Source organism: Pseudoalteromonas sp. ND6B (genome assembly GCF_000764215.1).
Taxonomy (GTDB): domain Bacteria; phylum Pseudomonadota; class Gammaproteobacteria; order Enterobacterales; family Alteromonadaceae; genus Pseudoalteromonas; species Pseudoalteromonas tetraodonis.
The window spans coordinates 1-57,671 of record NZ_JQFL01000002.1; the positions used below are offsets into that span (position 1 = coordinate 1).

Here is a 57,671-nt window from a genome sequence, read left to right on the forward strand (position 1 = left end):
TGAATCGCCCCGAGTTCATCGGAGACCAGTTTGTTTAAGTCAGGCCACTTTACCTGACTCGTTTAAATTATCATAGTAGTCTGTTTCATATTGAGCTGGTGAAATATACCCAATTGAAGATAATAAGCGTTGATTATTAAACCAATTGACCCACTCTAACGTTGCGTATTCAACAGCATCAACATTCTTCCACGGGCCATTTCTGCGAATAATCTCTGTTTTAAATAATCCATTTATTGTTTCAGCCAATGCATTGTCATAAGAGTCACCCACACTGCCTACAGACGCTTGAATTCCAGCTTCAGCAAGTCGCTCAGTGTATCGTATAGACAAATATTGGCTGCCTCTGTCGCTGTGGTGAATTAACCCTTCGGGGTTGCCACGATGCCAAATAGCTTGCTCTAACGCATCAAGAATAAGCTCTGTGTGCATTGTCGTTGATACACGCCAACCTACAATGTATCGTGAAAAAACATCTATCACGAAAGCGACATAAACAAACCCACTCCATGTGGCAACATAGGTGATGTCAGCTACCCAAAGTTGATTTGGCTGCTCAGCAGTAAATTGACGATTAACTAAATCAAGTGGCTTATCTTGTTGCTCGTCAGGTATCGTTGTCTTATGTGCTTTACCCCGACGAACACCTTGAATTCCCATAACTCGCATCAATCGTTCGACTGTACAGCGGGCGACTTGATGGTCGTCAAGCTGTAGCTGCTTCCATATTTTTCTTGCACCATAAACTGACATATTATCCTCCCACACTTCGCGAATGAGTATTATCAGCTCAGCATCACGCTTTTTGCGGTTAGACAGTCGCTCAGGCTCTCTTTGTATCTGTTTATGAGAATAATACGTTGATGGTGCAATCGGCAATTCCTTGCAAATTGACTCGACACCGTAATGCTCTCTGCAAGCATCAATAAAATCCACTATTACTTCTGTTTGCGGTCGAGCTCCGCTTGGGCGAAAAAAGCGGCAGCTTGCCTCAGGATATCATTCGTTCGCTTGAGCTCTTTATTCTCGCGCTCTAAGACGGCAAGGCGTTCTTCAGTTGATTGCGTATTAGAAGAGGGTTTAGACGGTTGAGCTTGAGATTTCTTGACCCATGCTCTAAGTGTTTCTGGGGTACATCCCAGTTTATCTGAAATCGATACTAGCGCAGCCCAAAGAGAAGGGTATTCATGCTGTTGTGTGGTAACAAGCCTAATTGCACGTTCACGAAATTCTGATGTATAGCGATTTGATTTTTTCATAGTTCCAGTTTCTCAAGTTATTGAGTCTCTGGCAAACACGGGGCGATTCAGTTTTTGTTGCTCTGTTTATTGTGTTTGCAACATCTTTGTCATCTTGCATCAGATAATGACGTAAGAAAGTTGCATATGAGTGTTGGCTAGCTTTTTGATACCACTTGAATTCTTTGGCTACTTTTCTATAAATGTAGTTAAGGCCTGTTTTTCTAATCTTGTTTACACTAAATATAACTTCACAACCAAGCTCAGCTAAAATTTTATTTATAGTTAGCTTAAAACGACCTGCTGATAATACTAGGACCTCTTTGTTGCCTAGATTGTTTGTTTGTGGGTAAACAAAAATTCTTTTTGATAAATTGCTGGCAGAAGGTTGATAAGAAGCTGTTAGTTCAATAGCTGACTTTATATCAAAAAAAACTGATGCAACGATTTCATCGGCTAAGATACCTTCTTTTTCAATATTCTCAGCGTTTACCTCAAATTTATGCCATTGCGTTTGATAATCAGCTCTGCGTTTAAATAGGCGAATAGCAGGTGTTTTATTTGAATGTAATGGGGTATTTAAGAAAAGTAGGTCAGTGGTATTTAGCTCTAACGTAGGAGTGAGATTCCAACCAGTCTTTAACATGACTTTTGCAGCATAAAGAGCAATTTTTTCTTTAACTGTAAGAAATTTTTCAGAAGAAAGTCCTATTTCAATAAAGTACGCTAATTTAACTACATCCTGATACGAGTATAGCCTATTTTGATTTTGAGAAAGCTGAGCTTGGTGTTGCTCTCTTAACTCAGTGCTAACGGGAAAGCTAATTATTGTATCTAAACCATAGAAAGTTAGTAATTTATCAATTGCACTCTGGTATTGCTTTGCTGTAGCTATCGATAAATCATTTCGCTTTGACTTTAATTGAATGGCTTCTCTTATAGCTTTTAAAATTTCAAAGTTATTTTCTACAAATGCGTGAACTCCATTCTGTGCAATGAGTTCCATTTGTTTGTCTGTTAGTGATGATACATTATTTTTTAAAGCACTAGCCATATCAAAAATATAGCCTTTAAGCGTAATAATACCTATGCTCTCACCATCAATTCGCTTCGTAAAGACGTCATGATACTCGGCTAAGTTTTGATAATACTTATTGGTATTATTGTAGACCCATTCTAACCTTTGGTACTGTGTAGTATCACTTTCCTTTAGGTAGTAGACTAATGAGTAAGGTAGTAAACTATACAAGATGATTTTCTTGCCAGTAATGAAATGGTAAAGACTTAACGCGGCGTTTAGTATCAATAAATATTGGTTCTTACGTTTAATACTTGCGTCTTGATAAAGTTTATAAAGAAATTTAAATATTTTTTTGTCATTGGCAGCAAGACCAGATATACCGTATTTGCTGAGTAAAACAACTGTTGGGCGAGTAATATCACCACCGTTATGTAGCCACTTCAGAAATGATAAAGACGCACTTTTAACTTTAGCCTTCTTAGGGGCAGGGGCGTTTGCCAACTGATTTTTTAAAAAAGCATCTATTTCCTCGCCAAATATTGGCGATATACTTCGAGCGTAGCTAGAAATTTCTGCTTCAGTTTTAAGATAATTGATTTTTGCAGCACCCCATACATCTGGATGTAAGTATTTTAGAAAAGGGCCAAGGTGGCTATTGCTTATAAGTGGTGAAATAAATGCCTTATCTCGTAACGTTGTTACTAATGGCTGTTTGGCTTGTTTGGTCTTAATAAGACTATCGTGTTGGCAAAGACCTATAATAGCAGAGGATGTTCTAAGGATGTTGTCTCGAATAGACGAGTTTTTAATACCCGCTTCCAGTAATGAAAGGTGGTCTAAATATCTTTGAAGTAACTCTCGAATCTCTTTTAGTTGATGAAACCCAAGCTTGTGTAACTTTACTAAATCAATTGAAATTGATTCATTAGTCAATCTAAAAGGTGCGCTAATTTTGTTATTGTTAAGATGAAACTTAACGATGTTCTCTAAGGCTTCTTCGACCCTCGTAGCATAAGCTGGCAGTTTTACATTAATAAGCTCGTTGACACAAAAGTATTCTATTTCTTGCCAAATCTCAAAATCTAATAAAGCGTCGAAACCTTCAGATGTAATTGCAGAGGCTGTATTCGTATTTACTCTCTCTAGTGCTAAAGGTAATAAGTGTAGCAAAGTTATACAAGAGTTGCGCAAACGACTCATTGAAATAGCAGCATGATCACCTTTACTAATATTATTTTCCTTGTCGTATGCTCTATTAAATAAAACGTCTAACTGTTTGGCTATAGTTGAAGAGTAAGGTACAAAACGAGCGGGAATACGGTTTGACCTACGCTTTTTGTCTAATTTAAGCTCTGGCATTTGTACTCTCACTCATTAATAATTTATCAACATCCCCATATATATCTTGTACCCACTCTGACATTGCACCATATGCATCTACACCGACACTTTTGGCAAAATCGATGTATCTTTTTGTAGTTTTGAAACTCTCATGACTCATTAAGGTCATTAGTATTTGCCGAATTGAACTTTCTGACTCATTTTTTTCAATTAAATATTTTGCAATGTAAGTTGCGAAAGTAGCACGTAAATCATGAAATGTACGCGTTAGTACTTCTAATCCACGCTTCTTTTGTTCTTTTCTAATAATAGAAATGGTATTTCCGGGAGTTTCTTCACTAATTCGTTCTCCTGAGCTATTCATAAACAAAGGAAGTGGTTGTTCATCATTGTTCATACGATAACTCGTTTCATGTTTAGTACGCTGCCTCATATTTTCAGATGATAAAGTGTGAAGGTATAAAAGTTTCATTAAGGATCGTGCAATAGTAAGTCTTACTGGCTTATGGCCTTTGCGAACTATGGTTAGTTTAGGAATGTGATTTTTGTGTTCTTCTTTGTCTGGATCAAAAATATCCTTCTGATCAATTGCAGAAATTTCGAAAGAACGAAGTCCACCCAGTAGTGCACACTGTAAATATATCTTGTAAGAACGCTTTTGAGCAGTAGTAGTCTGTAATAGTTGTGTGAGTTCTTTTGAAGAATATGGTTGCAGTACTTTGTCAGGTGAGTCTTCTTTTTGTTTTATTGTGTTAGGTATACTTAAGTTACTGACCCATTTCCATAACCCTCCAGAACGTGTTGAGCTGGTAGGTAATTGAAACAGCGCGCTCTGGCCATTTTTGGCTTTAGACGTTATGCGGACTTGCTTGTATTCCAAGGAGAAGGGAAGGCTGTCTATAGAACCGCGCTTATGACTCCAAATGTAAAATGTTTTAACAGCCCTTATTCTCTCTTGTGCAGTATTGAAACTTAGGCGTTTAGCTTTGTCCTTAGTTGTTACTCTATCGCACAAATGTTTGTGATAGCGCCAAACAGGTAACCGTGAAATATCATCGTCTACTGACTGCCTAGAAAGTGGTGCGGCAATAACCTCAAAATAAGATGCACCATCTTTAATGAGCCAGTCCAGAAACGCTTTTAAATGCTTAGCTATACCACGAACAGTTTTTACGTCTAACCGCTTACCTGGTTGACTAGCGTAATAAGCGTCGCTAAAAGCTTCACTTCCCCTTTGATTTTTCTTAAGACTGAAGTGGCCTTCAAAACGGTGGCTCAAGAACAAGTTCATTTCTTGGCATTCGGTAATACGATCAGGATGATATAGCAGAGGGAAGCTTAGTTCTTTTTTGTTATGGCGATATGAATGAGCTCTGATGCCATCTACAATCTGAATAGGTTCTCCTGCTTTATCCAGATGAAAATACATTCCTTTTCCAAAATTGACAGGTTTATTAATAATTTTAGATTTTGTTGTAGTTGATGCAATCATGCTTATTCACCTCTGGGTAAATCTTATTTGTAAAAACTTTTTTATTCAAGGTTCTTTTAGGTATGATAGTATGGTATCAGTTCGGGGGTGATTTTATATGCTTGATTTTGCCCGCGTTGAAAGTAAAGAAGCAACGCTGCAATTAGCGCCATTGTGCTTAGTTGATTTGATTGATACCTGCGAAAGTTTAATTTTACCTTTATGCCAAGCAAAACAGATACAGCTAAAAATCGACATAGACTCGCAAATTTCTCCATTTTTAGTCGGTGATACAATTCGTTTGCAACAAGTATTAGGTAACTTACTTACCAATGCCGTTAAGTTTACCAATAAAGGCAGTGTGACATTAAAAATGACATTACAGCCGAGCCAGAGCCATATAGAGCAGCGTATTTGTTTTCAGGTTATTGATACGGGAGTGGGGATTGCTCAAGCGGATCAACGCCGTTTATTTGATGCCTTCACGCAAGGTGATGAATCATCTACTCGCTTGCATCAAGGGGTTGGCTTAGGGCTGGCAATTGTAAAGCATAGTGTGGCATTAATGGGAGGTGAAATTGCACTCAGTAGTGATAAAGGCCATGGCTGTCATTTTTACTTCACGCTTGATTTAGCGACAGATACCGAGAAATCAGCAAGCTTTACAGATAGACTATTACTGATCACCAGCGCGAAGAGTCAGTTGCTTAATCAGGTTATTACCGCGCATCCTTTTTTCAATAATCAAGCTCTTGAAATAGTCGTAACTGATCCAGATTGTTTGCAACAAGCGCATAGCATTGTAATCGATGCTGATGACGTACCTGCCTTTCTCACGTCAGCAATAAAAGCAGTATTACACACTCGTACTACTTCACTCATCGTTATAGAGCACTCGCAACCGAATCAGCTTTCAATAAATGACTCTTTTATTAGCCAGTATTTACCGCGCAGTGCACTGGCGCAGCGGTTACTTAGTTTAACCCCAGAAAAGTTAAATAAAGTAATTCAATATAAAGCGGATAAACCACGAGAGAAAATAGCGGGAACCTTAGTATTAGCCATAGATGATAACCCGCTCAATCTCGACATTATTAGCAGTATATTGTGTAAAGCCGAAGTGAATGTTGTGACTGCTAGTGATGCTAAACAGGGGGTTGAATGGGTGAATATATTGCGCCCCGATTTAGTTTTAATGGATATTCAAATGCCGGGTATTGATGGCTATCAAGCAACCCAAATAATACGCCAACAGTTTGACGCCCAGCAATTGCCTATTTTTGCATTAACTGCACATTGTGAGCCTGCCGATATTGCACGTTCATTGAATAGTGGTATGAATAAACATTTAACTAAGCCCGTGGTTGCGCCTATTTTATTTGCATCGATAGCTGATTTAGGCATATCTAAGCCTTGCTTTTTTGATAAAACCTTCGCTTTGACACAGTTCAATGATGATGAGAAGCTATTGCAAAGCATGCTTACTAAGTTAGCGGTGTTAAGTGAGTCATATTCAGCTGAGCTTCAAAAAGACATACCTACTATTGAAATGGTACGCTTAGTGCATAGTCTAAAAGGGATAGCAGGAAACTTAGGGTTTAACCGATTATTATTATGTGCTCAACATACTGAGCAATTATTAAAAGTGGGCGACAAGAACGCCAATGCTGCAATTAAAGAGCTGATAATACAGTTAAAACAAGTTCATATTTTTATAAAAATTTTAGATGTAAGCAATGATAAATAAAGCAAAAATATTAATTGTAGATGACGATGCGCTTAACCGAATCATTTTAGAAAAAACCTTAAGCGATGAGCATGATGTTTACTTAGTGACAAGCGGCGAAGACGCGCTGGCGTTTGTTAAACACACGCAAGTAGACTTAATCATTTTAGATATCATGATGCCTGGTATGAATGGTTATGAAGTACTCGTACAGCTAAAAGAGAACAGTATAAGCCAGGCTATTCCTATTATTTTTATCTCTGCAAACAACCGTCATGAAGATGAGGCAAAGGGGCTAGAGCTCGGCGCAATGGATTATATTGGTAAGCCATTTAGTGCCGCTATTGTGAAAGTTAGAGTGCGGAACCAGTTATTAATTAAGCAAAAAAATGATTTGCTAGAAATGCTTGCCTCTATTGATGGCTTAACAGAAATACCCAATAGACGTTATTTAGATGAGAACTTAGAAAGAGAGTGGCGTAGAAGTAAGCGTAACTATTCTCCTTTGTGCGTTTTACTCATAGATATTGATCATTTTAAACGTTATAACGACTACTATGGCCACCGAGCTGGAGACGAATGTTTAAAAACAGTGGCAAAAACGTTAGCCGCGCAATGTGAGCGTGGCAGTGATTTTGTTGCGCGTTACGGCGGTGAAGAATTTGTGGCCGTATTACCAGAAACCAATCAGCAAGGTGCAATCGCTTTTGCCAACAAGTTACGTAACGCCGTTAATGATTTGAATATTGAACATAATGCGTCTTTAAACGCTACACACGTCACCATTAGCATCGGTATTGCTTCTAGTGAGAGTAGCCAAGCTTACACTGAAAAAGCATTGTTAGAAGAAGCTGATTCCGGTTTGTATAATGCGAAAAAGTTAGGGCGCAATCAAATTAGCGCCCAATAAATGCTGTAGTTACTTAGTTTGTCAGCATTTGCAGTGCTGAGGCACCAATACCAACTAATTTATCATTTTTAAATACCAACGGTGTGCATTCATCTTTAGTCATTTTACCATCTGAATGGATGCTGTGCGTTGCATAAAATAAGACTTGGTAAACATCCTCTTCTTTTTTGAGTAATTCGGTGAAGTCAGGTGTTTTTAGGGTTTTTAATACCGACTGATAAGAGCTATCCATTGCCAAGCCTGAAATAATTTCACGATTATTCTTATGTGTTGCTTGCCAGCTAGAAGAACTATTACCAGCCCAATGACCTTCCGCTTCGCCATCGGATACAGCAATAACACAGCCAGTTAAAAAAGGAGCGGTGAGGGCGGCGATTAAAAGTGTTTTTTTCATTTTTTATTATCCTAGATGATTAATTACAGACTTTAGAGCAAAGACTAGGCCAGTTTTTTAATCTTTAAAAATCAATTGCTTATTTTTAAAGTGATTTTTGAGTTAGTGGCTTTTTTAAGAAATAAAATTAAAAAGCCACTTTTTAGTTATTTTGACTAACTTAATTTAACGGCATTAAACCAAGCGATTACGCGACTCTTGTTGACTAAATGCAGCGATATTTAAACTCACTTCTTTAACCAAGCGCACAATAGATTCGGTACTGGCCCACGCTATATGTGGGGTTAGTAGTAAGTTATCTCCCGTGTAATTGGCCAGTGGATTGTTGTGCTCAGCAGGCTCTTTAGTTAGTACGTCAACACCTGCACCAGCAATCACATTGGTTTTTAAGGCTTGTGCTAAGTCGGCTTCGTTAATGATCCCCCCGCGCGCGGTGTTAATAATAAGCGCAGTTGGTTTCATCATTTTTAATTCATTAAGCGTAATTAAGTCACGCGTTTCATCATTAAGTGGGCAATGTACGCTGATAATATCCGCTGTTTTTATTGCGGTTTCAAAAGGCGTGCGTCCTTGGCGACACTCAGCACCTTTGCGCTCTGCAACAATGACATGAGCACCAAAGGCTTCAGCCACTTTAGATACAGCATTGCCCAGAGTTCCCCCACCAATAATGGCTAATGTTTTACCCTGAATGTCATTAAAGCTGTAATCAAGGCGACAAAACATTTCACTTTTTTGCCATGCGCCTTGTTGGCAGTCCGCTTGGTAGCGATGAGTATTGCCTAATAAGTTAGTAATTAACGAAAAGGTATGCTGCACAACCGAGGGGGTTGAATAACCAGCAACATTGGTTACCGCAATGCCTAAATCTTTCGCGGCATTTAAATCAACATTATTGGTGCCGGTGGCACTAACACAAATAAGTTTGAGTGATGTTAATTGTGCCATGGTGTCACGATTAATCACTACTTTATTGGTGATTAACACCTCTGCATTTTGGCTATGTGCTAGCACTTGCTCTGGGCTAGTTAGCTGATGCACGGTAAGCTTTCCCAGTGCTGAGATACAATCAAGTGAGGTGTTTGCCAGTGTAGCGTTATCAAGAATTGTTATGTTCACGGTGTGTCCTAATAGTGTATGTGTTAAGGGAATAATAACCCCTGTACGCGAAGTGCTTGTGATAAAAAGAGTATCATCTATTTGAATGTTATTGGGTTTATCATATTGCGTTTACATTAGCAGTTGTAGAGCCATATTTAAATGTGGTCTGCCCACTGACGGTTAACTTGCATGTTATTATGATCAACTGCCTTGCTAAGTTAACTTGAACAAAGTGCTGTTAGTAAGGTCTACCCATTTAAATTAATAATTAATAGCCATAGTTTATACGTATGCGTTGTTAGCAAGACAGCTTGGCTCGGCGTTAAACTATAACGCTATGAAAACTCAGTAAATCGAACTTTAGTATTGCTAGTTTCGTATTTTTGATTGAGTTATAATCAAAATCAGACACAGCGGGGCGTTTTAACGCGCCGTTTTTAACTTTGTAGATGCAGTAAATGATTGAATTAGAAGATAAGTACGCAGATATAAGACCTTACAATGACGATGAAGTTGCCGCCTCATTAACGCGATTAATTAACGATAATGCGTTTATTGATGTAATTGCAAAATACAATTTGCCACGCTTTATATCCGCAGTTGGGTTTTTAGCACGCGCTATAATAAAGCATCAGTTGCGCAAAAAGTGGGGCAAAGTTAAAACGGTTGAAGATGTACAAAATGAAGTGGCACATTACTTAAATAAATTAATAAAACGTACCACCTCAAAAGTCACTTTTTCTGGCTTAGAAGACTTAGACCCTAATCAAGCCTATCTTTTTGTTTCAAACCACAGAGATATTGTACTTGACCCTGCACTGGTTAATTGGGGCTTATTCCAGCATAAAATGAAAACAGTGAGAATTGCGATTGGCGATAACTTGCTGCAAATTCCTTACATTACTGAGCTTATGCGCTTAAATAAAAGTTTTATTGTGAAACGCTCAGCAAAAGCCCCAAAAGAGATGTTAAAAGCGCTGACTCAGTTATCGGCTTATATTTATGATTCACTCAGTAGCGGGCACTCAATTTGGATTGCCCAAAAAGAAGGGCGCGCTAAAGATGGGGTTGATCAAACTGATCCTGCGCTTTTAAAAATGTTGCAACTTAATGGCCGTAAACAAAAGAAAGAATTTGGCGAATACATTAAAGAGCTCAAAGTGGTGCCGGTTGCAATCTCTTACCAATACGAACCTTGTGCTATAGCTAAGGCAAAAGAGCTATATCATAAACAACATCATGGCAAGTATGTTAAATCGGCAGGCGAAGATATTGCCAGCATTGTTGAAGGGTTTAGTTCAGCCAAAGGGCATGTGCATTTATCGTTTGGTCAGCCCATTGAGTCAGGTTGTGACAGTGCCGATGAACTGGCAAAAACCATTGATAAGCAAATTATTGATTCGTTTTACTTACACCCAGGCAACTTTATTGCTGCTGGCTGCACTGAGGCGGTGATCAATAAAAATGACGCAGCACAGTTTGAAGAACGTTTGGCCAAGGTGCCAGAAGAGTTAAGGGCTTTGGTTTTAGCTATGTATGCCAAGCCATTTCATCGAAAAACACAAGTAGATGAACAAAGCTGTGAGCAGTAATTAACAGCTTAAGCTAACAACAAAGCAGCAATTTATTTGCTGCTTTTTTTTTGCACAAAAATAGCGCTATACTCAGGCTATGCTTTTAATACCGGAGGGTAAAATGCAACAAATTGAAATATTTGATATTCCTAGCCCTTGTAAAGGTATTTGCTTAGTTAATAATCGCGGTTATTGCAAAGGCTGCTATCGCAGTCGCGATGAACGTTTTTCTTGGAATTCGTTAACGAATTCCCAAAAGAAAAAAGTATTGAGTTTATGTCAGCAGCGCTATAAACGTTACTTACAGCAAAAAAATAAAGTGGCACAATCATCACCGCAAGCAGATCAACAAGGTTTTGATTTTTAAAAATGTAGGTTGTATTTTGACCTGAGTTTTGCAACTGTGCCGTTATTGTGTAACTTATCCAGTGTTGCTTCTAGCTGGGGAACAATATCCGCATGACTATTATGTAAATAATGATAAAGCGGGTAGGTTGCAACTACTTGTTTTTCATAGCAGCCTAAAGAGGGGGGAATGGTTTTATTTGCCATCGCAAAATCAATAAGTAACGCTCCTTGTACTTTTTGCTGGATCAGTAAGTTAAGCTGCGTATTATTATTTTTAACTTCAATTATCTTACCTTGAAAATCAATACTGTCTAAATATCGCTGTTGCACAGGGTAACTGGAAATAATAGCAACGCTATCTATGGTTTTAGTGGAGCTGGGCTCACAGCGTTTATAAAGTTCAAGGTTAAATTTAAAGAGTGGATAGTTAACTCGAATTAAATTTTTATAGGCACTTTCAATACTGATATCGCGAGCAAGCTGTCCATCTAACATGCCATTATCTGCTGCAAATAATGCATTTTGACGATTAAAATCGACAATATTTAGTTTAAAGCCCATATCTTCATAGGCCAATTGTAATAGCTCAATGGTATAGTTTGCTTGTTGAGTGTTTTGCGGGCGATTAAATGTGTAGCTATAACTGTGCGCAAAAGACATATTACTAAAAACTAAGCACAGTAATACCAGCAATCCGTTAAAGCGTTTAAGCACGTCAGTATTTCCAATTAATTGCGGCAAGATAATAAGCAGCCATAGTAACAAATTGTCTGTCTTTTGCACAGTTTGCATTAGTAATCTTGCAAAAGTTACCATCAACAATTATTGATTACGTTGAATTATTTACAGTCGCTTATTTTTATTAGTTATAGAGTTAGTTTTTTATAAGTTTAAACGTATAATCTACGTTTTATTGAGCGAGGGGCTGTTGACCTTTGCGGATGAAAATTTGTTCAAGCTAGGGGCGCTCGGCGCGACTTGTTTAACCTAGTGGGCTAGTAAAAGCCTCCGTGTGCTACTCACGGCCCTTACCTGTATTCATGCAGGCAACAATAAGTTTATAGCCCCTAATAATTGGAGTGAATATGAGTTTTAATCTGTGTAACTTGCCGCGAGAGCAAAAGTATCAAATTCAGTTAGATTACGAGGCCTCATTTTGGGCTTATCAAATTAAGCGCGGTAAAAAAACGCGTGAGCAAGTGTACGACACTCTGCATAGTCGTCCTGTTGCAGAGCAAGGTGTTTTAAAACAAAAATTTGAGCAGTATTTGGCAATTATGCTTAGCTAGGGTTTGCCTACTATGCTTGTAATTAAACAATTAGAATCAATTAAAACGCCCTTAGTTAATAAGTTTTATACGTTACATAACGTCCGCGGCCGTGCTAACAAACAGGATCAAGTCTGGGTCGCTTACGATAATAATACGATTATTGCCGCCTGCCGGTTACAGAATAAGCCCACTTTTTTATTTTTATCAACGGTGTTCGTGGCTCCTTCTTATCGTTCAAAGGGGGTGGCAACCCAGTTATTAGTTGCCCTTTTAAATGCGCAAACAGAACCTGTTTACACCTTTGCTTATCAACGCCTTACTGATTTTTATCAAGCACTTGGTTTTAACCAGGTGTTAACATATACTCCTGCATTATTAACGCTATTTGATGCTTATAAGCACCGAAATATTACCGCATTGAAATATCAATAAAACATAAATTAGTAATAGGACAAGCATGGGTATGAGTATTAATGGGTTTATCACAGCCATATTTGTGCTGTTTATGCTCATAAGCGTTGAAGTAACAGCGCAAGTAAAACGATTATCCCCAAGCGAAGGCTTATCTCAAAGTTACGTTAATACCATGCTTATTGATAACAATGGGTATTTATGGCTCTCTACTGAGGGAGGCCTTAACCGATACGATGGCTATCAAGTTATTCCAATCAATGGCCCTAATGGTGAGTTAGAAGAGGCGATCATCGATCGCATATATCAAGACCAACAAGGGCATATCTGGATTGCCTCCTTATTAGCAGGCTTGTTCAGATACGATCCGAAAACGGATACCTACCAACAATACATAGAAAAACCTGTCACAGAAGAGCAAATACTACAGCAGTCCGTTTTTACTATGTTAGCCACCGATGATAAAACCTTATGGATTGGACAAGGCCGAGAGTTTGCAAAACTCGATATAGACAACGGCTCTATTACCTCCTTATTTACACTTCCTGAGCAATTTGAAAATGCGTTTGTGCGTACTTTGTTTCATTATAACGGTTATATTTTTATCGGTAGCACAGACGGCGCGTATGTTTTTAACATCGCAACACAGCAGGTAAGGCCACTCGAGCACTTGAGCGAAACGGATGTACATATTTATCAAAATAATGTGAAATCATTTGCGCTAGGTAATAACAATCAGTTGCTTGTAGGTGCGGTTAAGGGCTTATACGCTGTTGATATTAGTAATTTAGAGGCAATGTTTAACAACCGCGAACAATCATTTACAAGCCAAAAATTACTGGCCGATCTGAATGTTTGGGATATCGATAATCAGCAAGGAGTACTCGATTTAGCAACAGATAAAGGCCTGCTTTGTTTTAATTTAACCACTAAAAAAGTGGTTAAAAATAAACGTATCCAACAGAGTAAGTACACCCTCGCCGATAACAGTATTATTGATATGGTGAAAGATAAATCGGGCGGAATGTGGCTAGCCACTAAAACCGATGGTGCGTTTTATTTATCGGGCGACAATTACAAGTTTTATAATGTAGAGGGGAATGCACTGGTTGGGGATGGTTTATCACATCATTCGGTATGGTCAATTAAGGAGTTCCAAGAAAAGCTATGGTTAGGCACACACAATGGTTTAACTGCGGTTGATTTAAAAAGTAATCGCTCAAAGGTGTATTTAAAAGATTATAAAGTCGATTTACTGACCACAGAGTTTACTATTTTCAAAATTATGCCTTACAAAGATAAACTCTGGTTGCACTCAAACCGAGGATTATTCATTTTTGACCCGCAAACTCAGCAACTTACCCAACCAAGAACTAACAGTCCTACCAATCAGATTTTTTTAAATGATTGGATGCATGGCCTGACATTGCTACCAAACGGGGATTTGTATTTTGTACACCCAGATCATGGTATGTTTAAATATAATATTGATAGCCGACAATTAGTTCACTTAAAAGGCGAATTAGCACAATTTGACCCTTTTTTAGCGCATGGCTTTTTACCCCCATTACCGCACCAACCCGAGAAGCCATTATTTTTTAGTGGTGGCGTTTTATATCAATTTAACCCCAATGATTTAAGTTTAAACACCATTTATAAAGTGCCTAAACACCATGAAAATGTAGCCGTTAGTATTCTTTCCTACGTGGTAGATGGGCAAGGCATACTTTGGCTATCGTTATCTAATTTTGGGCTGATTGGTATAGATGCAACAACCTATGAGTTAGTGCACACAATTGATTTAGATAAAAATAAACTCGGCACCTTGTTGTACGATATGGTTCTTGATGAAGAGGGAATGATTTGGATGAGTAGCCATAAAGGAATATGGCGACTAAATCCTGAAACAATTCATTTTCAGCAATTTACAACATCAGATGGGGTGCTCTCTGCTGAGTTTAATAATGGCGCTATGGCTAAGTTAGCGGATGGTCGAATTGCCTTCGGTAGCCTCAAGGGTTTTACCTACTTTGATCCTAAAGACAATAAAAATAGCCAAGGTTTATTAGATCAGGTCAATATCACGCGCATCAACTTAATGTCTCGGGACTTGTCTATAAATTTACAGCAGCCATTAAAAAATATCACTTTAAACCATGATGATATCGGGCTTGAGATTGCATTTTCAGCGATGTCATTCAGCTTCCAAGAGCGTATTATTTATGGATATCAGCTCGATAAAGGTAAAAAAAGTTATACCCGAAATAATCGTGTGGTGTTTCCTAAATTAAACCCCGGCAGTTACCAGTTAAAAGTCTGGGCAAAAGATCCACTGACCGGCGACTATACTGCGCCAGCCACGTTAAATATTAAAGTGAGATATCCGCTATGGCGTGCTCCATACTTTTTAGCGCTTTATACCATTTTATTGATCACCATAGTGACTGCATGGGTAATGAGGCGCAACAAAATACAGCGTATCTTATTGGCAGCACACAAAGAAAGCCAAGACAGTGAGGCGCGTTTAAAGCTTGCACTAGAGGGAAGTGAGTCCGGGGTATGGGATTGGCAGGCGAGCCAGTTAAATATTTATCAGCCTAGATTAGTCAACGAATTAGGCTACGAGGATGACTCGGTGAGTTTAGATGACTACCTAGAAAAAATTCACCCTCAAGAGCGTGCTATTTTTAGGTTGGAGTGGTTAGAATTTTTATCAACAGATAAAGGGTATTTTAATTGTACCTACCGATTACGCCACGCCAAAGGTCATTGGCGTTGGTACAAAGATTTTGGCAAGGTAGTTGAGTGGGACAAAAAAACGCCGCAAAAAGTAGCCGGTACGTATACCAATATGACACGCGAAAGGGTGTTTGAAGAGCATGCTCGGTTATTTACCGCCGCGTTTGAACAAACCCGAGATTGGGTGTTTATCTTAGATAAAAACTTTAATATACGTGCCTCAAATAAATCGCTGCAAAGCGCTTTTGGCTTATCAGCAGAGCCTCGTTCAACCCGTGCGCTTAATTTGGGAATGTCCCGCAGTAGCTATTTTGATTATTTACGAATTATGCAAAAGCTTGAAGTGGGCGAACATTTTTCATGTGAAGATACTGTCGTTCTGGCAAACAAAGAGCAACGCCATGTACTGGTTAAAATAAGCGCCGTAGCTGATGAAAGTCAAAGGCTGAGTAGTTACGTGATTATTTTAACGGATATTCATGCACAAAAGTCAGCCGAGAGCGAACTGCATATACTGGCTAATTACGATTCACTTACAGGGCTGCCAAATAGAACCTTGTTTAACGACAGAGCTATACATGCCATCGATCAGGCGCGCCGCCATCAGTGTAAAGTGGCTTTGTTACACGTTAATATAAAACGGTTTAAGTATTTTAATGATTCATTTGGCACAGAAAACGCCGATGAGATAATAAAGCTGGTGGCGAACCGCTTGAAAACAGCATTACGTCCTTGTGATAGCGTCGCGCGTTTAGGCGGTGATGAATTTGTAATTCTAGTTGAAGATATTCAGCAAATAGAAGAAGTATTACTTATATGCACCAAACTAATGGATTGCGTGAGTAAAGACATTGTTATGAATCAGCAAAGCGTCAATGTACACCTAAGTATTGGTGTGGCTATTTTCCCTGATGATGCCGCGCATTATAAAGCACTATTGAAAGCGTCAAATGTTGCGCTTTATTATGCTAAAGATGGCTTGGAAGGGTGTTACAAGTTTTACAAACAAGAAATGAATCAACGTGTTGAAAGAGCGATGCATTTAGAATCACAGTTGATCAAAGCTTATCATGAACATGAATTTTGTAATTATTATCAACCCATTATTAATGCGTCTACGCAAAAAACAGTGGGTTTTGAGGTGTTACTACGCTGGCCTGATAATCAGTTAGCGAGTACGCAAGAGTTTGCAAACGTAGCTGAAAATATAGGCTTAATCACTAAAATAATGCTACAAACATTTAAGCGTGCTTTGGTGCAGTTAGCTCGTTGGCGTAAAGTGTGTCCTGATCTATACCTATCAATTAACCTCTCAGCACTGGATTTTGAATTTATCGGACTCGTCCCTGAAATTCGCCAAGCACTAAACAATGCAGCACTGCCGCCCGAGGCTATTGTATTTGAAATAACAGAGTCTATTTTAATGCGAGACTCAGAACATGCGCTTAAAAATATGGACTTATTAAAGCAACTAGGCTGTAAGTTGTACATGGATGATTTTGGAACAGGGTATGCCTCGTTAACTTATTTGAAGCGCTTTCCGATTGATGTATTAAAAATAGATCGCAGCTTTGTGCAAGATATTGGTATTGATTCGGATAACGAAGCGATTATTCAATCTACACTAACTTTAGCAAGCAGTTTAGGTAAAGAGTGTATTGCTGAAGGGGTTGAAAGCGCACATCAGTTGGCTTTTTTAAAAGCGCAAGGTTGTAGCTACTTTCAAGGTTACTTGTTTAGTAAAGCGGTGCCTAAAGAGCAGGTGCTTGAGCTTATTGAGCACGATTGGCATCCTGTATTCTCACAAGCTTAAAGCGCCGCTTAATACATTATTTTATTAAGGACGCTTACCACAGTGACGGCAAAATAAGTGTGAGCTGCGTTTATTTAGCTCCGCTTTTATTGCTTTATTGGCCTCTAGTTTACTTAGCCCTAGTTTGTAGCGTAACTCCTCAAGGTGATGCATCTGCTCATCAGTGAGCTTACCATCGGTTATTTTCTCGTGGGTGGCATCTTCAAATAGCTGGCGACGTTTGCGTATTTGCTCTGAGAAACTCGACGCTAATAAACCGGTTGGTATGGCAACCATCCCCATACTCACCAAAGTGATTACGCCACCAAATAGTTTACCAATAGGCGTTATAGGCACAACATCGCCATAACCAACCGTAGTTAGGGTTGCCATTGCCCACCACATGGCTGCAGGAATAGAGCCGAACTTGTCTGGTTGAATGTCGTGCTCTAATAAATAAATACCGCAAGAGGCTAAAATAAGTAACACAGACATAATAAAAAATGCCGCCAGTAATGAACTCGACTCATCAATAAACGCCTGCAATAACAATTGCATTGCTCGAGAATAACGAGTGAGCTTAAATACCCGCAACAACCGCAGTACCCGTAAAAAACGTAAATCGATAGCAAAGAAAAACATTAATAAACTAGGCAAAATGGCAATTAAATCGATAATTGCCAGAGGTGATAAAATATATCGAATCCGTTTTTGTGTGTTTGAGCAATTCATGGAGGCGTACTTTACGCGATCGACACAGGTCCAAGCACGTATTAGATATTCAGCACTAAATATAGCCACTGATACCAGCTCCAAGATTAAAAACTCGCTATAGTACTCGGTTGCGATGCTGTGCACCGACTCAAGCACAATCGCCACCACATTAATCATAATTATGCTGATCAGTATGACATCTAAAATGTGTCCCGCTCGCTGATACTTACCTGACGCTTCAAATACTTGGTTGATGGTTTGTCTTAGTTTACGCATAGTACCTATTACAATGTGAGCAGCATATTGATACTGCCTTCTTCAAAATCACGACTTATTTTAAACCCGAGTTTACGAGCCAACTCAATCATGCCGGTATTTTCTGGCAGGGTGATACCTTCAACCGTTTTCACGCCTTGGCGTCTGCAGTGAGAAATAGCCGCGTTCATTAAAATACGTCCTAACCCAAGTCCTTGGCAATCAGAACGTACCACAATGGCAAACTCTGCTTGTAAGTTATCGGGATCCATAATCACTCGCGAAACCCCTAATGTGTGCTGTTGCTCGTCTTGTGTTTGGGTAACAATAAATGCCATCTCGCGGTCGTAATCAATTTGCGTCATTTTAGCGAGTTGATCATGGTTAAATTGTGGCAATTCACCAAAAAAGCGCTTGTATCTATCTTCTTTGCTTAAGGAGCGGTCAAACTCTTGATGTGCCTGCTCATCTTCTGGTTTGATTGGTCTGAGCGTTGCTAAGGTCTTATTTTTTAGGGTCACCGTTTCAACCAGCTCAATAGGATAAGGGCGGATTGATAAACGTTTTCGGTGCGCCTGAACCTGATACTGATTTAGGTTCATGGTGGCATCAAGGACTAAAAACTGCCCATTACTGGCTAAAATAGGATTCAGCTCTAATGAGGTGATATCGGGTTGATCGACAACGAGTTGAGAAATTCGGGTCAGTAGCGCACATAAACGATATTTATCTACTTTTTCTGGCAGAATGCGATCTTTAAGAACTCCCTTATCATGGGCGGCGGCAATTAAATATTTAGCTAGGTTCATATTCAGTGGTGGCAAGGCCACCGCCGCTTGAGCGTACTCAAGCCCTGTGCCAGCTTCACCTAATAAAATAACTGGCCCAAAATTAGGCTCTGTTTTAATGGCTATGCGCAGCTCATTGGCACCTGCTCTAGGCGCCATTTTTTGTAACGAAAAGCCATCAATAACAGCATCAGGGTAGGTGTTTTTTATTCTTAACAGCATAGCAAATGCCGTTTGCTCGACCTCTTGTGCATCATTGAGGTTGAGTACTACGCCACCGACTTCAGACTTAGAGGGAATACTGGGGCTCATCAATTTTAATGCGACCGGAAAACCTAGCTCTATTGCTTGCTCTTTTGCCTCAGTAGGGGTGTAGGCTACTTCAGTTTGGATACAGTCTATACCGTAGCTACTTAAAATTTGACTCGCTTGATGGGTTGATAAGTAATGTTGCTCATCATTTAAAAACTCTTTAATAGCTGCTTTCGCTGCTGCTTTATTAATAGTCGCATCATCGGTGTTTGATTCTGGTGTTTGGGTTAAATGTTTTTGGTTACGACGATAGCTTACTAAGTGCATAAAGGCACCTACTGCACCTTCTGGGGTACGATAGGTCGGAATGGCATTATTCGCGCAGATGCGTCTGGCTGCAAAGGCGGCATCTTCTCCCATGAAATTAGTGATCACATACGGGCGTGCCATTTTCGGTAATTTGTTCAGAGCCTCAACAATAACCTGAGCATAATTTTCACTCGGGGCCAATGCCGATGGAGTATGAATGATCAGTAAGTTTTTAACTTCTTTAGCATTAAGCAGTATTTCTAATGCGTGTTTGTAACGCACTGGCGCAGAATCGCCAAATATATCGACAGGGTTGGATGTTGTGTCTGAATGTGGGATCACTTTATTGAGTGCTTCGCGCGTTTCATCACTAAGCTGAGCAAGTTTACCTGAGCTTTGAATAAGTTCATCAACGGCCATCACTCCAGGGCCGCCGCCATTAGTTAATATAGTTAGCTGCTCTACTTGCAATAATTTGGGGTGCATTGCTAAGGTTTGAGTGGCGGCAAAGAGCTCACGCAAATCATTTACTCTTAACATCCCTGCGCGTTGAAACATGGCATCATATACTGCATCTGAGCTTTGTTTTCCGCCGGTGTGTATTTCAGCAGCGAGAGCGCCTGCAGTGGTTCTGCCCGTTTTAATGGCAATAACGGGTTTAGAAAATGCCGCCGCACGCGCGGCAGAAATAAAGCTGCGAATATCATTAATGTTATCTATGTAAAGTAGGATAGCTTTGGTTTTAGCGTCGCGGCCTAAAAAGTCGAGTATTTCGTCAAACTCAATATCTAAACAATCTCCCATTGATACAAAGTATGAAAAGCCAATTTCTTTATTTTTAGCCCAATCAAGAATCGTTGAGCAAACAGCCGCTGATTGCGACACAAAAGCCAGTTTACCTGGCGTGGCAACAGTGTGCGAAAAACTCGCGTTTAAACCTATGTGCGGAATAAGTAACCCTAAGCAATTTGAGCCAAGCAGCGTCACTTTATGCTTTGCAGCGTTATCTTTAAGTTCTTGTTTTTGAGTACTTGTTAGACCATCAGCAATAATAATAGCGCTATGGCACCCCAGCGTACCTAGCTGTTCAATAATTTTCATTAAGGTGTTTTTATTGGTACAGATAACGGCTAAATCAGGTACTTTGGGAAGGGCTTCAATACTTGGGTAAGCCAATACGCCATGCACTGCAGTATGATTGGGTGTAACAGGCATGATGGGCCCTTTAAACCCGCCTTGTAATAAATTACGCATTACCACATTACCAGCCCGAGTAGGGGTGTTTGATGCCCCAATAACAGCGACTGAGCTTGGATTAAAAAACTGGCTAATACGTTTTAGACTCATTGCGTTTCCTTGGCTGATTAAGTTTTGCTATCTATACCTTCTCAATGTAACCTGTTTATAGTGTTTTTTCGAGCGTGAACGTGCTTATTATTGATATTAGGGTCTGTTGACCTTTCAAGGTTAAATTTGCAGCAGTCTGTTTGGTATTTAGGCAAGGCAGAGCCTATGTGGTGTGGTTATTCCCCATAAATAGGCGATAACGCAGCATCAATGCCAAACAGGCGCTGCCCTTCGGGTTCTGTCTAGGGGCGATTTACTCTTTGTTGCTCGGTTTTGACTTAGCCCACTAGGTTACAAACCTCGCGCCGTGATTAAACCGCCCCTAGTTTGAACAAATTTTAATCCGCAAAGGTCAACAGACCCTAGTCAAGGAGAGTGAAGTGAATAAAATATCGAATGTAACCGTTGTTATGGCAGCAGCGTGTTTAAGCATTGGCCTAATTGCATTGGGTTTTATTATAAAAGGGGCTGCGCTTGATATTAAAGGGATGGAGCGCACGGTGCAGGTAAAAGGGTTAGCTGAACGTGAAGTTGTGGCTGATACCGTTATTTGGCCTTTGCAGTTTAACGATGCCGACAACAATCTTGAAAAGCTTGTTGAGCGAGTTGAGCAAAAAAACGATGCGGTGATTGCCTTTTTAAAGTTACACGGCTTTGACGATCAAGAAATATCGAAAGGCACTCAATCTATTATAGATAAGCAAGCCCGTGAATACGCGAATGATAATCAAAAGTTTAGGTATGTTATTAGCTCAAATATTATTGTTTACTCCAATGCTCCTGATAAAGTTAAAAACGCACTGAGCAAAGTGAGTCAGCTAGCTAAACAAAATATAGCTATTGTGCAAGACAACTATCAAACCCGTATTGAGTATATTTTTACTGGGCTTAACGATATAAAACCAGCCATGGTGCAAGAAGCCACAGAAAAAGCTCGTGAAGTGGCAGATAAGTTTGCTAAAGATTCAAATTCACGCTTAGGTAAAATTAAAACCGCTCGCCAAGGGCAGTTTAGCATTAGCGATCGGGATTCAAACACGCCGCAAATTAAAAACGTACGTGTTGTTACCAGCGTAGAATATTACTTATCAGATTAGAGCCGCCACTTGTTCAGTAGAGCGCTGTAAATAAGCGGCGCTCAGTAGCAAGGTTATCTCGCTTGGGGGATTATTTTTAATGCCTCAAGTATTTGTAATTTTGCTGCAGGATTTTGTTTTTGCTCTATTTCCATTAATGCGAGCAAGGCCGAAAATTCATGTTTTACCGGAATGTTTGGCTTATGTGCATAGGCGATGTAACTGGCAACCGGAGTGAGCCCTTGCTTATTTGTATGTGCTAATGCATATAGTAACTCTTCGTTAGATTCAAATAACATTAACGAGCGAACATAGTTAAAAGGCAGTTGTGTGGGCATTGCTTGCTTAAATACATTATGCAGGGCGTTATTGCCAGAGTCGTCTGTATTAATAAATCCCTTATTTAATTTAAGTGCAGGCGTAAAAAAACTCAGCGCGTCTAAACTGGTTAGTTTTTCAATAAACGGCGCTGGTGGCGTATTAGTGGTTAAAATACGCACGGCGATGTTTTGCATAAAATCGTATTTAATACTCATGCGTAGCGCACTTTCAAACAGGTAATTAAGCTGTATTACTTGCTGTGCCTCAGTGAGCTTTTTAAAGTCGTTATCTAGCTCATCAAACTGCTGTTGTTTAATACGCGCATTGAGTAGCTGTATGCTTAGATCCATTCTGTTCTCCTTGAATTCCAACTTTATCCTAGCTTAATTTTTTGCTTTATAAAACAAAAGGCCGCAATTGCGACCTTTTATTCCTTTAAGTAAATACTTAAAAATTAAGCTTGTTTGCTGGCAATCCACTCATTAACGAAGTTTTCTAGTACGTTTAATGGTACAGGGCCATTTTTAAGCACTACATCGTGGAACTGGCGGATATCAAACTTATCGCCAAGTTGCATTTTAGCATCTTCACGTAGTTCTAAAATTTTCAGCATACCTACTTTGTAAGCCGTTGCTTGAGATGGCATTACAATATGACGCTCAACCATTTTCACACCGTCAGAAGTGGCGTTAGGGGTGTTGTTAACGTAGTAATCAATACCTTCTTGACGAGTCCACTTCATTGCGTGAATACCGGTATCAACCACTAAACGACATGCACGCCATAATTCCATGGCTAAGCGACCAAAATCTGAATACGGGTCTTCGTAAAGGCCCATTTCTTTTGGTAGTAATTCTGAGTATAACCCCCAGCCTTCAATGTAGGCTGTGTAACCACCAAATTTACGGAACTTAGGTACACCTTCAAGTTCTTGTGAAATGGCAATTTGCATATGGTGACCCGGAATCCCCTCATGATAAGCCAAGGCTTCCATTTGGTAAGTAGGCATTGCTTCCATGTCGTATAGGTTGGCGTAGTAAATACCTGGGCGAGAACCATCTGGCGCAGGTTGTTGATAAAACGCTTTACCTGCCGCTTTTTCACGGAATGCTTCAACACGTTTTACAATCATGTCGGCTTTTGGTTTTACAATAAACAGCTCATCTAAGCGTGTTTTCATGTTATCAATTAAACCTTTAGCTTCACTTAGGTACTGTGCTTTACCAGCTTCAGTGTTAGCTAAATAAAATTGCTTGTCGGTTTTCATAAACTGCATAAAGGCGTTTAAGTCGCCCTCAAAGCCGACTTTATCTTTAATGGCACGCATTTCATCATGAATACGTGATACTTCAGCAAGGCCAATGGCATGAATCTCTTTTGCTGTAAGGTCTGTCGTGGTGGTGCGTTTCAGTGCGTTATTGTAAAACGCTTCGCCATCAGGGAATTTCCAAGCACCGTCACGGTCATCAGCACGTTTTTCTAACTGTGCAATGTAGTTAATTAACTTAGAGTAAGCAGGTTTAACCGCTGTTTTTAATGCTTCAGTCGCTTTACTAATAAGTGCATCTTTTTCAGCTTGGTCTATTTCTAAGGCATTAACTTTGCGTTTAAAGTCAGCTAAAAGCGTAGAATCTTCACCTTGTTCAAACGGCGCACCTTTAATGATGTTTTTGCTTGAATCAATGACGTGTGGGAATACAAATTTAGGCGCGATGATGTTTTTATCGGCGCGAATTTCTAAGCCAGTAATAAGCTGATCAAATACACCCGGTACCCCATTTAAACGAGCAATGTAATCGTTGGCTTCTTTTACGTTGCTAATTTGATGCTGGTTGATTAAAAAAGCCGGCACCATAGAGTGCGTACCAAACATTTGGTTTACTGGGTAGTTATGGTAACGCCATTTGAAATCAGCAATGCTGGCTTCTAAATCTTGTTTTTTTAAATCATAACTTACTTGGGTTGCTGTATCTAATTGCGCACGATTAATGCTGTTGAGTGTGACCAAATCGGCTTTAGCTTGTGCCAAGTCTTTAAGGGCTTTTTCTTCGCTGTTGTCATCCCATTTATCGTAATCTTTTTTGATGCCCATGTAGGTTTGATAAACCGGGCTGCTCATTACATCACGATTAAAAGTGTCTTCAAAAAAAGCATTCGCTTTGTCAATTTCACTTTGAACAGGTTGAGCTTGAACCGCAGGTGCAGGCGTTGATTGTTGTGTTGCTTGTTGGCAACCTGCAAGCAGTGCCACACTAATGGTGGCAGCAATTAGAGTAAGTTTACGCATTCGTTTCCCTTTTGTTGTTAGAAACCTATTATTGTCACTAAACAAATAACGCAAGTAGATCATTTAAAAAACGTTGCCCTTGGAGTGTAACGTGCCAGTGGCTGTCTGTTTTTGTTAGTAAACCGGCATTAATGGCTTTATCTAGTGCATGCTGTTGGCTTTGCAGTGGTTGCTGCGTCAGCGCATTAAAATCATTTATAGGGCATGGCTCTATTAAACGAAAGCGATTCATAAAAAATTCAAACGCTAAGTCGTCTTGCTCTACTTGCCAGCTTTTGTACAAGTAGGGTTTAATAATATCCATATAGCCCCGAGGGTGTTTTACCTTTTCAGTGCGTGTTATCACCCCCGTTTTCGCATCAGTAACCTTACCATGAGCGCCGCAGCCAATGCCAAGATAATCGCCAAACCGCCAATAATTCAAGTTATGTTGGCATTGATAGCCAGGTTTTGCATACCCTGATATTTCATATTGCTGATAGCCAGCTTGTGCTAATAATGCTTGGCCTTGCTCTTGAATATCCCATAAGGTTTCATCTTGTGGCAAAGTCGGCGGTTTTGAAGCAAATTGCGTATTGGGCTCAATGGTGAGCTGATACCAAGAAATATGCGGTGGATTGAGCGCAATAATTTGTTTTAAATCACTCAGTGCATCATCAAAAGACTGCCCTGGTAAGCCATGCATTAAGTCAAGGTTAAAGCTATTTAACCCTGCTTCACTGGCTTGCTGTGCAGCATAACTGGCTTCATCGGCACCATGAATTCGACCTAGGGCTTTTAACTTATCGTCCTGCATGCTTTGCACGCCGATAGAGATACGGTTAATGCCTGCTTTTACATAATCTTTAAAACGGCCAGTTTCTACTGTGCCGGGATTTGCTTCAAGGGTTATTTCACAGTTATCGCTTAAGCCAATTAGGCTATCTACTTCCTTGAGTAAACGGGTGTATGCCGCGCCGGTTAATAGGCTTGGTGTGCCGCCACCTATAAAAATACTGTGAATTTTACGCCCTTGTACTAAGTGTAAATCAGCTTTTAAATCGTCGATTAAATGCTGTACATACTCAGCTTCAGGGATGTCACCTTTTTGTCCGTGGCTGTTAAAGTCGCAGTAAGGGCATTTTTGCACGCACCATGGCACATGCACATATAAACTTAGTGGAGGAAGGTTCACAGGTCGCCTTTGTGTTGTAGCTCTTGCAGTAACATTTTAAGTGCTTGCCCACGATGACTCAGTGCATTTTTTTGCGCTTTTGTCAGCTCTGCACTGGTGCAATTTTCTGATGGCACAAAAAAGATAGGATCGTAGCCAAAGCCACCTTCACCGTGTTGGCTAAGGGTAATTTCGCCCTCCCAGCTAGCACTGCAAATAAGTGGGGTAGGGTCGTCGGCGTGACGCATCAGTACCAACACACACCAAAAACGAGCACGGCGGTTAGGGTTATCGCCTAAATCAGCCAGTAATTTATCGATATTATCTTGATCACTTGCGCCTTTACCTGCAAAGCGGGCAGAGTAAACGCCGGGTGCGCCATTTAAGCTATCAACTTCTAATCCCGAATCATCAGCAATAGCCGGTAATCCAGTTATTTTAGCTGCATGACGCGCCTTAATTATCGCGTTTTCTACAAACGTGGTGCCTGTTTCGGCCACTTCGCTCACGTTAAAGTCGCTTTGTGGTACTACATTAATATTAAGCGAGCTGAGCATGTTAGCCAGCTCATTTACTTTGCCGGGATTGCCGGTTGCAAGTACTAAGGTGTTGGTCATATTTAATCTACGTAAAATTTTTGCTGAAACTTTAATGTTTGGAACTGGTTACCTTGTTGGATTTCAATTTCAAAACGTAAAATTTCTTCGTTGGTGTAATCTACTTGTGCTAGGTAATAAACAGAATCGCCTTCAACGACTTCTTTAAAGTTGAGGCTTTGTTTATTGCCTAATAAATTTCTAGCGGTGCCTTGTAATGTCGCTTTTTGCGCTGTTTTATCAGTATCATTTTTTAAGATGGAAATATTAACAATACCTTTGTAGCCACTGCGTTCCAAGCCATATGTTTTGGCTATTTGTGGCTGAATAAACGTTGATGGAAAGGCTATATAATGAACTTGCCAAGGGCCTAGTTCTTTATATTGAGCGCCTTGTTCTTGTGCGCTGTGCGCATTAAATGCTAAAGCGAGACAAGCAATAAAACAAAACTTTATTAAACGTTGCATGGTTAACTCCTGAGTATGTAAAAAAGAGGCACTAGGCCTCTTTTATATTACGTTATGCTTAAGCTAAAAGGTCCATTAGCAGCATTTGTAAAAACTGAATGCCGATGATTAGTACCAGTACCGATAAATCTAATCCCCCTAATGGCGGTAAAATTTTACGGATGGGCTTTAACATTGGCTCAGTAAGCTGATGGAATACCGCTTCAATTGGGTTATAGCCTTGGCTTACCCAGCTTAAAATAGCGCGGATGATTAATACCCAAAAGACTAAATTTAAACCTTCTTTTAAAACAGTTATTAGCGCCTGTATAAGCACAGGCTGAATAGCCCAAGAGCTATAAATCAGCCACATTAGGGTACTTATTTTTGCCGCAGCCACTATAAATGCCAGCAACAAAGAGGCTAAATCAAGCCCGCCTAGCCCTGGAATGATTTTTCGCAGCGGGTTAACTGCAAACGAAGTGGCTTTGACCACAAATTGGCTCATTGGGTTGTAAAAGTCGGCTTTTGCCCACTGTAGCCAAAAACGCAGTAGTACCACCATTAAAAATAGATCAAACAAGGTGCTAATTAAAAATTGCATGGCATTCATAGTATAACCTTCAATAAAAAATGGTTTTAAAGTTCTTGTTCCATTTGCACTGCACGCGCAATACACGCATCCATTGCATCGCCTACGGTTTTAGTTAAACCTTGTGCTTTTAAATGCTCAACGGCTGCATGCGTGGTACCGCCTTTTGATGTCACATTTGAACGTAATTGTGAAATGCTAATATCAGTTTGGCTAAGTGCCATTTCAGCTGCGCCAAGGGCGGTTTGCTGCACTAAGCGGCGTGCGTCTTCATCACTAAACCCAAGCGCTTTGGCTTTTTCTTCAATGGCTTCCATAAATAAGAAAAAGTAAGCCGGTGAAGAGCCGGTAACAGCAATCACGTCGTTTATTTGCGACTCTTTTTCAACCCATACAACAATGCCTGTACATTCAAATACTTGCTGTACAAACTCATGCTCGCTTTGGGTTTCGCCTGCACCATATAAGCCAGATACACCACGACCAAGTAATGATGGCGTATTTGGCATACAACGTACCATTTTTACATCTTGACCAAGCATTTCACGTAAGCGCTTAACGGTTAAGCCTGCCGCGACTGAGATAAATAATTTATCGCTAAAGTCGACACCTGAATCTTGAAATGATTGGCATAAATCGCCCATCATTTGTGGTTTAACAGACAAAACAATGACATCGGCATCGCGCATAGCTTCGTTATTGTCACTGGTGGTTTGCACTTTGAAATCGGCAGCTACCTTAGCTAGTTTTTCTTGGTTGCGGTTAGTCGCAATAATATTATTTGCGTTAAAGCCGTTTTTTACCATGCCACCAATGATGGCGTAGCTCATATTACCTGTGCCTATAAATGCGATTTTTTTATCTGACATATGTCTGTTATCACCTTTTAAGTTCGTGTTCCAAAAATATCTGTGCCGATCCTCACCATGGTTGAACCTGCCGCTATGGCAGCTTCTACATCGTTACTCATCCCCATCGACAACGTATCTATATGAGGATATTGGGTCTGTAGTTTATCAAAGCAAGTTTGTAATTGCTCAAAATATTGAATTTGCGTGTTTGCATCGTCGCTTTTAGCGGGAATAGCCATCAGTCCGCGCAACTGTAAATGGGCACATTGATCTATATATTGCGCCAGCTCAGTGATTTCATTGGGGTGACAACCAGACTTTGCTTCTTCTTCGCTAATATTCACTTGAATAAGTACATTCAGTGGCGGCATTGTCTCAGGGCGTTGACTGTTTAATCGCTTGGCTATTTTAAGTCTGTCTACACTTTGCACCCAAGCAAAATTGGCAGCGACTAAAGCACTTTTATTTGACTGAATAGGGCCAATGAAATGCCAAACAATATCGCTAAATGTGTCTAGTTGCGCTATTTTATCTACAGCCTCTTGAACATAAGATTCACCAAATTGACGTTGCCCTTGCTCATAAGCTGCCATAATATCAGTAGCGGGTTTGGTTTTAGATACTGCAAGTAACGTAATATCGTTACTATTACGTTGTGCTTTGTGCGCTGCCTCTGCAATTCTAGCGTAGGCGGATGTGAGTCGTTCTGCTATTGTAACCATATATTTATCAGTTAGTTGTGGAGTCATAAATGGATATCACCGAATTATTGGCATTTAGTGTGCAACATAAAGCATCAGATTTGCACTTATCATCAGGGGTATCACCTATGATACGTGTTGATGGCGATGTGCGACGTATTAATATACCAGCACTTGGAGATAAAGAAGTCAGCAGTCTGGTTTATGACATTATGAACGATAACCAGCGTAAGGACTATGAACAAAATCTCGAAGTGGATTTTTCTTTTGAAGTCCCTAATTTAGCACGTTTTCGTGTAAATGCCTTTAACTCTAATCGTGGCCCTGCTGCTGTGTTTCGTACTATCCCGAGTGACGTACTCACTCTTGAAGATTTAGGCGCACCTGAAATATTTAAACAAATTTCAGATAACCCACGAGGCCTAGTGTTAGTCACGGGCCCTACCGGTTCTGGTAAGTCGACCACGCTTGCGGCGATGGTCGATTACATTAATCAGACCAAGCATCATCATGTGCTGACCATCGAAGATCCTATCGAATTTGTTCACGATAATAAACTCAGCTTAATTAATCAGCGGGAAGTTCATCGTGATACACATAGCTTTTCTAACGCACTACGCAGCGCACTCCGTGAAGACCCAGATGTTATTTTAGTGGGTGAGTTACGAGATTTAGAAACTATTCGCCTTGCTATGACCGCTGCGGAAACTGGTCACTTGGTGTTTGGTACTTTGCATACGACCTCTGCACCTAAAACCATTGACCGTATTATTGATGTATTCCCTGGCGAAGAAAAAGATATGATCCGCTCTATGCTCTCTGAGTCATTACGTGCAGTTATTTCGCAAACACTGATAAAAAAAGTAGGGGGAGGGCGAGTGGCTGCACACGAAATCATGTTGGCAACGCCTGCTATTCGTAACTTAATCCGTGAAGATAAAATTGCACAAATGTATTCATCAATTCAAACAGGTGCGTCGCAAGGCATGCAAACCATGGATCAATGTTTAACAAGCTTAGTTAACCGTGGCATTATCACTCACTCAGCGGCGTATACAAAAGCGCAAGATAAGACGCAGTTTAGCGCTTAAGGAATTATTATGACTTTATCTTTAAATCACTTTTTACAAATAATGATCGACAAAAAAGGCTCTGATTTATTTGTATCGAGCCAACTTCCTATTAGCGCTAAAATTAACGGCGAGCTAACTCCTCTTAATGACGATAAATTAACAGATGAGCAAGCGCTAGAGTTAGTTGAATCAGCGATGAGTGAAAAACAAAAAGCAGAGTTTCATAACACTAAAGAATGTAACTTTGCGATTGCAACTAGCGAAGGGCGCTTTCGTATTTCGGCTTTTTGGCAACGCGACAGAGCGGGCATGGTTATTCGCCGAATCGTCACTAAGATTCCCGACGTTAAAGAGCTTGGATTACCTTCTGCATTGACCGATGTGATTATGTCAAAGCGCGGACTTGTGTTATTTGTAGGTGGTACGGGAACCGGTAAATCAACGTCTTTGGCGGCACTTATTGGTTATAGAAATCGCAATCAACGTGGGCATATTTTAACCATAGAAGATCCGATTGAATTTGTGCATGAACATCAAAAAAGTATTATTACTCAACGTGAAGTGGGTTTAGATACTGAAAGCTTTGAATCGGCACTTAAAAGCTCTTTGCGCCAAGCGCCTGATGTTATTTTAATTGGTGAAATTCGTTCGCAAGAAACCATGGAATATGCGTTGAGCTTTGCAGAAACGGGTCATTTATGTGTTGCCACCTTGCATGCTAACAATGCTAACCAAGCCATTGACCGCATTATGCACTTAGTACCAAAAGAAAAGCACGATAAGCTTAAATATGACTTAGCATTAAATTTACGCGCTATCATTGCTCAGCAACTTATTCCTACCTCTGATGGGGAAGGGCGTGTTGCTGCCATTGAGGTATTACTTAATACGCCAATGGTCAGTGAGCTAATTAAAAACGGTAATATTGGTGGCATTAAAGAAACCATGGCTAAATCAACAGAGATGGGCATGCAAACCTTTGACCAAGCGCTGTTTGAGCTTTACAGACAGCAACGTATTAATTATGCCGATGCGCTGCATCATGCGGATTCGCCAAATGACTTACGCTTGATGATTAAACTACGTAATAACGAGCAACAAGGCGCAGGCTTCTTACAAGGTGTGACCATTGATGGCCTTGATGACAAAGGCAATATGACTTAGTCTTAAACACACATAAAAAAAGCGCCTTAGGCGCTTTTTTTATGTGTGTTTAAGTACTTTACTCACCATAACTGGCTTCAAAAAAACTCTCTAGAATGATCACCGCAGACATATTATCTACGTTACCTTTACCTAAATTTTTATAGCCACCACGTTCAAACAACCGTGCCTTTGCATCTGCAGTCGTTAAGCGCTCATCTTGGGTATGAACCGCAATACCGTAATGGTTGTGCAAACGATTAGCAAACTTTTTAGCTTTAAAGGTAACCTCTTGCGAGGTGCCATCCATGTTTAGCGGTAACCCGACAACCATTAAATCGGGTTGCCATTCTTTTACTTGCACAGCAATGTCATCCCAATTAGGAATGCCATCTTGGGCTTTCACCGCTTTTAAGCTGGTGGCGCTGCCTGTGAGCTCTTGACCAATAGCAATACCAATACTCTTGGTACCAAAGTCAAATCCCATAACGGTGCGCTCACCTTGTGGTTTTACTATTTTTTTAGTCATGTTTATCTTTTATGTTATTAGGCATGTCCAGCTTCGGGGCTTAATTGGCCAATATCAAAACCAAGCATAGAGACTGCCATTTCCCAGCGTTTTTCTACTGGAGTATCAAAAATTATTTTAGGATCGGCTTTAATGATCAGCCAGCTATTGTCTAATAGCTCTTGCTCTAATTGGCCTTGTTCCCAACCGGAGTAGCCTAAAGTAATAATAAATTGCTCGGGTGCTTGGGCAGTGGTTAACGTGGCTAACACATCTTTTGAGGTGGTGATCATAATATCACTGCTCAACTTTTGGCTTGCCGAGTACCCAGGTTTTGGTGAATGTAGTACAAAACCACGGTCTGTTTTTACCGGCCCGCCAGCAAACACAGTCACTTGCGCGGCATGTTGAGATTTATCGTTATCAATATCAATTTTGTCGAGTAACTCACCTACGGTGACATCAATCGGCTGATTGATCACCAATCCCATAGCGCCTTCTTCGTTGTGTTCACAAATATAAGTGACGGCACGTTTAAAAAAAGGGTCTTGCATTGATGGCATTGCGATTAAAAAGTGATTTTCTAATGACTGCATAAGTTTTACCCTTTTAGTTATTGAATCTTGAGTATGGCATAGTCCCATGTTTTAACACTAAAAATTTATTCGAGTTTTCAGCGATGACACGATAAGCGTCATCGCTTTATATCTTTGAACTGATTCAGTGATAATTTATTTATTAAGCTTTTTCTCTATGGCGTCAAATAAAATGCCAGTAATTGAAATATCGTAAGCGGCTTCAATTTCTTTTACGCAGGTTGGCGCTGTTACGTTAATCTCAGTTAACTTATCACCAATAATATCTAAACCTACAAATATTAAGCCTTTTTCTTTCAAAGTAGGGGCGACCGCCTTTGCAATCTTAAGATCTGATTCGCTAATTGGGCGTGCTTCACCACGACCGCCTGCGGCTAAATTACCGCGTGTTTCGCCATTTTGTGGAATACGCGCTAAGCAATAAGGAATCACTTCACCATCAACAACCAATACGCGCTTATCGCCTTGAGTGATCTCTGGGATATAATTTTGCGCCATGGCAAAGCGGCTACCATGCTCGGTTAAGGTTTCGCATATTACGCCTATATTAGCATCATCGGCTTTTACTCTAAAAATAGAGGCGCCACCCATGCCATCAAGCGGTTTTAAAATAATATCTTTATGCTGGGCTAAAAACTCACGGATTTGTTTTTGGCTGCGTGTTACTAATGTATCTGGCGTGTGTTCACTAAACCAAGCTGTAAAGAGTTTTTCATTGGCGTCGCGCAAGCTTTGTGGTTTATTAATCACTAATGTACCTGCTTGCTCTGCACGCTCTAAAATATACGTTGCGTAAATATATTCAGTATCAAAAGGCGGATCTTTACGCATTAAAATAACGTCTAAATCAGCCAGTGCTATGGTTTCTTTTTCTTCAAGTTGGTACCACTTTTGAGCGTTATCAAAAACTTGAGCTTTGGCTGCAGTGGCGTAGGCATTGCCTTGACGCAGCGATAAATCATCCATTTCCATGTAGTAAATTTCGTAGCCACGGGTTTGTGCTTGCATCATCATTGCAAAACCGGTGTCTTTTTTAATATTAAATCCACTAATAGGATCTGAAATAATACCTAACTTAATTGCCATGCGCTGTGCCTTAATTTATGTGTTTTTTACAACTGTAATCATGATATGTGGGTGCTTTTAGTTATTTCAATTAGCTAAATCGCCAAATTGTAATTGCAGTGCACTTAAAACGGTTAACGCTGCTGTTTCTGTGCGAAGTACTCGCGGACCTAAGCGAATATCTACAAATTCTTGTTGTTTAGTTTGCGCCATTTCATCATCGGTAAATCCCCCTTCAGGGCCCACTAAAAATCGCACGCCACCATCAGGAACAGTAATGGTTTTAATGCTGTGCTCGGCGCGCGGGTGTAAGGTTAATTTAATGGCAGCTGTGTGCTGTTCAAGCCAGTGTTTTAAATCTACGGGAGGATTAATGGTTGGTACAAAGTTGCGCCCAGATTGCTCTGCAGCAGCAATGGCTATTTTTTGCCATTGCTGGTGTTTTTTTTCTAGGCGGTCGCCACTGAGTTTTACGCCGCAGCGCTGACTAAAAATAGGCGTTATTTCAGTGATCCCTAATTCAACCGACTTTTGAATGGTAAAATCCATTTTATCACCACGAGATACACACTGGCCTAAATGAATCTTTAATGGCGATTCAACGTCATGAGGATTAAATTCAAGGGGCATAACAACCACGGTTTTTTTGCTCACTTCAATAATTTCACTGAGAAATTCACCCCCTTCACCATTAAAAATAGAAACCTGCTCGCCCACTTTCATTCGTAGCACACGACCTACATGGCCTGCAGCGTCATCGTCAAGATTTAAAGGGGTGTTGAGAGCAATCGGTGATGATTGATAAATATGGGGCACTCGCATGGCAAATCACTTTTTTACATAGAAGTTATATCTCTCTATGGTAAGTAAGCAAAGGCTTGGGTGCAATTATTTATTTTTCATATTCGGGGGTTAAAAGCTCTGTTAACTCTTGTGCAGTTTGAGCTATGTCGGTATCACACGATAAATGGTTTGAATGGCATTCATCTTTTATGGGCTTAATTTCATACCCTTGATCTGTTTGAATAACCATATAGCGTTTTTCATGCAGTGAATTATAAATAAAGCGCTGTGTATCATCGGCGAGCAAGTAATCTGTTTGGTTAAACAGTACCCCCTGAATATTGTGGTGTTCGTGTAGGTAGCTGGCCAGCTCAGAAATGCTTATTTCGTTTTCAATATCGCAATAGCAATAATCTTTAACGAGTTCATCAAACATCATTTTAACCAGCTTTTGGGTATTAGCCCCGGCGATAACGATGTCTTTTTTAGCTGGATCATTTGAGTTTATATAGTGTTTAATAAATGAATGGCTAAACTCGTTGTCTATATCAATTAAGAGATAGCTCGCTGTTTTTATTTCCATATGCCTAAAGTCCCTGTTAATTTACCAGACTATTAAATAGGGACGTTTAGTAACGGCTTAATTTAACCAGTTTGGTACTAAATTGAAAACATACTTATAAGTAAGTAACCAATAGCACAAAATACAGCAAATTCAATACACGCAATACCAATATTATCTTGATGATCGACTTCAAGTGCGGTGTCGATATTAGGCATTGAAATAATTTTTATAATATACGTTAAACAGTATAGTAACAGCCACATCACACCGCAATGCATTACCAAGGTAAATAAGTTTTCTACCATTTTACCATTTTGAAAGGCCGCACTAGATAAACCAGCATACGCCGCAAGTGCTAATCCAATTGACTTACCCGCATAGCGAATACCAATAGAGGTATTTTCTAAGCCAAAATTACTTTGCAATGAGGCGCCTTGATTTGCTTTAGCAAAGCGGTATTCACGTATTTTACTGTCCAAAGCAAACATTCCTTGCAACACAAAAAAGCTTACTGAGGCAATTAATAAATTACTAAACCCCTGAGTATGTGTCCATGTATATAAACCCAGCGCTAAAATACAATTGGCAATAAGCATCCCCGAGTCAACCAGCGCAGCACAGACGTTTTGCTTTAGTATTGCGGCTTCTTCATTAAAGCGGCGTAATATCCATTTACGATGGATTAAATGCCCCATTTTAATAAATGAAAATAGCAGCACAATTAACAAAATCACTTTTAATGGGTTTGATTGTGCGGTGCTAATACTAATTTCATCAAATAAAAACGCCATGGTGGCTATAACAACAGATATTTCAGAGGCAAAACTAATCCCCATTGCAAAGTTATCATGCTGCGCCAATTCTTCTTTAAGTGCTTGTTTTGCTTTTATTTGAGTAACAATTCTTAAACTGATGATGATGACACAAATAACCACAAAACTAATAGCAATCGCAACTAAACTAGTGTTAGATAATGACAAATATGACATGGTGTTCCTAAATAGATTTACCTTGATAGGTTTTTAACCATTCTAGTATGGTTATTGGTGAGATAAAAGAGGGTATTGATGAGTAACGACACGCAGCTTCCTATTGAATTACAAAAACTCGGTGAAACACGCTTTGCCGCGCTGTACCCAGAGCAACAAAACCAGCAGCAGATAATACGGCTATTGGCGTTAAGTGATTTTGCTTGGCGCAGCTTAAGCTCTCAACCTGCGCTACTGTCTTGGTTACTGTGTGAACACGAAATTAAAAATAGAGAAATTTTAGACCCTTTTACACAGCTAGATATAACTAAAATAGAAGAGAGTGAGTGCCATAAGTTACTGCGCCAATACCGAGAAAAATACTGGTTAAAGGTGGCTTTTTTAGATTTATGCTGCAAAAACCCGATTGAAAATAGTATTAAATACATTAGTGAACTTGCTAATAAACTGATCGACAGTGCTAATCAATGGGCCTATAAAAATGTCGCTAAAACTAATGGTGAGCCATTAGATGAGCACAACAACCCGTTACCGTTAATGGTATTAGGAATGGGTAAACTAGGTGGACAAGAACTCAATTACTCATCTGATATCGATCTTATTTTTGCATATCCTCGCAATGTTAAAACCCAAGGTGGGCGTCGCTCGCTTGAAGCATCTGTCTTTTATACTAAAGTTGCCCAAAAGCTAATTACAGCACTTAATCAATGTACGGTCGATGGTCAAGTTTTTCGCGTAGATATGCGTTTGCGACCATTTGGGGAAAGTGGTCCGTTGGTAATGAGCTTTAATGCCATTGAAGATTACTACCAAGAGCAAGGGCGTGATTGGGAACGCTACGCGATGTTAAAAGGGCGCTTAATTGGCACGCCTAACATTTATTGGCAGGAGTTTAATACGTTATTAAAGCCTTTTGTGTATCGCCGTTATATTGATTTTTCGGTTATTGAGTCGCTAAGAAAAATGAAGCTTATGATTGCCCAAGAGGTGCGCCGTAAGCGCTTAACCAATAATATTAAGTTAGGTGGTGGTGGTATTCGCGAAGTGGAGTTTATTGTTCAGGCTTTGCAAATGGTGCGAGGTGGCAGAGAGGCAAACTTACAAACCCAATCTTTATTAATTGCATTAAAAGAGTTAACACTAAGCCAAGTTATTGATGAGCTTGAAGCTAAAGATTTAAAAAGCAATTACTTATACTTACGCAAAGTAGAGCAATACCTACAAATATTTGATGATCAACAAACACAAACACTGCCCGATGATGAGCTAAATCAACAGCGACTCAATGTGTTGCTCGCTCAGGCAGATTTTGCTGCAACGCTTGTGAAAATAGAACATGTGATGAGCCAAATACATAACGAATTTACACAGGTTATAGGCGAAGAAACTGAACCACTTGATACCTGTGAAGGGGCGTTTATTAGTGCTTGGGATCACGGCGATGTTAGCTTTTTAAATGAGCCCAGAGATGAATGGCAAACACCATTACACGACTTTAAACAACGACTTTCTAAAGCTAAAGTAGGCAATCGTGGGCGCGATATTCTTGATAAATTAATGCCAGCATTACTTAAACAGTTAAACGACTTTAATGCCAGTGCTAGCGCCTTTGCAACGGTATGCCAAATATTAAATAAAATTATTTCGCGCACCGCTTATCTAGAGTTGCTGTATGAAAATCCAGGAACGCTAAAACAATTGGTTTTACTTTGTTGTCACAGTAAATGGATTGGCGAGCATATTTCATTATACCCCATTTTGCTCGATGAACTTATCGACCCAGCTGTGCTTTACAAGCCAACCCCATTAACTGCGTATAAAGATGAAATAAGGCAGTATTTTTTACGCATTGAACATGACGATTTAGAGCAGCAAATGGAAGCGCTGCGTCAGTTTAAACAAACCCATCAATTACGCATTGCCGCAGCTGATGCGACGGGCGTTATTGATGTAATGAAAGTAAGCGATCACTTAACAGCATTGGCTGAAGCTATAGTCGATCAGGCTGTAAATATTGCGTGGTACCACTGCGTAAAACGCTTTGGTATGCCACCTAACACCGATGATGAAAACAAGGGGTTTGCAGTTATTGCTTATGGTAAAACTGGCGGTTTTGAGGTGGGTTATGACTCGGATCTCGATTTAGTCTTTGTGCATAACCATGATGGTACAAGCTACACAAATGGTGATAAAGCGATTGACTCAAGGCAGTTTTATTTAAAACTCGCACAACGATTAATGCATTTATTTAATACCCGTACCGCCTCAGGTATTTTATATGAGTTAGATACTCGTCTGCGTCCAGAAGGTGCATCAGGGCTATTAGCTATTAACCTAGAAAGCTTTAATCATTATCAGCAAACGCAAGCATGGACATGGGAGCATCAAGCGCTGGTTAGAGCGAGGCTGATTTTAGGCCAAGCTGAATTAGTAACACGATTTGCACAAATTCGCGCCGAGATATTGTGCCAACAACGTGATGAAGATACTTTAAAAGCAGACGTGATTAAAATGCGCGAAAAAATGCGTGGCCATTTGGCTAAAGGCAATGCGCAGCAATTTGACTTAAAACAAGATGTGGGTGCCATGACCGATATTGAGTTTATAACGCAATACTTGGTATTAAAACATGCCCATGAGTTTACCCACTTATGCGATAATTCTGACAATGTGAGAATTTTAACTGATGCGGCTAAAATTGGCTGTATCAGCGATATTCAAAAACAGCAGCTTATTCAAGCGTATATAGACTATCGCTCACGCTATCATGTATTGAGCTTAGACCAGCAAGGTCGCTGCGTTAAACGCGAAGAGTTTAGTGAAAATATCAATAATGTTAGCACGGTTTGGAAGGCAATATTTGGGCTAGATTGAGCAATTTAATGTTATGCGCTCAGCAATATTTGAGCGCATATCAACAAAATTAAACCGAATGTAGTTAATTGCTTAGCTTTAAACAGTTTGAGCGTACAAATTCAGACGGTAGCTCGGTAATCACCGCTGCACGTTGTTTAGGGCAGAAAAACGCATACACTTCATTTGAAAAGTCATCATTAATAGAGCGGCTAACGCGGTATAAAGCGGAGTTAAAACTGCTATCTATACGAAAGTGATCTTTTATTACGTAATCTTTGTCTAAGTACCACATTAAAGTAATACCTTCGTTATTAGCATATTGGGTCAGTACAGTACGCAAGGTTGAGTCACGTTGAAAGCGGCGCGGGCCTACTTCTCCATTCCAATTTAAAGGCATAGGCTCTACTACAAAAGAGCGTTGGTTTAGCGCTCTGTCGAGGCTAAGATCGGGTTTTTCGAGTTCAATGACAAATTTGTCATTGTCTTTATTGACAGTAATTCTATCTCGAATTGATGCATAAAACCGCGATAACCCTTCAGCAGCAGCGTTGGTGGTTTGTTGATAATTAAGTGACGACGTACCATTTAGTAAAAAGTAAATGGCTGCACCAATTAACAATAAAGCTAAAAGTATATATCTAATCCAAAACCACATGGCTGTCACTCATCTTTGTTATTTTAATAACCCATCTTTAATAAAAAGAGGGGGCGTCTTTATCGGGTCGTGTTTTAAAACGTCTATGCAACCACATATATTGTTCAGGGGCGGCATTTATTGATTGTTCCATGCGCTGATTAACACGTGTTACATCGGCTTTATTATCACCGCTTGGGAAGTTTTCAAGCTCAGGCACGATTTCTAGGTGATATTTTCCGTTGTCATCCCTATAAGTAATTAGGCTCATGGTTTCGCAATTTTTACTGCCTGCAAACATCAGTGTTCCGGTGGTAGTTGCTGTATCAGGTACTGCGTAAAATGGCACAAACTCACAGCGGTTACGGCCATAATCTTGATCAGGTAAGTAATAACAAACTTTTTTATTTTTTAAAGCTTTTAATAGCCCTTTTACGTCTTTTTTACCAACCATGTATTCGTTAGAGCGAAGGCGTCCATTGGTGGTGAAATATTCCATCAGCGAGTTATTGTGTGGGCGATAAAAACCAATACCTTGGCACTTTAATCCCATCACTCGACTTGCCATTTCAAGGTGAAGTATATGTGGAACAAGTAATAAAACGCCTTTTCCTGATTGTTGTACGCGCTCAAAGTGCTCAAGCCCTTTTATTGATCCTAATACTTTTTCGACCCGCCATTGTGGCCACCACCAAGCCATACCGGTTTCAACCATAGCAATACCGGTATTTTCCATATTTTTAAGTACCAGCTGTTGTTGCTCGGCTTCGCTCATCGTGGGGAAACAGTGTTTAATATTAACTTCAGCAATATGCCTTCTGCGCTTCATATATTTATGAACCAAGCGTCCTAGCTGCTTACCCATAGCTAATTGTATTTTTTGTGGTAACCATGAAATGAGATATAAAAATAAGACACCAATCCAAGTTAGCCAATAACGAGGACCTAAAAAAGAGGCTTTAAAAGGGGATGAGTTGACCACAAAAATTTCTCTAAAAATAAAAGGCTAGTTTAACGCTATGCGCTCAAAAATACAAAAAGCCAGCAAAAAGCTGGCTTTAGTGGTTATATAATGAAATATAGTGTTTAGTTAACCGTGTTTAAACCTTGGTTTATACCCACTAAGTCTTCGCGGCTTAATGTGCCTGTTGCTTGTTTTAGACGAAGCGTTGACACAACATAGCGATAACGCACATCAGCAAGATTACGCTTTGCGTTGTATAAGTTTTGCGTACTGACGAGCACATCAACAATGGTACGTGTACCCACTTCAAAACCCGCTTCCGTGGCTTTTAATGCGCTTTGTGCTGAAATAACCGCTTGTTCAAGCGCTTTATAGGTCGCAATATCAGATACCACTTGATTATAAGAAGTAATAACAGAGCGAGTTACTGCGCGATAATCCGTTTCAAAATCTTGGCTCGCAGCAACGTAAAATGCACGTGCTTGATCTGTTGCAGCAACCGTTGCGCCACCAGAGTAAAGTGGTACGCTAAAGTTAAGTCCAACAGATGTTGAATCTGAACGAGGCTGGTCGTCAAAACTAGCGCCATTTAACTCGCTATCTGTTAATGAGTCGCCGTAACTAGCATTTAAAGTTAGTTTTGGATAATGCCCTGCTTTAGCAAGTTCAATTTGCTCTTTAGCGATATCAACCGTTATTTTTGATACTTGCAGATTTAAGTTTTTGTCTTTCGCTATTTTAACTAAATCAGTTGCAGGCGTACTTGGCTTAACAGTAGAAAACGTTTCGGTGTTTAACATATCTAGCTTTGCATGGTATTTACCGGTGATCTCACGTAGTTGCTCACGGGCTGTTTCTACCGCATTATTAGCAATGATTTCTTGCGCTACTGAGTTATCAAATTGTGCTTGTGCTTCATGTACATCGGTAATAGCCGTTAAACCTACAGCGTAACGTTGTTTAGTTTGTTCAAGTTGGCGCTCAATGGCACGTTTTTCAGCTTGTACAAATTCAAGGTTATCAATAGCGCTTAATACGTTAAAATAGCCTTCAGCCACACGTACTATTAAATCTTGTTTAGCAAAATCGTACTGGCCACTAGCTTGCAGTGCTTGTTTGTCAGCAATGCCGAGTGAATTCCACGCGCCCAAATCAAATAGCGTTTGGCTTAAGCTAATACCACGTCTGAATTGGTCCGTTTCACTTTCGACTTTAACTTGGTTTGATAAATCGCCTACGCTTTGAAAAGAGGTCGAGTCACTTTTTTCATAACTCATGCTTAAACCAATTTGCGGTAATAGTGCGCTCATAGCGCGATCGCTTTGGTATGATTGTGCATCAGCTTGGGCTTTTGCTTTTAAAACGGTCGGATCGTTGGCTGTTGCGATTTCAAAAACTTGAAGTAAATCTTCTGCATTGGCTACGGTTGAGCCCAATGCGCATGATAAACTAACCAGTGCAGCAAGGATGTTCTTTTTCATGTGATGTTCGGTCCTTAGACAATTTTTGTACTAGTAGCATGTTAACCTGTTTTAACTAATAACTAAAAAAAAAATTAGTAAAACAGCGTTCTCAAGTGTAACAGAATATATACCTAAATGACGTTGATGTATTTGCACCCTCAAAAAGGAAAGAATAGATGGCGAATAAAAGTCGTATTAAATTTACCCATGACGATGTGAGATTAAAACCAATTGAAAATTTGTATGATGGTTTTTTTAAAATAAACCTTTATCAATTTAAGCATGCCTTATTTGCGGGTGGAGAGTCTGAGGTTATTCGTCGAGAAATTTTAGAGCGTGGCGATGCGGTCGCGGTTTTACCTTATGACCCAGTAACTGAGCAAGTACTGCTAATTGAACAAATTCGAATTGGCGCAATTAAAAGCAAACACACGCCTTGGCTGTTAGAATGTATAGCGGGCATGACCGATGGCAGTGAAGATTACGAGTCGGTTGTTAAAAAAGAAGCGTTTGAAGAAGCGGGACTTAATTTAACAGAACTTGAGTTTATGTTGTCTTACCTTTCAAGCCCCGGCGGTACTACAGAGCGTTTATATTTATATTTAGCTCACGCCGACTTAAGCCAAATTAATACCGGTATATATGGCTTAGACACCGAAGGTGAAGATATTAAAACGCATATTATGGATTTAGATGAAGCATTTGAGCGACTCAATCGTGGCGAGATAGATAATGCGGCTACGGTAATTTGCTTGCAATGGTTAGCACTAAATCTCGACAGAATACGTAAGAAGTGGGCATAGTTTTTAATTTTTTAATAGTAATGGCGGTATTTTGACAGCACTTTTAACGACTAATCGATACATTCAAAGCCTTCCAAAGTATTTAACACTTTGTGAGCATAATTACGTACGCCTTTTAAAATTACTACCTAGTGAACGAGCGATTGGCAGTGTTAGAGAAATCAAACTGGGCCACAGTGAATTTGCCATCAACATAGATGACAATGCCAAGTACACCCTTGATGTATCTATTAAACAGTTATCAGGAATGGTAAGTGGTATTTCGCCTTTGTATTTAACAGTGCGCTTATATAATGATGCTAAAGTAGCCGAAATTGTCCATCATGATTACCACCAACGAATCAAACCTTCCTATGGCTACCCTAATCCTAAGATGCATCAAAAAGATGAAAAGTATCAGTTGAATGCTTTTTTATATGATTGGTTGGTTGCCTGTGTAGAGCGAGGTCAATCAACACTTAATTGGGATGTAAATAATGGCTTGGTTTGATGATACGTATTATTTTGAGCAAGCCCAGCTTCGTATAGCCCATATAACGGATTGTCACCTTTTTAGCGATAAGCAGGGCGAGTATTTTGGGGTTAACACCGCAGAACATTTTACTAGAGCACTTACAGATATAGCAAAACAGCAGCCTGATGCCTTGATATTTGGTGGCGATTTAACCCAAGATCACAGCTTTAATTCCTATTTATTATTTGCTGAACTGATTCATAATAGTGACCTTGATTGCCCCGTATTTTGGGTTCCCGGCAATCATGATGAAATTGAACAGCTCAATTTAATTAGTGGCGGGCAAATACAACGCGCTAAACATATTGTGGCGCAAGGGTTTGAACTGATATTAATTAATTCTAAAGGAAATACCCCTGCTGGGTGGGTGACGCCCTCGCATTTAGAGGAAATTATGGCGTGTTTAGTCGATTCAGATAATCGTCATATTGCATTTTGTCATCACAACCCACTGCCTATTAATGGCTACCTAGACAAACACATGCTAGAAAATGGGCCGCAGCTATTAAATTTATTAGTTAATAATGGCCGCGTTGATGCGCTGTTTCATGGGCATGTTCACAATGACTACCAACAGCAATTTAGAGAGCTTGATATTTACGCGACACCGGCCAGTTCCGTGCAGTTTACAAAGCACAGTGCTACTTGGCAGCAAGAAGATAAAGGGGCGGCTTATCGTATGCTGCACTTAAATGCTGAGCAACAAAAGGTGCATATACGCACGGACGTGGTATGGTTAAACGAGTAATCTATATTCACGGTTTTAATAGCTCTGAAAAATCATATAAAGCTGTGCGCTTTGGTGAGCTTATGGCACACTATGATGTTGATTATTGTGTGCCACGCTTAAATCATGAACCTATAGAGGCGATTGTAGTGCTTGAACAACTATTAACACCGAATACCGTATTATTGGGCAGCTCGTTAGGTGGTTTTTTTGCCACGTATTTATCGCAGCGTTATCAAATTCCTGCGGTGGTAATTAATCCTGCCGTTGCCCCATATACATTATTAGAGCCTATACTTGGGCCTAATTATAATCCGTATCAAGATTATAATTACCAATTACAATCTCGTCATATAGATGCGTTAAAAGCATTAACGGTGACAGAGTTAAAACACCCTGAACTGTTGTATTTATTACAGCAAACAGGGGATGAAGTGTTAAATTTTCAGCACGCAATAAAGTATTACTCACAATGTAAACAGTTAATTGAATTTGGCGGCGATCATAGCTTTAATGGCTTTGAGCGAGCTTTTTCAAGCATTGTCGATTTTCTTAAAATCAGATATTAGCGTATATAAAGATAAAAACTATGACTCAACAAAATTATAACGCCGAAGCCATTGAAGTACTTAATGGATTAGAGCCGGTAAAACGCCGCCCAGGCATGTATACAGACACATCGCGCCCCAATCATTTAGGCCAAGAGGTTATTGATAACAGTGTTGATGAAGCAATGGCCGGGCATGCGACGCGTATTGATGTCATTTTGCATGAAGATAACTCACTTGAAGTGAGCGATGATGGTCGGGGGATGCCGATAGATATTCACCCTGAAGAAGGTATTCCTGGGGTTGAACTAATATTCACCAAATTACACGCAGGTGGTAAGTTTTCAAATAAAAATTACCAGTTCTCTGGTGGTTTGCATGGGGTAGGTATCTCGGTCGTTAATGCGCTATCTACCCGTGTGGAAGTAACGGTTCGCCGTGACGCACAGCAATTTAGAATGGCTTTTGAGCATGGCGATAAAGTTGAAGATTTAAATGTTATTGGCTCAGTGGGTAAACGCAATACCGGTACTACCGTGCGCTTTTGGCCAGATACCAGCTATTTTGATTCTGCTAACTTTTCACTGACTAAGCTTAACCATTTATTAAAAGCCAAAGCGGTACTATGCCCAGGTTTGCGTATTAAGTTTGTAAATAAACAAACGAAAGAAACCCAAGAGTGGTTTTATGAAACCGGCTTAAAAGATTACTTAGTAGAAGCAGTTAAAGGCTATGAAATACTGCCTAAAGACCCATTTGTAGGTGAGTTTTCAAGTTCTATTGAAGGCGCTGATTGGGCCGTTGTATGGATGCCTGAAGGCGGTGAGTCAACAGCCGAAAGTTATGTAAACTTAATTCCTACCGCACAAGGTGGCACCCACGTAAATGGCCTGCGCCAAGGGCTTTTAGAGGCGATGCGTGAATTTTGTGAATTTAGAAACTTATTACCACGTGGTGTAAAGCTCACCCCAGATGATATTTGGGAACGTTGTAGTTATGTATTGTCGGTAAAAATGCAAGACCCACAATTTGCAGGGCAAACCAAAGAAAAACTCTCATCACGTTCATGTGCTGCGTTTGTATCGGGTGTCGTAAAAGATGCTTTTAGCTTATGGCTAAATGAGCACACTGACACTGCAGAGTTACTTTCTGAATTGTGTATTTCAAATGCACAGCGTCGCTTACGCGCGGCTAAAAAAGTAGTTCGTAAACGTGTTACTTCAGGCCCTGCATTACCAGGCAAACTGACCGATTGTAGTGCTGCTGATAATGACCGCACGGAATTGTTTTTAGTAGAGGGTGATTCAGCGGGTGGCTCAGCTAAACAAGCGCGAGATCGTGAGTTCCAAGCAATCATGCCACTAAGAGGTAAAATTTTAAATACTTGGGAAGTAGAATCAGGGCAAATTTTGGCCTCTCAAGAAGTGCATGATATTTCAGTGGCATTGGGTATTGACCCCGATTCAAGTGATTTATCAGGGCTGCGTTACAATAAAATATGTATATTAGCGGATGCTGACTCGGATGGACTGCACATTGCCACTTTATTGTGTGCCTTATTTGTGCGCCACTTCCCACAATTGGTAAAAACTGGGCATGTGTATGTTGCTATGCCACCGCTGTTTAGAATTGATATTGGTAAAGATGTTTATTACGCGCTTGATGAAGATGAAAAAACCGGAATTTTAGCGCGTATAGAAGCAGAGAAAAAACGCGGTAAGGTAAACGTGCAACGCTTTAAAGGCTTGGGTGAAATGAACCCGCTACAATTGCGTGAAACAACCATGGATCCAAATACCCGTCGTTTAGTGCAGCTAACACTTGATGAAGAAGAACAAACAATGGAAATGATGGATATGTTACTTGCTAAAAAGCGTTCATCAGATCGCCGCCAATGGCTTGAAGATCACGGTAACAAAGCACAAGTTTAATAAGCCTTTGGGCTACAGGAGAGGCAAATGAAAAGACTATTTAGCACACTGTTGTTAGTCGGCTTTATGTCATCGCCAGTGATGGCGAAAAATATTCTCGACAAGCTGACGGCTGCCCCAGGGTTTGAAATAAGCTTATTTGCTGATGATGTTGAAAATGCTCGGCAAATTGCAGTATCAAGCCGAGGTATAGTGTATGCAGGTTCGCGTAATGCGGGTAATGTGTATGCATTGATTGATCATAACAGCGACGGCGTTGCAGATAAAAAAATAGTGATTGCAGAGGGACTGAATATGCCCTCGGGTTTAGCGATTAAAGACGGTGATTTATATGTCGGTGAAGTGCACCGTATTATTCGTTTTAAAAATATCGATAAACACCTCAAAAACCCTGAATATGAAGTGTTTTATAGCGATTTACCGTCAGAGCGCCACCATGGCTGGAAATTTTTACGCTTTGCGCCAAACGGCGAGCTGATTATTCCGGTGGGTGTTCCCTGTAATATTTGCGAAGAAGATCCTCGGTTTGGTCGTATTTTTTCGTTAAACACCGACACCAAAGAAATAACCACTTTAGCCAAAGGTGTGCGCAATACTGTAGGCTTTGACTTTCACCCTAGCACGCAAATGCTATGGTTTAGCGATAATGGCCGCGACATGATGGGGGATGATATTCCACCCGATGAGCTAAACCGCATCACTAAAGAAGAAGAACATTTTGGTTTTCCATACGTGCATGGCGGCGTTATTGTTGATCCGGAGTTTGGTGAAGGCAAAAACATTGCTAACTACACTCAACCTGCATTGGCATTAGGTGCGCATGTTGCGCCATTAGGTATTCATTTTTATACCGGCAAGCAGTTCCCTGATAGCTATAAACAACAGTTATTTGTAGCTGAGCACGGTTCATGGAACCGCTCTAAAAAGGTCGGTTATAAAGTGGCAGTGGCAACTATAGAAAATGCTAAGGTAACAAAGTATACGCCACTGATCACCGGCTTTATGCAAGACGAAACGACATTTGGACGCCCTGTTGCATTTGCACAATTAAATGATGGCAGTCTATTGGTAAGCGATGATTACGCAAACGTAATTTACCGCGTAAGCTATAAGAAAAACTAGGTAAGCTTTAATGAGTGATACAGATACCTTGCTAATGCAAGGAATTGAACAACAAACAATGGGGCGTTTTACCGAAGACGCCTATTTAAATTATTCAATGTACGTGATCATGGATCGTGCCTTACCGCACGTTGGTGACGGCCTAAAACCAGTGCAACGTCGTATTATTTATGCGATGAGTGAGTTGGGATTATCGGCAAATGCAAAATACAAAAAATCAGCCCGTACCGTGGGTGACGTATTAGGTAAATACCATCCTCATGGTGATAGTGCCTGTTATGAAGCCATGGTACTGATGGCGCAGCCGTTCTCTTATCGCTACCCCTTGGTGGATGGGCAAGGTAACTGGGGTGCAGCTGATGATCCTAAGTCATTTGCGGCAATGCGTTACACTGAAGCGCGTTTATCTAAATTCTCTGAGGTATTACTCAAAGAATTAGGCCAAGGGACCGTTGATTGGACGCCAAACTTCGATGGCACAATGGATGAGCCTTTAGTGTTGCCATCGCGCTTACCGCATATATTACTTAATGGGGTAACTGGTATTGCTGTGGGTATGGCAACCGATATACCACCGCATAATGTGCGTGAAGTGGCCAGTGCCTGTTGTTTATTACTTGATAAGCCAAAAACAGAGCTCGAAGAGTTACTGGATTTAGTGCATGCGCCAGATTACCCAACCGATGCTGAAATAATTACGCCTAAAGCTGATATTCACAAAATTTATAAAACCGGCCGTGGCTCAATTAAAATGCGTGCAGTGTATTGTGAAGAGCAGGGCGATATCGTCATTACCGCTTTGCCGCACCAATGTTCGGGTGCAAAAGTACTTGAGCAAATTGCAGCGCAAATGAACGCTAAAAAGTTACCAATGGTGGCTGACTTACGTGATGAGTCTGATCACGAAAATCCAACCCGTATTGTGATTGTGCCGCGTTCAAACCGAATTAAAGCTGAGCCATTAATGGCGCACTTATTTGCAACAACCGATCTTGAAAAAAATTACCGCGTAAACTTAAATATGCTGGGCTTAGATGGCCGTCCACAAGTTAAAGACTTACGTAGTATTTTAACTGAATGGTTAACCTTTAGACGTGAAACAGTGCGTCGTCGTTTGCAATATCGACTCGATAAAGTACTCGCAAGATTACATATTTTAGAGGGCTTGCTTGCTGCCTTTTTAAATATTGACGAAGTTATAGAAATTATCCGCTCTGAAGATAAGCCTAAACCATTATTAATGGAACGCTTTGAGTTAACCGATATTCAAGCGGAAGCCATTTTAGAATTAAAACTTCGCCATTTAGCAAAACTTGAAGAGTTTAAAATTCGTGGTGAGCAAGACGAATTAGCCAAAGAGCGTGACAAATTAGAGCAAACATTAGGCTCAGACCGTCGCATGTCGACGTTGCTTAAAAAAGAAATTCAAGAAGCCGCAGAAATGTATGGCGACGATCGTCGCTCACCTGTTATTGAGCGTGTGGAAGCCAAAGCTCTGAGCGAAAAAGATTTAATCCCTTCAGAGTCTGTGACTGTTGTTTTATCTGATAAAGGCTGGGCACGTGTTGGTAAGGGTCATGACTTAGATGTAGAAGGGTTAAATTACCGTGCCGGTGATGGCTATAGAGCATCAGCGCGAGGTAAAAGTAATCAACCTGCGGTATTTTTAGATTCAGCTGGGCGTGCATTTGCGACCGATGCCCACAGCCTTCCTTCTGCAAGAAGCCAAGGCGAGCCTATGACAGGGCGCTTTAACTTAACCTCAGGCGCAAGCTTTGAGCACGTAGTTATGGGTGAAGACGCTCAGGTATTGCTAATGGCTTCTGATGCCGGTTATGGCTTTATTACTGACTTTAAAGATTTAGTCAGTAAAAACAAAAACGGTAAAGCCTTAGTGAGTGTGCCAAAAGGTGGTGTGTTACTTTCGCCAATTCGCGTTAATGACGTTGCCAGTGATTACTGTATGGCAATTTCTAACGAGGGGCGAATGTTGTTATTCCCACTGCGTGATTTACCTAAGCTAGGTAAAGGCAAGGGCAATAAGATTATTTCTATTCCGGGCGCTAAAGTACAAGCGCGCGAAGAGTTTGTAAAAGTATTAGCTGTTGTGCCGCAAGGCAGCAGTGTTACGCTGCATGCAGGTAAGCGTAAATTGACGCTCAAACCAAGCGACCTTGAGCATTACCATGGCGAGCGAGGCCGCAGAGGGAACAAGTTACCCCGTGGTTTACAGCGCGTTGATGAAGCCGTGGTAGAGTTAACACCTCAGCAAGTGGATGAGCCAAATTCAGATACTGAGCAAAGTTAAAACACTCGGAAAATTAGACTAAACTAGATAACGGCTTACTTAGGTAAGCCGTTTTTTTATGACTGTTTTATTTCAGCGAACGCTTGTGCGCTATTTTCTCGTCTGCGCAACAAAATAACGTTATAATAAAGCAATACATGATTGTGGTTATATTGGAGAGGCGCACTTGCTAGCTGTTATACGTATTTTAATAATGCTGTTGTTTATATTATTAAGTTGTTTTTTTGGTTTGTTGTTATCAATATTTAGACCATTTCATCCTAATAATGTGCACGTTATTGCAAGTTGGTTTGGCTCAATGGCTAAAATGCTTGGGGTTAAATTAGAACTAAAATACCATCCCGATGCGCTTAAGGTGGGGCCTGCTGTGTATGTAGCGAATCATCAAAATAGCTACGATTTATTTACTATTCCAGCCATGGTACCAAAAAATTGTGTGAGCGTTGGCAAAAAAAGTCTTAAATGGATCCCATTTTTTGGGCAGCTTTATTGGTTGTCGGGTAATATTTTAATCGACCGTTCAAATCGTTCAAAAGCTGCTGGCACAATCTCAAAAGCAGCGGCTAAAATAAAACAAAAAGGCTTATCGGTGTGGATGTTCCCTGAGGGGACGCGTAGTTATGGTCGTGGTTTACTCCCCTTTAAAACAGGTGCATTTCATACCGCAATGAGTGCAGAGGTGCCTGTTGTGCCAGTATGTATGAACACAACCGATAAAACCATTAAACTAAATCGCTGGGATAATGGTACAATTTACATTGAAATGTTAGCCCCCATAGCACTTGATAACAGTATCAGTGCCCGTGAACATGCTAAAAGTGTGCACAGTATTATGGCTGCTAAAATAACAGAATTAGATGCTCAAGTGAGAGAGAAATAATGGAAAACTGGCGTGAAATAAGTGAAGACATCGTAACTTCACTACTTGAAGATGGTTCCGATCCAGAAATTCTTTATGAAGTAGAACACCACTTTGTATGTGAAGACTTTACTAAGTTAGAACAAGCGGCATTGGCTGCGTTTAAACTAGGTTACGATGTAGAAGAGCCAGCAGAACTTGAGCTTGAAGACGGTGAAAAAATTTGGAGTTTTGACATTGTTGTTGAAGCCGAATTAGATGTCGACGTGATAATGGAAGACGTTGACAAACTCGCGCAACTTGCTGTTGAATGCGATGTTGAATACGACGGTTGGGGCACTTACTTTCAAGAGTAAGGATTACCAATGCAAAAGGCGAACAATATGTTCGCCTTTTTTGTGTCTTATTGGATCTGTATTGTAATTACAGCCACTTTTTATTTTTAAAGTAAATACCAATCCCACCAGTTAAAACAATTAAAAACACCACAAATGCAGTGAATGCATAGGGGCTTTCTGTTCCAGGTATACCGCCGACATTGACCCCCAATAATCCAGTTAAAAAGCCCAGCGGTAAAAATAAAGCAGCCACCACCGACATTACATACATCCGCTGATTTAATTGCTCAGAGACCTGATTTGTAATGGTTTGTTGGATAACAAGTGCGCGCTCTATTGAACTATCGAGCTCTTCTAAATAGCGAATAAGTAAATTGGTGGTTTCATTTAGCTTGGCTTTATCATCGTCAAAAAGCCATGGGTAATGATTATTAACCATGCTACTGAGTGCTTCTTTTTGTGGTTTTAAGTAACGTTTTAGCGCGATGGTTTGACGGCGAAGTTGCGACAAGCCTTGGTTATCAAACTTTTTACTGGGCTCATCAATTTCCTCTTCAAAATTATCTAAGCTTTCATCTAGCTCATCAATTACTGTTTGCATACGTGAAGTGAGCTTGTGCGCTAATGTACACACCAATTCAGAAATACTGCATGGCCCCTCATTATTATTCAACGAGGCTAGAATATCTTGCACTGATAATAATCGGCGCTTACGCGTGGTGATCACCACATCGTTATTTATAAATAACCGAATAGATACCATGTCTTCAGGGCTTTGTGCTGGGTTTAAGTTGATCCCGCGTAAAAATAACATATGGCCATTAGTTGTTGGCGTTATTCGTGGACGCGTTTCATCAGCAGTGAGTGATTCCAGTTCATAGTCGTTTAACAGCCCGCAGTTTTTTAACCAATCCACCGCATCTGTTTGGCTGTAGTCCATATGCACCCACAGTTTTCCATCAGTAGGTTGCCATTGGTGTAATTGCTTGCTGTTTTCTATGGGGCGTGCACCGCCTTTTTCATCAAGAATAAGCGCATGAAGTAAGCCATTAATCATAATAATTTCTCATCGATAGTATATTTTTAATACAGTTAACTGTAATGTATTTAGGATCTGTTTATCTTTCAAGGTTAAATTTGCAGCAGTCTATTTGGTATTTAGGCAAGGCAGAGTGTGGTTATTCCCCATAAATAGGCGATAACACAACATCAATGCCAAATAGGCGCTGCCCGAAGGGTTCTGCCTAGGGGCAATTAACTCTTTGTTGCTCGATTTTTACTTAGCCCACTAGGTTACAAACCTCGTGCCGCGATTAAATTGCCCCTAGTTTAAACAAATATTAATTCGCAAAGGTCAACAGACCCTAGTTAAATAAATAAAATTTAGCTTTACTTTGTATATGTTAAACTGAGTTTAGCAACAAAAACTTATGCTTTAGCCTATGGTTAAATGCATACGTAAGAGCTGCATTGTTAAACGAGTTAACTTAAAAGGTCAATCAAATCGGCTTATCGAGTAGATTAATTTATTTTGTTGGTGTTTTATTTGCTGTAGCGTATAAAACACTTTTTTTACTAAGGGCACATTTATGACGACAAAAATAACAGTTGGTTGGCGTGAGTGGTTGAGTTTACCCGAGCTGGGCATCGAGCAAATTAAAGCAAAAATAGATACCGGTGCACGTACTTCCTGTATTCATGCAATTAATATTGAAGAATATGAAGTGGAAGGCGAAAAATGGGTTAAATTTATAGCCCAACCATTGCAAGAAGACGAGCAAACGCAAATTACCTGCAATGCCAAAGTTAAAAAAATGAAGTACGTTACCAGCTCTAGTGGCCAAAAAGAACTGCGTTACTTTATTGAAACTACATTACATGCTGGCGAATTTAGTTGGCCAATAGAAATTACATTAACAAGTCGTGCGTCAATGAAGTTTAGAATGTTATTAGGACGCACAGCTATGGAAAATCGTATAGTCGTTGATCCGGCTTTATCACATTTATTATAAGAATTCGTTGAGTAGCAAACATACTTATATGTGCTTGCTCAACATAATTTAGTTAAGGTTTTAACTATGAAAATTGGTATTTTATCTCGCAACAAAAATTTATATTCAACGCGTCGTTTAATTGAAGCGGCTGAGCAACGTGGTCATGAAGTAAAAGTGATTAACGCGCTACGTTGTTATATGAATATAAACTCAGATCAACCTGAAATCCATTACCGCGGCGAAAACCTAAAAGATTTTGATGCCATTGTTCCGCGTATTGGCGCATCAGTTACTTTTTATGGCTGTTCTGTATTACGCCAGTTTGAAATGATGGGTGTTTATCCGGTTAATGAATCTGTGGCTATTTCTCGTTCGCGCGATAAATTACGTTCTCTACAATTATTATCACGCAAAGGCGTAGGCATGCCAGTAACAGGCTTTGCTAGCAAGCCAGATGACGTAAAAGACTTACTCGAAATGGTAGGTGGCGCACCGGTCGTTATTAAGCTACTTGAGGGCACTCAAGGTATTGGTGTGGTACTTGCTGAAACACGTAAAGCGGCTGAAAGTGTTATTGAAGCGTTTATGGGTTTAAAAGCCAATATCATGGTACAAGAATATATTAAAGAAGCGGGTGGTGCGGATATTCGTTGCTTTGTACTCGGAGATAAAGTGATTGCTGCAATGAAACGTCAAGCACAAGAAGGTGAGTTCCGCTCAAACCTTCACCGTGGTGGTAGCGCTACACTGGTGCGTATTACGCCAGAAGAGCGTAAAACAGCGGTTGCAGCGGCAAAAGCAATGGGCTTAAACGTTGCTGGCGTTGACTTACTTCGCTCATCTCGTGGTCCTTTGGTTATGGAAGTAAATTCATCGCCAGGTCTTGAAGGGATTGAAGTGGCAACAGGTAAAGACATTGCGGGCATGGTGATTGATTTCATCGAGAAAAATGCTGCAAGTAAAGGAACGGCAACTCGTGGCAAAGGTTAAAATTAACCGACCTTTCACCCTATTAGGTGAAAGTATTGGTGTAGGTGAACGTAAAACACTCGCGCTAGAAGCTGCAAAGCTTTACACCCATTCACCGCTTAATATTCCTATTGAAGTGGTTAACGGTGTAATGGAAGGCCCTGTATTGATGGTGTGTGCGGCTATACACGGCGACGAACTAAATGGGGTTGAGGTTGTGCGCCAGTTACTGGCTAAAATCGACCCTAATCAGCTTCGTGGTACATTAATTGCGGTCCCGATTGTGAATGTATTTGGTTTTATTCATAAATCGCGTTATCTACCCGATCGCCGTGATATGAACCGAAGTTTTCCGGGGTCTGAGCGTGGTTCATTAGCAGGTCGCATGGCGTATATGTTTTTTAACCAAGTAGCTGTGCATTGTACGCATATTATTGATTTGCATACGGGGGCGATTCACCGTACTAACTTACCGCAAATTCGCGCTAATTTAGCCGATGAAGCAACAGCGCAAATGGCTAAAGCCTTTGGTACGCCTGCGGTTATAGATGCGTCATTACGTAATGGCTCGCTGCGTAGTGAAGCCGCTAATTTAGGTATACCTGTTATTACTTATGAGGCGGGTGAAGCACTGCGCTTTGACCCTATTGCGATTGCTGCAGGCGTGCAAGGGGTTGATTATGTTATGCGACATTTAAAAATGATACGCGGTAAACGTCCTAAAAAACTGCCTGATCCTGTGATTGCAAGCTCCACTAGTTGGGTGCGTGCTGAAGTAGACGGCATAGTAAGAGCGCAAGTATCGTTAGGTGAGCGAGTAATGAAAGGGCAAGTGCTTGCTTATATTAGCAGTCCGCTTGGCGATTCAGAACTTGAACTCCTTGCTCCTCGAAGTGGTATTATTATTGGCCAGCAAACTATGCCACTGGTAAATGAAGGCGATGCCGTATTCCATATTGCTTATTTTGCGCATGCAAATAGTTTGGTAGAGCAGCAGTTAGAAACGTTTATTGATGAGATAAATGATTTAGATGATGAGCTGAAAACGGCTGAACTAAATAATTAATACCAATTTGCTCAATTAAGTGAATTGGTATGACTCTATCTGTAGATATAAAAAACCGCCTTAGTTTTAAACTAACGCGGTTTTTTAATAGGTGTTGTTTAGCTACGCGGTTTAGGGCCAATAATGCGTTTAATTTTAGGCGCTTTTGTTGGTTTAGGCTCCGTATTAAGCACTAACACCGGGCGGGTAACAAATAAGTTATTAGGGTAAATCACTCTGTGGCCATCAACGTGTTCGAGTAAGACATTCATCAGCCCCATTTCAATAATACGCCCTTCAATGGCGTTGGCTCCATCCACAATTCTTACCCAATAGCCTACACGGCAGTCATTTTGAATAAACATCAGTAAAAACGCGGTTAAGTTACTCAGCAATGACCACGCCGCAAATAATGCAACGCCTAGCATGGCAAATAAAGAAGAGCCTAATACCAGTAAACCACGCAGTTCTATTCCCCAAAAAACTAATACTAAACACAGCATCACAAAGGCGAGTATTATTTTTAGTAGTAGCTCTGCACGGTACTTTCGGTGTAAATCGATTTTACCTCTGATAGCTTTTTCGAGTAATTTTTTAGTTACTTTTAATAGTAGCGGAAAGCTCAAAAGGGCAATCACGGTCACGATAAGTTTATATTGTGTGCCCAAAAGCTCTAAAAGGGTGATTAATTCCAAAATGTATTCTCACAATAATGATAGGCGCAAAGTGTAACGTTTAACGTAGGCGCGCAGTAGTGATTTTAAAAAGAATTTTTGACGCTGAGCAGCCATTGTACCGAGTCAACATCATCATATTTATTTAGCGGCGCGGCTATATCAAGGTGGATCATGGTACCTGCATTGGCACGACTTGGCGCAAGGCGCAAACCTAAGCCCACATTTTTTAGCACTGGGGTGTTCTCAACTTGATACTGAGTGTTCGAGTCGTTGTTATACCAAGCTCGACCGATATCTAAAAAGGCCGCCCCTCCCACTTTAAACAGCTGTAGTAAGTCATATTCCCAGTAATAGCGCTTTTCTAAACTGACTAAAAAACTCCGATCCCCATGTTGAAATTCCATAGGATAGCCACGAAGTCCAGTTTCGCCCCCTAGGGTGAGCTGTTTATCATTAGTGAGGTTTTTTGCGTATTGCAGCCTTGCTTTTACATACCAAGATTGATCAATACTGGTATTTAAATAATATTGAATTTGGCTAGTAGTGAGCAAGTTTTCGAGCTGTTTTTTCTCGTTATTCCAATAGCCTTGAATATCTGCATGAAAACGCCAAAGGGTATGGTTAGTGCTAAAATGGGCTTTGTTAAAATTAAACGAGTACACAGCGCGGCTATCGTCGTTACTCATTGATTCATCGGAGTAGCCCAGGGTGGCTTTGATATTCCAACCTAAATTTAAATCCTCAGTACGATAAATACTGTCAAAGTTACGTACTTTTATAAAGTTATCTTCAAACCAATGGCCGCTGATGTAGGGGTAACTTAAGCTTCTGTTTTCAGCCACTGCTGTAGTGGTAGAATCAATCGCTTTGAAAGTGTGTTGCTCATCAATATAACCAAGGCTCAAGCGCTGGGTCCAGTTATGACTAAGGGCTTTAGAATGGCCAAAAAATACCTGGTTTAGGTCGGTTTTTTGTTCAAACTCACTAAACTTTTCACCTCTGATGTATAAGGCTTCTTCTCGTTGGGTTGAGTAACTCAGGGCGCCATAACTATAGGGCGTATCTATGGCATAAAACGGGTAGGTTAGTTCAACTAAATGACTTTTGCCGTCGCTGTTGTCGGCATACTCTAAACGCCCTCGGTAGCGAGTTGATAAGATATTAGGATCATCGTAAACAAATAAATAACCATTTCGGTCACTGTCTGTTTTACGTGCAAACGATAACCGTTTGCCCCAACCAAATAAGTTAGATTCGCGAAAACCAATACTTGATTTATTTTCACCACCACTTCGGCTAAAACTAAGTTCGGGCAGTAAAGTCCATAAGTCTCGAGTAATTACTGTTACATCAATATTTCCATCACAATTTTCGTCAGCAATAATTTGTGCATCATATAAATAACTTTGTTTTCTCAGTAACCGCTCAGATTCGGCCAGCGCTTTTGGATTAAAGGTATCGCCTGACTTAAACAGTAAAATACTCTTAATTACCTCAGGCTCGGTTTGTATGTGCGCCCGATTGGCAAAACGAAATAATGCATTGTTCTCAGCCTCTAGTTCAGTATTAAATACATTAAGCTGTTGCAAAGTGATGGAGGCAATTTTAGTGTTACTTTGTGCTGTGAGTGTTGGAGTTTGAGATGTAATTTGACGACGCAAATTACTTTCATGAGTTTGTGATGAGTCGTCACTAGGGCAGCTTTGGGCTAGTGGCGCTTCGTGCGCGCAAACGCTGAGCATAAACATACTCGAAATAGAAAGGCTAAAACAACTACGTGCAATCCATTTTCTATTTAACATTGACCCTCTTTAGCGCTATTTTGCAAAATAAAACACTTACTCTTAGCTTACATCATTGTTATTGATATGTAAGTAAAAGACAGATTTAGTTTTATTTTTATAGCGATTATAAGGTATTAGCTATGCATTTAAGTTAAATAAAATGTTAACGCTGCCAATAGGTTGTCGGCATCTTGTCCTTCACCATTAATCCACACACTTTGGCTGTAATGCTCAAAATTTAAATTAAATGTGTGGTTAGCATAGTTAAAACGCAGTTGATGACGATCTGCCCCAGCGGCATACTCATTAATGCTAATTTCATCGCTGTGCAAAAATAACGTTCCCCACAATTCAAAGTCTTCATCGTGCGGCAGCTCTGTCGGTTTAA

The 57,671-nt window shown here is 40.3% G+C and carries 51 protein-coding genes, 1 pseudogene and 1 other annotated feature (1 of these 53 running past the window's edge); of the genes and pseudogenes, 23 read left to right on the plus strand and 29 right to left on the minus strand.

What is annotated here, in order from left to right:
- Positions 1-39: 39 nt before the first annotated feature.
- From ND6B_RS18195 to ND6B_RS18180, 3 genes are all read right to left on the minus strand, one after another.
- Positions 40-1,259, minus strand: a protein-coding gene (locus ND6B_RS18195; protein WP_089368775.1) for an IS3 family transposase whose coding sequence is annotated in 2 segments (ribosomal slippage) — positions 40-980 and positions 980-1,259 — 1,221 coding nt in all. Because the reading frame shifts where the segments join, the coding sequence is not laid out codon by codon here.
- Positions 865-981 (minus strand) — a sequence feature (AL1L pseudoknot). It overlaps the preceding gene by 117 nt.
- Positions 1,222-3,618 carry a hypothetical protein gene (locus ND6B_RS18185; protein ID WP_051686727.1) on the minus strand — a complete coding sequence of 799 codons (2,397 nt, stop codon included), beginning with the start codon at positions 3,616-3,618 and terminating at the stop codon, positions 1,222-1,224. The genes ND6B_RS18195 and ND6B_RS18185 overlap by 38 nt, the downstream gene beginning before the upstream one ends.
- The gene (locus tag ND6B_RS18180; RefSeq protein ID WP_029774389.1) at positions 3,605-5,092 is read right to left on the minus strand and encodes a site-specific integrase; all 1,488 of its coding nucleotides are present in this window, start codon (positions 5,090-5,092) and stop codon (positions 3,605-3,607) included. Before ND6B_RS18180 ends, ND6B_RS18185 begins: the two co-directional genes overlap by 14 nt.
- Before the next feature lie 97 nt (positions 5,093-5,189).
- On the opposite strand from ND6B_RS18180, the gene ND6B_RS19520 reads away from it, so the two are divergent.
- Entirely contained in the window at positions 5,190-6,818 is a 1,629-nt protein-coding gene (locus ND6B_RS19520) for an ATP-binding protein (RefSeq protein ID WP_235420425.1), read from the plus strand.
- Entirely contained in the window at positions 6,808-7,707 is a 900-nt protein-coding gene (locus tag ND6B_RS18170) for a diguanylate cyclase (RefSeq protein ID WP_016900589.1), read from the plus strand. The genes ND6B_RS19520 and ND6B_RS18170 overlap by 11 nt, the downstream gene beginning before the upstream one ends.
- A 13-nt stretch (positions 7,708-7,720) precedes the next feature.
- Here ND6B_RS18170 and ND6B_RS18165 read toward each other — a convergent pair whose 3' ends face one another.
- The gene (locus ND6B_RS18165) at positions 7,721-8,101 is read right to left on the minus strand and encodes a DUF3192 domain-containing protein (RefSeq protein WP_013465869.1); all 381 of its coding nucleotides are present in this window, start codon (positions 8,099-8,101) and stop codon (positions 7,721-7,723) included.
- Positions 8,102-8,275: 174 nt separating this feature from the next.
- Positions 8,276-9,220 carry a D-2-hydroxyacid dehydrogenase gene (locus tag ND6B_RS18160; protein ID WP_013465868.1) on the minus strand — a complete coding sequence of 315 codons (945 nt, stop codon included), beginning with the start codon at positions 9,218-9,220 and terminating at the stop codon, positions 8,276-8,278.
- 440 nt (positions 9,221-9,660) lie between these two features.
- Between ND6B_RS18160 and ND6B_RS18155 the strand changes: the two genes are divergently transcribed.
- Together ND6B_RS18155 and ND6B_RS18150 are read left to right on the plus strand one after the other, a co-directional pair.
- Positions 9,661-10,794: a 1-acyl-sn-glycerol-3-phosphate acyltransferase gene (locus ND6B_RS18155; protein WP_013465867.1), complete on the plus strand. Its 1,134-nt coding sequence runs from the start codon at positions 9,661-9,663 to the stop codon at positions 10,792-10,794.
- A 103-nt stretch (positions 10,795-10,897) separates the two neighbouring features.
- Positions 10,898-11,143 (plus strand): DUF1289 domain-containing protein, encoded by a 246-nt coding sequence (locus ND6B_RS18150; protein ID WP_013465866.1) that lies wholly within the window; start codon positions 10,898-10,900, stop codon positions 11,141-11,143.
- Here the strand turns inward: ND6B_RS18150 and ND6B_RS18145 are convergent.
- Complete coding sequence (locus ND6B_RS18145) at positions 11,140-11,784, minus strand: transporter substrate-binding domain-containing protein (protein ID WP_051686728.1); 645 nt, start codon at positions 11,782-11,784, stop codon at positions 11,140-11,142. The two genes, ND6B_RS18150 and ND6B_RS18145, sit on opposite strands and share 4 nt — an antisense overlap.
- A gap of 425 nt (positions 11,785-12,209) precedes the next feature.
- Here ND6B_RS18145 and ND6B_RS18140 point away from each other — a divergent pair, with 425 nt between their 5' ends.
- From ND6B_RS18140 to ND6B_RS18130, 3 genes are read left to right on the plus strand one after another with little or no spacing between them, the layout of a single operon-like run.
- Positions 12,210-12,413, plus strand: coding sequence for a DUF3283 family protein (locus ND6B_RS18140; protein WP_013465864.1), 204 nt, complete (start codon positions 12,210-12,212; stop codon positions 12,411-12,413).
- A gap of 12 nt (positions 12,414-12,425) precedes the next feature.
- Positions 12,426-12,827 carry a GNAT family N-acetyltransferase gene (locus ND6B_RS18135; RefSeq protein ID WP_024600832.1) on the plus strand — a complete coding sequence of 134 codons (402 nt, stop codon included), beginning with the start codon at positions 12,426-12,428 and terminating at the stop codon, positions 12,825-12,827.
- 25 nt (positions 12,828-12,852) lie between these two features.
- Entirely contained in the window at positions 12,853-17,358 is a 4,506-nt protein-coding gene (locus tag ND6B_RS18130) for an EAL domain-containing protein (protein ID WP_033102535.1), read from the plus strand.
- Between the two features lie 24 nt (positions 17,359-17,382).
- Here ND6B_RS18130 and ND6B_RS18125 read toward each other — a convergent pair whose 3' ends face one another.
- Together ND6B_RS18125 and ND6B_RS18120 are read right to left on the minus strand one after the other, a co-directional pair.
- A complete protein-coding gene (locus tag ND6B_RS18125) occupies positions 17,383-18,327 on the minus strand; it encodes an ion transporter (protein WP_013465861.1) in 945 nt (314 codons plus the stop codon).
- Positions 18,328-18,335: 8 nt separating this feature from the next.
- Positions 18,336-21,002: a bifunctional acetate--CoA ligase family protein/GNAT family N-acetyltransferase gene (locus ND6B_RS18120; protein ID WP_033102536.1), complete on the minus strand. Its 2,667-nt coding sequence runs from the start codon at positions 21,000-21,002 to the stop codon at positions 18,336-18,338.
- 380 nt (positions 21,003-21,382) lie between these two features.
- On the opposite strand from ND6B_RS18120, the gene ND6B_RS18115 reads away from it, so the two are divergent.
- Positions 21,383-22,099, plus strand: a complete 717-nt coding sequence (locus ND6B_RS18115) for an SIMPL domain-containing protein (RefSeq protein ID WP_033102537.1) — start codon at positions 21,383-21,385, stop codon at positions 22,097-22,099.
- Here the strand turns inward: ND6B_RS18115 and ND6B_RS19525 are convergent.
- From ND6B_RS19525 to ND6B_RS18075, 8 genes and pseudogenes are all read right to left on the minus strand, one after another.
- Positions 22,091-22,749, minus strand: a pseudogene (locus ND6B_RS19525) (hypothetical protein). The gene ND6B_RS18115 and the pseudogene ND6B_RS19525 sit on opposite strands and share 9 nt — an antisense overlap.
- 104 nt (positions 22,750-22,853) lie before the next feature.
- Positions 22,854-24,686: a DUF885 domain-containing protein gene (locus ND6B_RS18105; RefSeq protein WP_033102538.1), complete on the minus strand. Its 1,833-nt coding sequence runs from the start codon at positions 24,684-24,686 to the stop codon at positions 22,854-22,856.
- A gap of 37 nt (positions 24,687-24,723) precedes the next feature.
- On the minus strand, positions 24,724-25,860 hold the full coding sequence (gene hemW / locus ND6B_RS18100; protein ID WP_033102539.1) for a radical SAM family heme chaperone HemW: 1,137 nt from the start codon (positions 25,858-25,860) through the stop codon (positions 24,724-24,726).
- On the minus strand, positions 25,857-26,456 hold the full coding sequence (locus ND6B_RS18095) for an XTP/dITP diphosphatase (RefSeq protein ID WP_033102540.1): 600 nt from the start codon (positions 26,454-26,456) through the stop codon (positions 25,857-25,859). The genes hemW and ND6B_RS18095 overlap by 4 nt, the downstream gene beginning before the upstream one ends.
- Before the next feature lie 2 nt (positions 26,457-26,458).
- Positions 26,459-26,902, minus strand: a complete 444-nt coding sequence (locus tag ND6B_RS18090) for a DUF4426 domain-containing protein (protein WP_013465854.1) — start codon at positions 26,900-26,902, stop codon at positions 26,459-26,461.
- A gap of 58 nt (positions 26,903-26,960) precedes the next feature.
- A complete protein-coding gene (locus ND6B_RS18085) occupies positions 26,961-27,494 on the minus strand; it encodes a YggT family protein (protein WP_008113334.1) in 534 nt (177 codons plus the stop codon).
- Positions 27,495-27,520: 26 nt separating this feature from the next.
- Positions 27,521-28,342 carry a pyrroline-5-carboxylate reductase gene (proC, locus tag ND6B_RS18080; protein ID WP_024600822.1) on the minus strand — a complete coding sequence of 274 codons (822 nt, stop codon included), beginning with the start codon at positions 28,340-28,342 and terminating at the stop codon, positions 27,521-27,523.
- Between the two features lie 17 nt (positions 28,343-28,359).
- A complete protein-coding gene (locus ND6B_RS18075; protein WP_024600821.1) occupies positions 28,360-29,073 on the minus strand; it encodes a YggS family pyridoxal phosphate-dependent enzyme in 714 nt (237 codons plus the stop codon).
- Between the two features lie 2 nt (positions 29,074-29,075).
- Here ND6B_RS18075 and ND6B_RS18070 point away from each other — a divergent pair, with 2 nt between their 5' ends.
- Both ND6B_RS18070 and ND6B_RS18065 read left to right on the plus strand, forming a co-directional pair.
- Positions 29,076-30,116: a type IV pilus twitching motility protein PilT gene (locus ND6B_RS18070; RefSeq protein ID WP_013465851.1), complete on the plus strand. Its 1,041-nt coding sequence runs from the start codon at positions 29,076-29,078 to the stop codon at positions 30,114-30,116.
- A 9-nt stretch (positions 30,117-30,125) separates the two neighbouring features.
- Positions 30,126-31,262 (plus strand): PilT/PilU family type 4a pilus ATPase, encoded by a 1,137-nt coding sequence (locus tag ND6B_RS18065; protein WP_013465850.1) that lies wholly within the window; start codon positions 30,126-30,128, stop codon positions 31,260-31,262.
- Positions 31,263-31,320: 58 nt separating this feature from the next.
- Here ND6B_RS18065 and ruvX read toward each other — a convergent pair whose 3' ends face one another.
- The 6 genes from ruvX to ND6B_RS18035 all read right to left on the minus strand — a co-directional run bounded on the left by ruvX (position 31,321) and on the right by ND6B_RS18035 (position 35,747).
- Entirely contained in the window at positions 31,321-31,770 is a 450-nt protein-coding gene (gene ruvX, locus ND6B_RS18060; protein ID WP_033102541.1) for a Holliday junction resolvase RuvX, read from the minus strand.
- 17 nt (positions 31,771-31,787) lie between these two features.
- Positions 31,788-32,345 carry a YqgE/AlgH family protein gene (locus tag ND6B_RS18055; protein WP_013465848.1) on the minus strand — a complete coding sequence of 186 codons (558 nt, stop codon included), beginning with the start codon at positions 32,343-32,345 and terminating at the stop codon, positions 31,788-31,790.
- Between the two features lie 135 nt (positions 32,346-32,480).
- Positions 32,481-33,431 carry a glutathione synthase gene (gshB, locus tag ND6B_RS18050; RefSeq protein ID WP_013465847.1) on the minus strand — a complete coding sequence of 317 codons (951 nt, stop codon included), beginning with the start codon at positions 33,429-33,431 and terminating at the stop codon, positions 32,481-32,483.
- Positions 33,432-33,497: 66 nt separating this feature from the next.
- On the minus strand, positions 33,498-34,232 hold the full coding sequence (gene rsmE, locus ND6B_RS18045) for a 16S rRNA (uracil(1498)-N(3))-methyltransferase (protein ID WP_033102542.1): 735 nt from the start codon (positions 34,230-34,232) through the stop codon (positions 33,498-33,500).
- Positions 34,233-34,302: 70 nt separating this feature from the next.
- Complete coding sequence (locus ND6B_RS18040) at positions 34,303-34,776, minus strand: hypothetical protein (protein ID WP_013465845.1); 474 nt, start codon at positions 34,774-34,776, stop codon at positions 34,303-34,305.
- A gap of 77 nt (positions 34,777-34,853) precedes the next feature.
- Entirely contained in the window at positions 34,854-35,747 is an 894-nt protein-coding gene (locus tag ND6B_RS18035) for a DUF350 domain-containing protein (protein WP_013465844.1), read from the minus strand.
- A gap of 78 nt (positions 35,748-35,825) precedes the next feature.
- On the opposite strand from ND6B_RS18035, the gene glnE reads away from it, so the two are divergent.
- Complete coding sequence (glnE, locus tag ND6B_RS18030; RefSeq protein WP_033102543.1) at positions 35,826-38,621, plus strand: bifunctional [glutamate--ammonia ligase]-adenylyl-L-tyrosine phosphorylase/[glutamate--ammonia-ligase] adenylyltransferase; 2,796 nt, start codon at positions 35,826-35,828, stop codon at positions 38,619-38,621.
- 64 nt (positions 38,622-38,685) lie between these two features.
- Here the strand turns inward: glnE and ND6B_RS18025 are convergent, their stop codons facing one another.
- From ND6B_RS18025 to tolC, 3 genes are all read right to left on the minus strand, one after another.
- Positions 38,686-39,258: a toxin co-regulated pilus biosynthesis Q family protein gene (locus ND6B_RS18025; protein WP_033102544.1), complete on the minus strand. Its 573-nt coding sequence runs from the start codon at positions 39,256-39,258 to the stop codon at positions 38,686-38,688.
- A 37-nt stretch (positions 39,259-39,295) separates the two neighbouring features.
- Positions 39,296-40,219, minus strand: coding sequence for an LpxL/LpxP family Kdo(2)-lipid IV(A) lauroyl/palmitoleoyl acyltransferase (gene lpxL, locus ND6B_RS18020; protein WP_033102545.1), 924 nt, complete (start codon positions 40,217-40,219; stop codon positions 39,296-39,298).
- A gap of 104 nt (positions 40,220-40,323) precedes the next feature.
- Complete coding sequence (gene tolC / locus ND6B_RS18015) at positions 40,324-41,682, minus strand: outer membrane channel protein TolC (RefSeq protein WP_013465840.1); 1,359 nt, start codon at positions 41,680-41,682, stop codon at positions 40,324-40,326.
- Positions 41,683-41,840: 158 nt separating this feature from the next.
- On the opposite strand from tolC, the gene ND6B_RS18010 reads away from it, so the two are divergent.
- The 9 genes from ND6B_RS18010 to rraB all read left to right on the plus strand — a co-directional run bounded on the left by ND6B_RS18010 (position 41,841) and on the right by rraB (position 50,832).
- Positions 41,841-42,467 (plus strand): NUDIX domain-containing protein, encoded by a 627-nt coding sequence (locus tag ND6B_RS18010; protein ID WP_033102546.1) that lies wholly within the window; start codon positions 41,841-41,843, stop codon positions 42,465-42,467.
- A gap of 31 nt (positions 42,468-42,498) precedes the next feature.
- Complete coding sequence (locus ND6B_RS18005; RefSeq protein WP_013465838.1) at positions 42,499-42,957, plus strand: DUF1249 domain-containing protein; 459 nt, start codon at positions 42,499-42,501, stop codon at positions 42,955-42,957.
- Positions 42,944-43,729: a metallophosphoesterase gene (locus ND6B_RS18000; RefSeq protein ID WP_033102547.1), complete on the plus strand. Its 786-nt coding sequence runs from the start codon at positions 42,944-42,946 to the stop codon at positions 43,727-43,729. Before ND6B_RS18005 ends, ND6B_RS18000 begins: the two co-directional genes overlap by 14 nt.
- Positions 43,714-44,277, plus strand: coding sequence for a YqiA/YcfP family alpha/beta fold hydrolase (locus ND6B_RS17995; RefSeq protein ID WP_033102548.1), 564 nt, complete (start codon positions 43,714-43,716; stop codon positions 44,275-44,277). The genes ND6B_RS18000 and ND6B_RS17995 overlap by 16 nt, the downstream gene beginning before the upstream one ends.
- A gap of 20 nt (positions 44,278-44,297) precedes the next feature.
- On the plus strand, positions 44,298-46,187 hold the full coding sequence (parE, locus tag ND6B_RS17990; RefSeq protein ID WP_013465836.1) for a DNA topoisomerase IV subunit B: 1,890 nt from the start codon (positions 44,298-44,300) through the stop codon (positions 46,185-46,187).
- Between the two features lie 27 nt (positions 46,188-46,214).
- Positions 46,215-47,309, plus strand: a complete 1,095-nt coding sequence (locus ND6B_RS17985) for a PQQ-dependent sugar dehydrogenase (protein WP_033102549.1) — start codon at positions 46,215-46,217, stop codon at positions 47,307-47,309.
- Between the two features lie 10 nt (positions 47,310-47,319).
- The gene (gene parC / locus ND6B_RS17980) at positions 47,320-49,617 is read left to right on the plus strand and encodes a DNA topoisomerase IV subunit A (RefSeq protein WP_013465834.1); all 2,298 of its coding nucleotides are present in this window, start codon (positions 47,320-47,322) and stop codon (positions 49,615-49,617) included.
- A gap of 166 nt (positions 49,618-49,783) precedes the next feature.
- Entirely contained in the window at positions 49,784-50,497 is a 714-nt protein-coding gene (locus ND6B_RS17975) for a 1-acylglycerol-3-phosphate O-acyltransferase (protein WP_029610024.1), read from the plus strand.
- Positions 50,497-50,832 carry a ribonuclease E inhibitor RraB gene (gene rraB, locus ND6B_RS17970; protein ID WP_008110603.1) on the plus strand — a complete coding sequence of 112 codons (336 nt, stop codon included), beginning with the start codon at positions 50,497-50,499 and terminating at the stop codon, positions 50,830-50,832. The genes ND6B_RS17975 and rraB overlap by 1 nt, the downstream gene beginning before the upstream one ends.
- Positions 50,833-50,899: 67 nt before the next feature.
- Here rraB and ND6B_RS17965 read toward each other — a convergent pair whose 3' ends face one another.
- Entirely contained in the window at positions 50,900-51,871 is a 972-nt protein-coding gene (locus ND6B_RS17965) for a zinc transporter ZntB (protein ID WP_033102550.1), read from the minus strand.
- Between the two features lie 532 nt (positions 51,872-52,403).
- On the opposite strand from ND6B_RS17965, the gene ND6B_RS17960 reads away from it, so the two are divergent.
- The 3 genes from ND6B_RS17960 to ND6B_RS17950 all read left to right on the plus strand — a co-directional run bounded on the left by ND6B_RS17960 (position 52,404) and on the right by ND6B_RS17950 (position 54,843).
- A complete protein-coding gene (locus ND6B_RS17960) occupies positions 52,404-52,826 on the plus strand; it encodes an ATP-dependent zinc protease family protein (protein ID WP_008110607.1) in 423 nt (140 codons plus the stop codon).
- A gap of 66 nt (positions 52,827-52,892) precedes the next feature.
- Positions 52,893-53,798 (plus strand): 30S ribosomal protein S6--L-glutamate ligase, encoded by a 906-nt coding sequence (gene rimK, locus ND6B_RS17955; protein WP_008110610.1) that lies wholly within the window; start codon positions 52,893-52,895, stop codon positions 53,796-53,798.
- Complete coding sequence (locus ND6B_RS17950; protein ID WP_008110612.1) at positions 53,785-54,843, plus strand: succinylglutamate desuccinylase/aspartoacylase family protein; 1,059 nt, start codon at positions 53,785-53,787, stop codon at positions 54,841-54,843. Before rimK ends, ND6B_RS17950 begins: the two co-directional genes overlap by 14 nt.
- 98 nt (positions 54,844-54,941) lie before the next feature.
- Here the strand turns inward: ND6B_RS17950 and ND6B_RS17945 are convergent, their stop codons facing one another.
- The 3 genes from ND6B_RS17945 to ND6B_RS17935 form a co-directional block, all read right to left on the minus strand.
- A complete protein-coding gene (locus tag ND6B_RS17945; RefSeq protein ID WP_013465831.1) occupies positions 54,942-55,517 on the minus strand; it encodes a mechanosensitive ion channel domain-containing protein in 576 nt (191 codons plus the stop codon).
- Between the two features lie 65 nt (positions 55,518-55,582).
- A complete protein-coding gene (locus ND6B_RS17940; RefSeq protein WP_033102551.1) occupies positions 55,583-57,301 on the minus strand; it encodes an outer membrane protein assembly factor in 1,719 nt (572 codons plus the stop codon).
- 128 nt (positions 57,302-57,429) lie between these two features.
- A protein-coding gene (locus ND6B_RS17935; protein ID WP_008110618.1) for a DUF3630 family protein crosses the window boundary here: on the minus strand, positions 57,430-57,671 show its 3' portion. 43 nt of this gene lie beyond the right edge of the window; only the last 242 of its 285 coding nucleotides appear in the window; its start codon lies off the right edge, out of view — the gene reads right to left on this strand; its stop codon occupies positions 57,430-57,432.

Coding starts and splice junctions, on each gene's coding strand:
- ND6B_RS18185 (WP_051686727.1), bottom strand. CDS start 3,618: ATGCCAGAGCTTAAATTAGACAAAAAGCGTAGGTCAAACCGTATTCCC.
- ND6B_RS18180 (WP_029774389.1), bottom strand. CDS start 5,092: ATGATTGCATCAACTACAACAAAATCTAAAATTATTAATAAACCTGTC.
- ND6B_RS19520 (WP_235420425.1), top strand. CDS start 5,190: ATGCTTGATTTTGCCCGCGTTGAAAGTAAAGAAGCAACGCTGCAATTA.
- ND6B_RS18170 (WP_016900589.1), top strand. CDS start 6,808: ATGATAAATAAAGCAAAAATATTAATTGTAGATGACGATGCGCTTAAC.
- ND6B_RS18165 (WP_013465869.1), bottom strand. CDS start 8,101: ATGAAAAAAACACTTTTAATCGCCGCCCTCACCGCTCCTTTTTTAACT.
- ND6B_RS18155 (WP_013465867.1), top strand. CDS start 9,661: ATGATTGAATTAGAAGATAAGTACGCAGATATAAGACCTTACAATGAC.
- ND6B_RS18150 (WP_013465866.1), top strand. CDS start 10,898: ATGCAACAAATTGAAATATTTGATATTCCTAGCCCTTGTAAAGGTATT.
- ND6B_RS18145 (WP_051686728.1), bottom strand. CDS start 11,784: ATGTCTTTTGCGCACAGTTATAGCTACACATTTAATCGCCCGCAAAAC.
- ND6B_RS18140 (WP_013465864.1), top strand. CDS start 12,210: ATGAGTTTTAATCTGTGTAACTTGCCGCGAGAGCAAAAGTATCAAATT.
- ND6B_RS18135 (WP_024600832.1), top strand. CDS start 12,426: ATGCTTGTAATTAAACAATTAGAATCAATTAAAACGCCCTTAGTTAAT.
- ND6B_RS18130 (WP_033102535.1), top strand. CDS start 12,853: ATGGGTATGAGTATTAATGGGTTTATCACAGCCATATTTGTGCTGTTT.
- ND6B_RS18125 (WP_013465861.1), bottom strand. CDS start 18,327: ATGCGTAAACTAAGACAAACCATCAACCAAGTATTTGAAGCGTCAGGT.
- ND6B_RS18120 (WP_033102536.1), bottom strand. CDS start 21,002: ATGAGTCTAAAACGTATTAGCCAGTTTTTTAATCCAAGCTCAGTCGCT.
- ND6B_RS18105 (WP_033102538.1), bottom strand. CDS start 24,686: ATGCGTAAACTTACTCTAATTGCTGCCACCATTAGTGTGGCACTGCTT.
- ND6B_RS18095 (WP_033102540.1), bottom strand. CDS start 26,456: ATGACCAACACCTTAGTACTTGCAACCGGCAATCCCGGCAAAGTAAAT.
- ND6B_RS18090 (WP_013465854.1), bottom strand. CDS start 26,902: ATGCAACGTTTAATAAAGTTTTGTTTTATTGCTTGTCTCGCTTTAGCA.
- ND6B_RS18085 (WP_008113334.1), bottom strand. CDS start 27,494: ATGAATGCCATGCAATTTTTAATTAGCACCTTGTTTGATCTATTTTTA.
- proC (WP_024600822.1), bottom strand. CDS start 28,342: ATGTCAGATAAAAAAATCGCATTTATAGGCACAGGTAATATGAGCTAC.
- ND6B_RS18075 (WP_024600821.1), bottom strand. CDS start 29,073: ATGACTCCACAACTAACTGATAAATATATGGTTACAATAGCAGAACGA.
- ND6B_RS18070 (WP_013465851.1), top strand. CDS start 29,076: ATGGATATCACCGAATTATTGGCATTTAGTGTGCAACATAAAGCATCA.
- ND6B_RS18065 (WP_013465850.1), top strand. CDS start 30,126: ATGACTTTATCTTTAAATCACTTTTTACAAATAATGATCGACAAAAAA.
- ruvX (WP_033102541.1), bottom strand. CDS start 31,770: ATGACTAAAAAAATAGTAAAACCACAAGGTGAGCGCACCGTTATGGGA.
- ND6B_RS18055 (WP_013465848.1), bottom strand. CDS start 32,345: ATGCAGTCATTAGAAAATCACTTTTTAATCGCAATGCCATCAATGCAA.
- gshB (WP_013465847.1), bottom strand. CDS start 33,431: ATGGCAATTAAGTTAGGTATTATTTCAGATCCTATTAGTGGATTTAAT.
- rsmE (WP_033102542.1), bottom strand. CDS start 34,232: ATGCGAGTGCCCCATATTTATCAATCATCACCGATTGCTCTCAACACC.
- ND6B_RS18040 (WP_013465845.1), bottom strand. CDS start 34,776: ATGGAAATAAAAACAGCGAGCTATCTCTTAATTGATATAGACAACGAG.
- ND6B_RS18035 (WP_013465844.1), bottom strand. CDS start 35,747: ATGTCATATTTGTCATTATCTAACACTAGTTTAGTTGCGATTGCTATT.
- glnE (WP_033102543.1), top strand. CDS start 35,826: ATGAGTAACGACACGCAGCTTCCTATTGAATTACAAAAACTCGGTGAA.
- ND6B_RS18025 (WP_033102544.1), bottom strand. CDS start 39,258: ATGTGGTTTTGGATTAGATATATACTTTTAGCTTTATTGTTAATTGGT.
- tolC (WP_013465840.1), bottom strand. CDS start 41,682: ATGAAAAAGAACATCCTTGCTGCACTGGTTAGTTTATCATGCGCATTG.
- ND6B_RS18010 (WP_033102546.1), top strand. CDS start 41,841: ATGGCGAATAAAAGTCGTATTAAATTTACCCATGACGATGTGAGATTA.
- ND6B_RS18000 (WP_033102547.1), top strand. CDS start 42,944: ATGGCTTGGTTTGATGATACGTATTATTTTGAGCAAGCCCAGCTTCGT.
- ND6B_RS17995 (WP_033102548.1), top strand. CDS start 43,714: ATGGTTAAACGAGTAATCTATATTCACGGTTTTAATAGCTCTGAAAAA.
- parE (WP_013465836.1), top strand. CDS start 44,298: ATGACTCAACAAAATTATAACGCCGAAGCCATTGAAGTACTTAATGGA.
- ND6B_RS17985 (WP_033102549.1), top strand. CDS start 46,215: ATGAAAAGACTATTTAGCACACTGTTGTTAGTCGGCTTTATGTCATCG.
- parC (WP_013465834.1), top strand. CDS start 47,320: ATGAGTGATACAGATACCTTGCTAATGCAAGGAATTGAACAACAAACA.
- rraB (WP_008110603.1), top strand. CDS start 50,497: ATGGAAAACTGGCGTGAAATAAGTGAAGACATCGTAACTTCACTACTT.
- ND6B_RS17965 (WP_033102550.1), bottom strand. CDS start 51,871: ATGATTAATGGCTTACTTCATGCGCTTATTCTTGATGAAAAAGGCGGT.
- ND6B_RS17960 (WP_008110607.1), top strand. CDS start 52,404: ATGACGACAAAAATAACAGTTGGTTGGCGTGAGTGGTTGAGTTTACCC.
- rimK (WP_008110610.1), top strand. CDS start 52,893: ATGAAAATTGGTATTTTATCTCGCAACAAAAATTTATATTCAACGCGT.
- ND6B_RS17940 (WP_033102551.1), bottom strand. CDS start 57,301: ATGTTAAATAGAAAATGGATTGCACGTAGTTGTTTTAGCCTTTCTATT.